Origin of the sequence: Clostridium algidicarnis DSM 15099, from assembly GCF_002934235.1 — a bacterium.
Lineage (GTDB): Bacteria > Bacillota > Clostridia > Clostridiales > Clostridiaceae > Clostridium_L > Clostridium_L algidicarnis.
Window position 1 is genome coordinate 1 of record NZ_PTIS01000014.1, and the last position, 57,671, is coordinate 57,671.

The 57,671-nt window shown below is 30.6% G+C and carries 56 protein-coding genes, 1 rRNA gene, 1 pseudogene and 1 other annotated feature (1 of these 59 running past the window's edge); of the genes and pseudogenes, 18 read left to right on the top strand and 40 right to left on the bottom strand.

The annotated features are described in order from the left end of the window. The 4 genes from BD821_RS09660 to BD821_RS09675 all read right to left on the bottom strand — a co-directional run. Positions 1-77 (bottom strand): 16S ribosomal RNA (locus tag BD821_RS09660); the annotation flags it as partial. Positions 78-825: 748 nt separating this feature from the next. Then, positions 826-1,221: a hypothetical protein gene (locus BD821_RS09665; protein WP_104410306.1), complete on the bottom strand. Its 396-nt coding sequence runs from the start codon at positions 1,219-1,221 to the stop codon at positions 826-828. Positions 1,222-1,317: 96 nt separating this feature from the next. Continuing rightward, a complete protein-coding gene (locus BD821_RS09670; protein ID WP_104410307.1) occupies positions 1,318-2,427 on the bottom strand; it encodes a M20/M25/M40 family metallo-hydrolase in 1,110 nt (369 codons plus the stop codon). Positions 2,428-2,611: 184 nt separating this feature from the next. Further along, positions 2,612-4,183 (bottom strand): AbgT family transporter, encoded by a 1,572-nt coding sequence (locus tag BD821_RS09675; RefSeq protein WP_104410308.1) that lies wholly within the window; start codon positions 4,181-4,183, stop codon positions 2,612-2,614. A 365-nt stretch (positions 4,184-4,548) separates the two neighbouring features. Here BD821_RS09675 and cls point away from each other — a divergent pair, with 365 nt between their 5' ends. Further along, positions 4,549-5,979: a cardiolipin synthase gene (gene cls / locus BD821_RS09680; protein ID WP_104410309.1), complete on the top strand. Its 1,431-nt coding sequence runs from the start codon at positions 4,549-4,551 to the stop codon at positions 5,977-5,979. A gap of 54 nt (positions 5,980-6,033) precedes the next feature. Here the strand turns inward: cls and BD821_RS09685 are convergent, their stop codons facing one another. Continuing rightward, positions 6,034-6,483, bottom strand: coding sequence for a VanZ family protein (locus BD821_RS09685; RefSeq protein WP_104410310.1), 450 nt, complete (start codon positions 6,481-6,483; stop codon positions 6,034-6,036). 182 nt (positions 6,484-6,665) lie between these two features. Between BD821_RS09685 and BD821_RS09690 the strand changes: the two genes are divergently transcribed. Continuing rightward, complete coding sequence (locus BD821_RS09690) at positions 6,666-7,265, top strand: uracil-DNA glycosylase (protein WP_404814252.1); 600 nt, start codon at positions 6,666-6,668, stop codon at positions 7,263-7,265. A gap of 195 nt (positions 7,266-7,460) precedes the next feature. On the opposite strand, the gene BD821_RS09695 is transcribed toward BD821_RS09690, so the two are convergent. Further along, positions 7,461-9,077 carry a bifunctional metallophosphatase/5'-nucleotidase gene (locus BD821_RS09695; protein WP_104410311.1) on the bottom strand — a complete coding sequence of 539 codons (1,617 nt, stop codon included), beginning with the start codon at positions 9,075-9,077 and terminating at the stop codon, positions 7,461-7,463. A gap of 725 nt (positions 9,078-9,802) precedes the next feature. Here BD821_RS09695 and BD821_RS09700 point away from each other — a divergent pair. Genes BD821_RS09700 through BD821_RS09710 form a run of 3 tightly spaced genes read left to right on the top strand, consistent with a single transcriptional unit; the run spans position 9,803 to position 12,006 of the window. Beyond that, the gene (locus BD821_RS09700; RefSeq protein ID WP_104410312.1) at positions 9,803-10,624 is read left to right on the top strand and encodes a transporter substrate-binding domain-containing protein; all 822 of its coding nucleotides are present in this window, start codon (positions 9,803-9,805) and stop codon (positions 10,622-10,624) included. Positions 10,625-10,640: 16 nt separating this feature from the next. After that, entirely contained in the window at positions 10,641-11,297 is a 657-nt protein-coding gene (locus tag BD821_RS09705) for an amino acid ABC transporter permease (RefSeq protein WP_104410313.1), read from the top strand. Next, positions 11,284-12,006, top strand: coding sequence for an amino acid ABC transporter ATP-binding protein (locus tag BD821_RS09710; RefSeq protein ID WP_104410314.1), 723 nt, complete (start codon positions 11,284-11,286; stop codon positions 12,004-12,006). The genes BD821_RS09705 and BD821_RS09710 overlap by 14 nt, the downstream gene beginning before the upstream one ends. Positions 12,007-12,064: 58 nt before the next feature. Here the strand turns inward: BD821_RS09710 and tyrS are convergent, their stop codons facing one another. Then, positions 12,065-13,264, bottom strand: coding sequence for a tyrosine--tRNA ligase (gene tyrS / locus BD821_RS09715; protein WP_104410315.1), 1,200 nt, complete (start codon positions 13,262-13,264; stop codon positions 12,065-12,067). A 161-nt stretch (positions 13,265-13,425) separates the two neighbouring features. Continuing rightward, positions 13,426-13,684: a binding site (T-box leader), on the bottom strand. 75 nt (positions 13,685-13,759) lie between these two features. Beyond that, positions 13,760-14,407 (bottom strand): PHP domain-containing protein, encoded by a 648-nt coding sequence (locus tag BD821_RS09720; RefSeq protein WP_104410316.1) that lies wholly within the window; start codon positions 14,405-14,407, stop codon positions 13,760-13,762. A 312-nt stretch (positions 14,408-14,719) separates the two neighbouring features. Here BD821_RS09720 and BD821_RS09725 point away from each other — a divergent pair, with 312 nt between their 5' ends. From BD821_RS09725 to BD821_RS09740, 4 genes are read left to right on the top strand one after another with little or no spacing between them, the layout of a single operon-like run. Continuing rightward, positions 14,720-15,763, top strand: a complete 1,044-nt coding sequence (locus BD821_RS09725) for an ABC transporter substrate-binding protein (protein ID WP_104410317.1) — start codon at positions 14,720-14,722, stop codon at positions 15,761-15,763. Further along, positions 15,763-17,454: an ABC transporter permease gene (locus BD821_RS09730; protein WP_104410318.1), complete on the top strand. Its 1,692-nt coding sequence runs from the start codon at positions 15,763-15,765 to the stop codon at positions 17,452-17,454. Before BD821_RS09725 ends, BD821_RS09730 begins: the two co-directional genes overlap by 1 nt. After that, positions 17,426-18,448 (top strand): ABC transporter ATP-binding protein, encoded by a 1,023-nt coding sequence (locus BD821_RS09735; protein WP_104410319.1) that lies wholly within the window; start codon positions 17,426-17,428, stop codon positions 18,446-18,448. The genes BD821_RS09730 and BD821_RS09735 overlap by 29 nt, the downstream gene beginning before the upstream one ends. 48 nt (positions 18,449-18,496) lie before the next feature. Beyond that, the gene (locus BD821_RS09740) at positions 18,497-19,534 is read left to right on the top strand and encodes an oxidoreductase (protein ID WP_104410320.1); all 1,038 of its coding nucleotides are present in this window, start codon (positions 18,497-18,499) and stop codon (positions 19,532-19,534) included. A 23-nt stretch (positions 19,535-19,557) separates the two neighbouring features. On the opposite strand, the gene BD821_RS09745 is transcribed toward BD821_RS09740, so the two are convergent. From BD821_RS09745 to BD821_RS09755, 3 genes are all read right to left on the bottom strand, one after another. Then, complete coding sequence (locus BD821_RS09745) at positions 19,558-20,535, bottom strand: L,D-transpeptidase (protein WP_169994108.1); 978 nt, start codon at positions 20,533-20,535, stop codon at positions 19,558-19,560. Between the two features lie 381 nt (positions 20,536-20,916). Next, positions 20,917-21,354, bottom strand: a complete 438-nt coding sequence (gene dut / locus BD821_RS09750; protein WP_104410322.1) for a dUTP diphosphatase — start codon at positions 21,352-21,354, stop codon at positions 20,917-20,919. Between the two features lie 66 nt (positions 21,355-21,420). Then, positions 21,421-21,819 (bottom strand): hypothetical protein, encoded by a 399-nt coding sequence (locus BD821_RS09755; RefSeq protein WP_104410323.1) that lies wholly within the window; start codon positions 21,817-21,819, stop codon positions 21,421-21,423. 573 nt (positions 21,820-22,392) lie between these two features. On the opposite strand from BD821_RS09755, the gene recQ reads away from it, so the two are divergent. Further along, positions 22,393-24,531, top strand: coding sequence for a DNA helicase RecQ (gene recQ, locus BD821_RS09760; RefSeq protein WP_104410324.1), 2,139 nt, complete (start codon positions 22,393-22,395; stop codon positions 24,529-24,531). A 149-nt stretch (positions 24,532-24,680) separates the two neighbouring features. On the opposite strand, the gene BD821_RS13460 is transcribed toward recQ, so the two are convergent. The 10 genes from BD821_RS13460 to BD821_RS09800 form a co-directional block, all read right to left on the bottom strand. Continuing rightward, positions 24,681-24,824, bottom strand: a complete 144-nt coding sequence (locus tag BD821_RS13460) for a hypothetical protein (RefSeq protein WP_169994113.1) — start codon at positions 24,822-24,824, stop codon at positions 24,681-24,683. A gap of 57 nt (positions 24,825-24,881) precedes the next feature. Next, positions 24,882-26,183 carry a tetratricopeptide repeat protein gene (locus BD821_RS09765; protein WP_104410325.1) on the bottom strand — a complete coding sequence of 434 codons (1,302 nt, stop codon included), beginning with the start codon at positions 26,181-26,183 and terminating at the stop codon, positions 24,882-24,884. 384 nt (positions 26,184-26,567) lie between these two features. Continuing rightward, positions 26,568-26,717 carry a hypothetical protein gene (locus BD821_RS13465; RefSeq protein ID WP_169994116.1) on the bottom strand — a complete coding sequence of 50 codons (150 nt, stop codon included), beginning with the start codon at positions 26,715-26,717 and terminating at the stop codon, positions 26,568-26,570. Positions 26,718-26,774: 57 nt separating this feature from the next. Further along, positions 26,775-28,076, bottom strand: a complete 1,302-nt coding sequence (locus BD821_RS09770; protein WP_104410326.1) for a helix-turn-helix transcriptional regulator — start codon at positions 28,074-28,076, stop codon at positions 26,775-26,777. Positions 28,077-28,404: 328 nt separating this feature from the next. Then, positions 28,405-29,517, bottom strand: a complete 1,113-nt coding sequence (locus tag BD821_RS09775; protein WP_104410327.1) for a metal ABC transporter permease — start codon at positions 29,515-29,517, stop codon at positions 28,405-28,407. Next, the gene (locus BD821_RS09780; protein WP_104410328.1) at positions 29,518-30,483 is read right to left on the bottom strand and encodes a metal ABC transporter permease; all 966 of its coding nucleotides are present in this window, start codon (positions 30,481-30,483) and stop codon (positions 29,518-29,520) included. Positions 30,484-30,492: 9 nt separating this feature from the next. After that, entirely contained in the window at positions 30,493-31,194 is a 702-nt protein-coding gene (locus BD821_RS09785; RefSeq protein WP_242971488.1) for a metal ABC transporter ATP-binding protein, read from the bottom strand. A 133-nt stretch (positions 31,195-31,327) separates the two neighbouring features. Beyond that, positions 31,328-32,269 carry a metal ABC transporter solute-binding protein, Zn/Mn family gene (locus BD821_RS09790; RefSeq protein ID WP_104410330.1) on the bottom strand — a complete coding sequence of 314 codons (942 nt, stop codon included), beginning with the start codon at positions 32,267-32,269 and terminating at the stop codon, positions 31,328-31,330. 14 nt (positions 32,270-32,283) lie between these two features. Beyond that, the gene (locus BD821_RS09795; RefSeq protein WP_029452055.1) at positions 32,284-32,919 is read right to left on the bottom strand and encodes a metal-dependent transcriptional regulator; all 636 of its coding nucleotides are present in this window, start codon (positions 32,917-32,919) and stop codon (positions 32,284-32,286) included. A 306-nt stretch (positions 32,920-33,225) separates the two neighbouring features. Then, positions 33,226-33,408, bottom strand: coding sequence for a hypothetical protein (locus BD821_RS09800; RefSeq protein ID WP_029452054.1), 183 nt, complete (start codon positions 33,406-33,408; stop codon positions 33,226-33,228). A 234-nt stretch (positions 33,409-33,642) separates the two neighbouring features. Here BD821_RS09800 and BD821_RS09805 point away from each other — a divergent pair, with 234 nt between their 5' ends. Continuing rightward, a complete protein-coding gene (locus tag BD821_RS09805) occupies positions 33,643-34,086 on the top strand; it encodes a hypothetical protein (protein ID WP_104410331.1) in 444 nt (147 codons plus the stop codon). 78 nt (positions 34,087-34,164) lie between these two features. Here the strand turns inward: BD821_RS09805 and BD821_RS13470 are convergent, their stop codons facing one another. Next, positions 34,165-34,323, bottom strand: coding sequence for a hypothetical protein (locus BD821_RS13470; protein WP_157469619.1), 159 nt, complete (start codon positions 34,321-34,323; stop codon positions 34,165-34,167). A gap of 226 nt (positions 34,324-34,549) precedes the next feature. Between BD821_RS13470 and BD821_RS09810 the strand changes: the two genes are divergently transcribed. Next, a complete protein-coding gene (locus tag BD821_RS09810; RefSeq protein ID WP_104410332.1) occupies positions 34,550-35,503 on the top strand; it encodes a 2-hydroxyacid dehydrogenase in 954 nt (317 codons plus the stop codon). 25 nt (positions 35,504-35,528) lie between these two features. Here BD821_RS09810 and BD821_RS09815 read toward each other — a convergent pair whose 3' ends face one another. The 5 genes from BD821_RS09815 to BD821_RS09835 all read right to left on the bottom strand — a co-directional run bounded on the left by BD821_RS09815 (position 35,529) and on the right by BD821_RS09835 (position 40,803). Beyond that, positions 35,529-36,311, bottom strand: coding sequence for a Cof-type HAD-IIB family hydrolase (locus BD821_RS09815; RefSeq protein ID WP_104410371.1), 783 nt, complete (start codon positions 36,309-36,311; stop codon positions 35,529-35,531). A 136-nt stretch (positions 36,312-36,447) separates the two neighbouring features. Continuing rightward, a complete protein-coding gene (locus tag BD821_RS09820) occupies positions 36,448-38,829 on the bottom strand; it encodes an HAD-IC family P-type ATPase (RefSeq protein ID WP_104410372.1) in 2,382 nt (793 codons plus the stop codon). A 384-nt stretch (positions 38,830-39,213) separates the two neighbouring features. Then, entirely contained in the window at positions 39,214-39,666 is a 453-nt protein-coding gene (locus BD821_RS09825) for a YtxH domain-containing protein (protein ID WP_104410333.1), read from the bottom strand. A 56-nt stretch (positions 39,667-39,722) separates the two neighbouring features. Continuing rightward, entirely contained in the window at positions 39,723-39,977 is a 255-nt protein-coding gene (locus BD821_RS09830; protein ID WP_104410334.1) for a GlsB/YeaQ/YmgE family stress response membrane protein, read from the bottom strand. A 217-nt stretch (positions 39,978-40,194) separates the two neighbouring features. Further along, entirely contained in the window at positions 40,195-40,803 is a 609-nt protein-coding gene (locus BD821_RS09835) for a histidine phosphatase family protein (RefSeq protein ID WP_104410335.1), read from the bottom strand. Positions 40,804-41,048: 245 nt separating this feature from the next. Here BD821_RS09835 and gltS point away from each other — a divergent pair, with 245 nt between their 5' ends. Continuing rightward, positions 41,049-42,233: a sodium/glutamate symporter gene (gene gltS, locus BD821_RS09840; protein WP_104410336.1), complete on the top strand. Its 1,185-nt coding sequence runs from the start codon at positions 41,049-41,051 to the stop codon at positions 42,231-42,233. A gap of 178 nt (positions 42,234-42,411) precedes the next feature. On the opposite strand, the gene BD821_RS09845 is transcribed toward gltS, so the two are convergent. Next, on the bottom strand, positions 42,412-43,221 hold the full coding sequence (locus BD821_RS09845) for an ABC transporter permease (protein WP_104410337.1): 810 nt from the start codon (positions 43,219-43,221) through the stop codon (positions 42,412-42,414). Then, entirely contained in the window at positions 43,218-44,111 is an 894-nt protein-coding gene (locus BD821_RS09850) for an ABC transporter ATP-binding protein (RefSeq protein ID WP_104410338.1), read from the bottom strand. The genes BD821_RS09845 and BD821_RS09850 overlap by 4 nt, the downstream gene beginning before the upstream one ends. A gap of 421 nt (positions 44,112-44,532) precedes the next feature. Between BD821_RS09850 and BD821_RS09855 the strand changes: the two genes are divergently transcribed. The 3 genes from BD821_RS09855 (at position 44,533) to BD821_RS09865 (ending at position 48,011) form a co-directional block, all read left to right on the top strand. Then, on the top strand, positions 44,533-46,758 hold the full coding sequence (locus tag BD821_RS09855) for a ribonucleoside-diphosphate reductase subunit alpha (RefSeq protein ID WP_423236762.1): 2,226 nt from the start codon (positions 44,533-44,535) through the stop codon (positions 46,756-46,758). A gap of 74 nt (positions 46,759-46,832) precedes the next feature. Then, entirely contained in the window at positions 46,833-47,867 is a 1,035-nt protein-coding gene (locus BD821_RS09860; RefSeq protein ID WP_104410340.1) for a ribonucleotide-diphosphate reductase subunit beta, read from the top strand. A 3-nt stretch (positions 47,868-47,870) separates the two neighbouring features. Next, positions 47,871-48,011, top strand: a complete 141-nt coding sequence (locus BD821_RS09865) for a YmaF family protein (protein WP_104410373.1) — start codon at positions 47,871-47,873, stop codon at positions 48,009-48,011. 50 nt (positions 48,012-48,061) lie between these two features. On the opposite strand, the gene BD821_RS09870 is transcribed toward BD821_RS09865, so the two are convergent. Genes BD821_RS09870 through BD821_RS09900 form a run of 7 tightly spaced genes read right to left on the bottom strand, consistent with a single transcriptional unit; the run spans position 48,062 to position 52,570 of the window. Further along, complete coding sequence (locus BD821_RS09870) at positions 48,062-49,351, bottom strand: Mur ligase family protein (protein WP_104410341.1); 1,290 nt, start codon at positions 49,349-49,351, stop codon at positions 48,062-48,064. A gap of 32 nt (positions 49,352-49,383) precedes the next feature. Then, positions 49,384-49,590, bottom strand: a complete 207-nt coding sequence (locus BD821_RS09875; protein ID WP_104410342.1) for a DUF1657 domain-containing protein — start codon at positions 49,588-49,590, stop codon at positions 49,384-49,386. A gap of 32 nt (positions 49,591-49,622) precedes the next feature. Next, a complete protein-coding gene (gene spoVAE / locus BD821_RS09880; RefSeq protein ID WP_104410374.1) occupies positions 49,623-49,976 on the bottom strand; it encodes a stage V sporulation protein AE in 354 nt (117 codons plus the stop codon). A 20-nt stretch (positions 49,977-49,996) separates the two neighbouring features. Continuing rightward, positions 49,997-50,998, bottom strand: a complete 1,002-nt coding sequence (spoVAD, locus tag BD821_RS09885; RefSeq protein WP_104410343.1) for a stage V sporulation protein AD — start codon at positions 50,996-50,998, stop codon at positions 49,997-49,999. Next, positions 50,999-51,478 carry a stage V sporulation protein AC gene (gene spoVAC / locus BD821_RS09890; protein WP_104410344.1) on the bottom strand — a complete coding sequence of 160 codons (480 nt, stop codon included), beginning with the start codon at positions 51,476-51,478 and terminating at the stop codon, positions 50,999-51,001. Between the two features lie 11 nt (positions 51,479-51,489). After that, entirely contained in the window at positions 51,490-52,350 is an 861-nt protein-coding gene (locus tag BD821_RS09895) for a DUF421 domain-containing protein (RefSeq protein WP_104410345.1), read from the bottom strand. A gap of 13 nt (positions 52,351-52,363) precedes the next feature. Next, a complete protein-coding gene (locus tag BD821_RS09900) occupies positions 52,364-52,570 on the bottom strand; it encodes a DUF1657 domain-containing protein (protein WP_104410346.1) in 207 nt (68 codons plus the stop codon). 215 nt (positions 52,571-52,785) lie between these two features. Here BD821_RS09900 and BD821_RS09905 point away from each other — a divergent pair, with 215 nt between their 5' ends. Beyond that, positions 52,786-53,496, top strand: coding sequence for a DUF421 domain-containing protein (locus BD821_RS09905; RefSeq protein ID WP_104410347.1), 711 nt, complete (start codon positions 52,786-52,788; stop codon positions 53,494-53,496). A gap of 15 nt (positions 53,497-53,511) precedes the next feature. Beyond that, entirely contained in the window at positions 53,512-53,877 is a 366-nt protein-coding gene (locus tag BD821_RS09910) for a DUF4363 family protein (RefSeq protein WP_104410348.1), read from the top strand. A gap of 97 nt (positions 53,878-53,974) precedes the next feature. Here the strand turns inward: BD821_RS09910 and hydA are convergent, their stop codons facing one another. The 4 genes and pseudogenes from hydA to BD821_RS13775 form a co-directional block, all read right to left on the bottom strand. Then, positions 53,975-55,405 carry a dihydropyrimidinase gene (gene hydA / locus BD821_RS09915; RefSeq protein WP_104410349.1) on the bottom strand — a complete coding sequence of 477 codons (1,431 nt, stop codon included), beginning with the start codon at positions 55,403-55,405 and terminating at the stop codon, positions 53,975-53,977. Positions 55,406-55,495: 90 nt separating this feature from the next. Next, on the bottom strand, positions 55,496-56,209 hold the full coding sequence (locus BD821_RS09920; RefSeq protein ID WP_104410350.1) for an isochorismatase family protein: 714 nt from the start codon (positions 56,207-56,209) through the stop codon (positions 55,496-55,498). Between the two features lie 288 nt (positions 56,210-56,497). Further along, complete coding sequence (locus BD821_RS09925) at positions 56,498-57,454, bottom strand: sigma-54 interaction domain-containing protein (RefSeq protein ID WP_278335167.1); 957 nt, start codon at positions 57,452-57,454, stop codon at positions 56,498-56,500. A gap of 75 nt (positions 57,455-57,529) precedes the next feature. Beyond that, positions 57,530-57,671 (bottom strand): annotated as a pseudogene (locus BD821_RS13775) (PAS domain-containing protein) (its annotated part continues 131 nt past the right edge of the window); the annotation flags it as partial.

Consider the following 57,671-nt stretch of genomic DNA (forward strand, 5'->3'; position numbering starts at 1 on the left):
GAATAACTTCGCTCGACTTGCATGTGTTAAGCACGCCGCCAGCGTTCGTCCTGAGCCAGGATCAAACTCTCAATTTAAAAGTATATTCCAAATCTTAGATTTGGCATAAGACTTTCTGAGTGAGTTTCAAATGAAACTCTCAGTTTAATCTACTCAATTACATAATTCAAAAGAATTGCTGGTCTTTATATATCTTTTCTGTTCAATTTTCAAAGATCATGTACTTCTGTGTTGAAGTACTTTGTAAGTATATCATCTGTTTTTTTAGTTGTCAACAAGTTTTTTAGAATTTTAAATCTTCTTATACATTGTAGTCAACTTTTGATGAATCTTGTGCGTCTCTCTCGAGTGCTCATTTATAATAACATTATATTATCTTGTTGCAGTAACCATTATATCTAATTTAACCAGATTAAACTCTTATTTCATCTATTTACTATTAATTTCGCTTTATTCCTTAAGTTGATACACTAGGTAGTGTTTTTCTTGTAATATCAACTCTATATTTCAAAACAAGTAATCTTTTCTTAACTTGTGCCTAATATATTCCTAAAACAAACCCAAATACTCCTTTCTAATTCACTTTAACCGCAACTTTACTTACATTTTACACCCTAGCAACTTCAAAATCACTATACTAATACATAAAACCCATTTAATTATTGAAATAGCAATAATTAAATGGGTTTAAAGTGTAAACCACTTACCATCTAAAGATGATTATTCTTATACAACACTATTAATGTAGTAAGTTTATCCAAATTATAAATTTTATCTAGCATGGCTATTAAATATCAATGAGAATAATTCACTTTGGATATATATCTATATACCCTTTTGTCCTCTTATTCCCTTTACAGGTTTATTATAAACTCTATTTTTTCTATACATCATAGTTGTTTTGTGAGGTTTGTTATTAAAACCTTCATCTTGTTTTGAGACCTCATCTTTTATATTTTGTCTAACTCTACCAATAATATCCTTTATGTTAAATCCTTTAGGCTCTTTGTTATCAGACTTTGTAGCATTATCCATATATTCATCAAAATTATTAGCTATGTCTTCTTTTGTACTTTGTTTTAATTTATATGCTACGGCTGCCGCTGCTGTTGCTGTTCCTAATATCATCATAGTACCAAGTAAGCCACCATTTTTCTTCTTTCTCATATCTATCACCATAGATTCTTTAAAAATGTTACATATCTTAATAATATTGCACATCTTTAATCTATGATTCGCCTCCTTTTTTATAATAATAAAACTATGCTCTCTTTCTATATTATAACCTAAAATCCAACAATATATAATGGCCTTTCATTAAGCAAGTTTTATAATTTCTAAAACAAGCTTTGAAGCATTTACTAAGTCTTCTATCTTCATGTGTTCTTCTAAGGTATGCGCTTTTCTTTCTCCTATACCAAGGTTTATAGCTTTAATTCCATTTCCATTTAATATGTTAGTGTCACTTCCACCGCCTGTAGCTGCTGTAAATGAATTAACACCTATATTCTTGCAAGCCATCTTAGCATGGTCTACAATTTTATCTTCTTCTTCTATAACAAAAGGTCCATAAGCCCTTGTAGTTTTTATTTCTACCTTTGCACCAAAGCTTTTTGCTGCCTTTTCAAAACACTGAACCATATGAGCTGTTTGCACATCCAGCTTTTCACTGCTTAGACTTCTTGCCTCTGCGTTTATAATTATTTCAGGACATACTATGTTTGTTACTTTACCACCGTTTATAGTTCCTATATTAGCAGTAGTTTCTTCATCAATTCTTAATAGTTTCATATTAGAAATAGCTTCTGACGCAACCTGTATAGCGCTTATTCCTTCTTCTGGACAAACTCCAGCATGAGCAGGTTTACCTATTATTTTTACATCTATCTTATCTTGTGCTGGTCCTTTTATTACTATTTGTCCTACATCTCCGCCACTATCTAATACAAAGGCTCTTTTTGATGATATTTTGTTATACTCAAGATTCTTAGCTCCAAACAAGCCACCTTCTTCAAATATAGTAAATACTAATTCAATGGGTCCATGCTCTAAATTATTTTCTTTTATTACAGTTAATGCTTCAATAATAGCAGCAATTCCTGCTTTATCGTCTCCACCTAAGATAGTTGTACCATCACTATATATTATATTATCTTTTATAATAGGCTTTATCCCTTTTCCAGGGCTTACTGTATCCATGTGACAACTAAATAAAACAGGCTCCCCAGTTCTTGTTTCTTTTAGCTTTGCTATAATGTTTCCACTATTAGATCCTAATTTTTCCCCAGCATTATCTCTATATACCTCTAATCCTAGATTTTCTAACTTTTTAGCTATAAAGTCTGCGAACTCTTTTTCATTTTTAGTTTCACTATCAATTTGCACATAATCCATGAAACTTTCCACTAATCTTTGTTCTTTAATCATAGAAAAATACCTCCAAGTCAATATTTTTAATTTTATTTACTACTAATATTATCCCATATTTATGAGATTTCGTAAATTATCTTTGTTATGCATATTTAAATAGGCTCTTCAAGTATTAACCTTGAAAAGCCTATCTTATATAACTTACTATATTTAATCTTACTATATATAAATTGCTAAATCTTTAAAAGGGAAGAATATATTTCAATCCTGCTCCCGGTCCTAGTGGTAATCCAAACAATGTCCATATCATAAGTAGTATGGACCAACCTATTAAAAATACCATAGAATAAGGTAACATGGTAGAAATCAACGTTCCCATTCCCATATCCTCTTCATACTTTTGAGCAAAGGCTACTATTACAGCAAAGTAAGACATAAGTGGAGATATTATATTTGTAGTTGAATCTCCTATTCTGTACGCTACTTGAGTAAGCTCTGGGCTGTAACCCATTCTCATAAACATTGGTATGAATATGGGTGCCATTATTGCCCACTTAGCTGAAGCTGATCCCATAAATAAGTTTATGAATGCAGCTACTAATATAAAGGCAATCATTAAAGGTGCACCTTTAAGGCCTGTTGAGTCTAAGAAATTAGCTCCTTTAACTGCAAGGATTATTCCAAGTTTTGAATAAGTAAAGTATGCAACAAACTGAGCTGCAACAAATACTAAAACTATATATCCACCCATAGAGGACATAGCCTTTGACATTCCATTTATAACATCTTTACTGGATTTTACTGTTCCTGATCCTAGGCCATAAAAAGCTCCCGGCACCAAGAAGAATAATAATATTATAGGTACTATACCATCCATAAAAGGAGTATGTCCTAATATTTTATGTGTTTCTGGATGTCTTAATATGCCATTATACGGAGCTGTTAAAGCTACAATAATAGCTATAAATATTATTAAAGATATTCCTGCATATTTTAATCCCTTTGATTCTAAACTAGTTAATTCACCAGTTTCTACAGTATGTTTTCCTTTGTATTCACCAAGTCTTGGTTCTACTATCTTGTCTGTAACAAGTGTTCCAAGAATAGTTATTAAGAATGTAGATACTATCATAAAGTACCAATTAGCAACTGGTGTTACTGAATAGCTTGCATCTACCATTTTAGCGGCTTCAGTACTTATTCCACCAAGAAGTGGATCTATAGTTCCTATAAGAAGATTTGCACTAAATCCTCCTGAAACTCCAGCAAAAGCTGCTGCAAGTCCAGCTAATGGATGTCTTCCAAAGCTTAAAAATATTATAGCACCAAGTGGTACTAGCACTACATAGCCTGCATCAGATGCAACGTTTGACATAATTCCTGTGAAAACTACAACAGCAGTTATAAGCTGCTTTGGAGTACTTAATACGAGTTTTCTTATAAGAGCTGATATAAGACCTGTACCTTCAGCTACTCCAACACCTAGCATAGCTACTAAAACTGTACCTAGTGGTGCGAAACCTGTAAAGTTAGTTACAGCATTAGTAAACATATATCTTATACCATCTGCTGATAATAAACTTATTGCATTTACTGTAAGATCTTTAGTCTCTTTAGTCTTTGGATCTATACCTGTATATGTAACTGAGACTCCAGCCTTAGCACATATAAATGAAATAATAATAATTGCAATACATAAAATCAAAAATATACTTACAGGGTGTGGCATTTTATTACCAGCCTTTTCTACCCAATCAAGAAACTTTTGAAACTTTCCCCTCTTTTTTGCATCTTTAGTATTTACCTTATTCATTTTGTCCTCCTTATTAAAGCTAACCTTTTAATGCATTCCCTTATGAATCCCTAAAGGTGCTAACTATATTTAATACATATTCTATAAATAATCTTAGGATTTTGCAAGTGTTATTTTTTCTTAATTCTAAAGCCTATACTTTTCTGAAATAAACTGAAAATATAAGTTTTCAAAATATTGATGTACCATTACCTATAATATTGAATTAGAATATAGTAATAATGCCAAAAATACAGATTTAAAAATTCTAAATATAAATCCTTATCTAAAATATTTTATATTTCGTCGACATTCTATGCTTATAATGGTAAAATATGCTCATAATATTACTAAAGGATCAAGTGATTCATTAAGGAGGTAGCATTTTGAACTTTCAAACCATTGCAACGTTTATACTTTTTATAAATATAATAATCTCCATAACCATAATCTCTTTAGAGAGAAAGAAACCAGAAAAGGCCATTGCATGGCTACTTGTTCTTACATTGCTTCCTCCCGTTGGTTTAATTCTTTACATCTTCCTTGGTCGAAATTGGAAACTACATAAATTAAATGAAACTATTACTGATGATATTAAAGAACTAATTTACCCAATAACCAAGGATTATAAACATCAAGAATATGTTCCTCTAATGGAACTTTTAGCTAATAATAGTGATTCACCTATATTTATTAATAACAATATAAAAATATTTGCTGATGGAACTGAAAAATTTGCTTCCCTTAAAGAAGAGCTATTAAAAGCAACTCATCACATACACCTTGAGTATTACATTGTTAAAAGTGATGAGATAGGTAATGAAATCAAAGATATCTTAATTAAAAAATCTAGAGAAGGTGTAATTGTTAGATTTATAATGGATAGGGTTGGCTCCATAAAGATTAAAAGGAGTTACATTAACGATTTGAAAAATGCAGGAGTTGATGTAGTTCAGTATTCTTATTTTTTAGCCCCCATTTTAAGAAGTATAAACACTCAAATAAATTATAGAAACCATCGTAAGATTGTAGTAATAGATGGTAAGGTTGGATTTATTGGTGGTGCTAATATTGGAGATGAATATCTTGGCAAAGGTAAGCTTGGATATTGGCGAGACACTCATATAATGGTTAAAGGGGATTTTGTATTAGGTCTTCAAGCAGTTTTTCTTGATGATTTTATGACTATCCAAAGAGCAAATAATCAATATTCCTTTTATGACCTAGAATTTAAGCATTACTTCCCAACCCCAGAAAAACATGGTGATAAGGTTATGCAACTTGTTAAAAGTGGACCTGACTCTACCTTTCCATCTATAATGCAAGGTGTTGTAAAAATGATAAGCATGGCTACACACCATATTTATATAACTACACCATATTTTGTGCCTACTGAAAGTGTATTAGAAGCTTTAAGGATAGCTGCTCTTGGTGGCATAGATGTAAGAATTCTTTTCCCAGGTCAAGCTGACCACCTTGTAGTTTACTACGCTTCAAGAACTTATCTTTTAGACCTTTTAAAATGTGGTGCACATATATATCTTTATGATGAAAAGTCTTTTGTACATGCTAAGGTAACCACTGTAGATGGCAGAATAGCAACTTTAGGTACTGCTAATATGGATATAAGAAGCTATGAATTAAATTATGAAATTAATGCTATGATATATGACTCTAGTGTCACAGAAGAACTAGAAATGATGTTTTATAACGATATTTCCAAAAGCAAAAAATTAACCTTAGAAGATTTCCAAAACACTAAAAGAATTTATAAAATTATAGAAGCTGTATCAAGGATGTTTTCAGCTATACTTTAACATCCCTTTGCGGAATTCTTCCATCCTGTTAGGCGAGGAGTAATTCACTTAGTATTAGCTAGGTTCATCTTTTTTTATTTTGACAAAGACAAATACTATTAAAAGAGCAAACAATCCCCCAGTGCTATCTACTAAAACATCTTTTAATGCTCCAGCTCTTCCTGGTACAAATAGCTGATGGAACTCATCTGTCATAGCGTAAGCCACAGTAATTATATAGGATATAAAAAATAACCTTCCTTTTTCAAAGTAATATTTCATCACATTATAGGTTAAAATAAATAATATAAAGTATTCTGTGAAATGTGCTGATTTTCTTACTATAAGCGTTGAAAGCTCTCCAAAGTAAGTGTTTAAATCTAAACCTAGCACATTAAATATATATATTACAATTTTACTTTTTTCACTAGAGACCTCTCCTATTTGAGATGAAAAGTAAAATATTAAAACCATCCAACCAATAAGTAGTGCAAAGTTAAGCTGTTTTTTACTAACCTTTTTCATTATTTCTCCTATTCTTTTAAATATTTTTATTTTATACTTTTAATTTTTATAATATATTCTATCAAAGTATGTATTTATGCTATTATCAATATAGATTATAATATTATATCACAAAGGAGATAAAAATTTTGAATAAAAACATTGATATAGATCCCATAAAAATCCCCAATAAAAATGTTACCATAGAGGATATAAAAGATAAGGCAAAGCAAATATCTGAAAACTATAAAGATGAAGCTATAGGGGGATATATGTGTGGAGACGGCCCAATTCCTTCTGATATCTTATTTATAGGTGAGGCTCCTGGTAAAAATGAAATAATTGAAGGTAAACCTTTTGTGGGCATGGCAGGGAAAACCTTAGATAATTATCTAAACCTTGCAAACATTAAAAGAGAAGATATACGAATCACAAATACTTGCTTTTTTAGACCCATAAAGATAAAGCAAGGCAAAACTGGCAGAGAAACCATAAGTAATAGAACTCCAAAACCTTCTGAAGTAGAACTTTTTAGAGAGGTTTTAGATGCGGAAATAACCCTTGTAGACCCTAAAATAATAATAACTTTAGGCAATACTCCTCTTAAAAGACTTACTAAGTTTAAAACTATAGGTGAATGTCACGGAAAACTTTACTTTAACGAGGAACTTAAAAGATACATATATCCAATGTACCATCCTTCATCTTTAACTTATAACAGAAAAGAAAGCTTTAAAATAGCTTATGAAGATGATTGGAAAAACTTAAAAGAAATTCTAAAAAAGGTCCTTACAGCTAAATAATTATATCATGGCTGTAAGGGCCTTTATTTTTTCTTTATTTATCTATATCTATATTTGCCTACTTGTTTATATCTATTTATATATTTGTTTATTTATATATTTGTTTATTTATCTATTTATCTATTTCTATATTTCTGTATCTATCTATTTGTTTGTTTGTTTATTTATCTATTTTCTTATTTATATCTATTATAACTAATCATCAAAATAATCCTTAGGATATATAACTTCCCAGTTCCCATCGAACTCAGCTTTTATAACATTTTTCTTAATTATATAATCTGCTATAAGCTCCGACATATCTATATTTATCTCTCTTATAACAGGTTTATCTTTGAACATATCATAGTCTCCGCCGCCACCTGCTCTATAATTATTCATAACCACATCATATTCTTTATCCATGTCTAACTTAGCATTTTTATAATTTAGTAGCACTACTCTTTCTCCTAAGGGTTTTGATAAGTCTAATTTATAGTCTATTCCTTCCCACATATCGTAATTATAAGGTTGTATCTTCATATTTTTATACTTACTATCTATATTATTATCTTTACTATAAGTATTATCTTTCACGCCTTTTTGAAAATATGCAGCGCTTCTTTCTAGAGCCTCTTTTATATCCTCACCCTTTATTCTTATAACCTTTAATGTGTTTGGATAAATATAATTAGAAACCACATTTCGCATTGTTATCCCGTCATTAAACCCCTTAGCCTTATTGTCAAAAAGTGAAGTTGCTGAAATATCCACCTTTGCATATTTCATTTGAACCTTATTTATAAATTCAACAAAAGCATTATCTTTTAACCGAGTTTCCAAATGGTTATTTATGAACATATCACCTTCCACTCTTCCAATTGGAGTGTCAAGCCACTTTTGAGTTGCCTTTTCATAATCTTTAACCTGATTTAATATATTTTCGTCTTCTTTAACCTGCTCTGTATCTAAAAGTTTTGAGTCTTTATCTACAACTTTCCAACTTCCCGAAGAATTTTCTAAGGTTATTTCTACCTTTACTAAAGCTTTACCTTGATACCCTGGTGACACAGTAAGCACACCATTTATCATCTTTTTATTTATAAATACATGTTGATGTCCCGTTAATAGCACATCTATTTCAGGTATATTTTCACATATCTCATAAGCTTGATTTTCTCCTGTTTCACTGATTACCTCATCATTTTTAATGTTTCTTTCGTAACCACCATGGTAGCTAACTATTAACACATCTACCTTTTCTACATTTTTCAAATAACTTACAAATGTCTTTAATGGAAATATAACATCTAAAAAATCTAGTCCTTTTATATTATTGCTATCTTCCCAGTTAGGAATATATTTAGTGGTTGAGCCTATTATACCAACCTTTATACCGTTTTCTAATTCCTTTATTATATAAGGTCTTCCAAAATAAGGTCTCCTAGTGTCTTTATCTATAATATTAGAGCTAAGCCAAGGAAACTTGGAATCCCCTACAGCATTATTTAAAAAATCCTTACCATAATTAAATTCATGATTACCTATAACTGCAGCATCATAATTCATTATGTTCATCACCTTAATTAAAGGATTAATACCCTTGTTATCTATATTTGCATAATGATATATTAGCGGTGTGCCTTGAAGCATATCACCATTATCTATAAGTATTAAGTCTTCCTTTTTTTCTCTCTCTTCTTTAACTAGAGTAGCGATTTTTGAAAGTCCAACCTCTTTTCTAGTATTATCTGAATAATCAATAGGAAATATTGCACCATGAACATCACTGGTTTCCAAAATCACTACCTTATAATTCTTACTTTTATCCATAATATCACCCTTATAAGTTTTATTTATGATTTAATAATTCACTATAATAAATTCTAACCTAATAACCTTAAACTATTACCTTTTTAAAGTTATTTATTATAATAGTTTATACTTCTTATTTAATTATTATCTAATGTCATTTACAACATTATACCAATAAGTACACATTATATACATCTAAATATTTCAAGTATTTAGATTTTAATGCGAAGAATTTTAAAAGGGCTCTGAAAATCAAATTCCTTTGCATCATAAATTTCACCATAGCCACGTAAATTTGCTTCTTTTATATTTATAGACTATTAATTAGAAATCTTATTAACATTATAAGTTTTTATTACATACTTATACATTCCGTATTTAAATGTTAACTACATAATGTGTACCTTATTTCAGAGTACATAATCATGTTAATACGTATCATCTGACGTAACCCTTTGTTATATTTTTATGCAATTAATATTATATTTGAAAATATTTTATAAATATGCTTGCATATTTATAACTATTAGTTGTATAATTATGCACATGCCAATTAGTTTTTTTAAAAAACAATCAACATTCATTTAATTTAAATGTGGACAATACTAAAAACATCTTAGTTATCCACAGGATAGTAAACAAATTTTATTAAATGTTTATGTAAATAATATTAAAAAACATCAAGTGATTCTTAGACCATGATGGTAGCCATGGGATAAATTATTTTAGGGGGAGATTTTAAAATGAAAAAAACAGTATTAAAAACAATATTATCTGTAGCAATTATCGGAGTTATGGGATTTTCCTTATCCGCTTGTGGAAAGAAGGATAATAATACAAATCAAAGTCACTTAGATAAGGTTAAGTCTTCTGGAAAGCTTGTCCTTGGTACAAGTGCTGATTACCCACCTTATGAATTTCATAAAAATATAGATGGCAAGGATACTATTGTAGGTTTTGATATTGCTATAGCAGAAGAAATAGCAAAAGATCTTGGGGTAACTCTTGAGGTAAAGGATATGGATTTTGATGGTCTTTTAGCTGCTTTAAATACAGGTAGTGTGGACATGGTTATGGCGGGTATGACTCCTGATGATACAAGAAGAAAAAAAGCTGACTTTTCAAATATATATTATAATGCATTGCAGGACATAATAATAAGAACTGAAGATAAGGATAAATTTAATTCTTTAGAAGATTTTAATGGTAAAAAGATAGGTGTTCAAAAGGGTTCGCTTCAAGAAAAGATGGCAAATAACCAATTAAAAAACAGTGAAATTAAAGGTCTTGGTAAGGTTACAGACTTAGTTCTTGAACTTAAAAATAACAAGGTAGATGGCATAGTTGTGGAAAAGCCAGTAGCTGAAGCTTACATAAAAAGAAATTCTGCTATGACTTTATCTACTCCAAAACTTGAAGAAGAGGGAGAAGGCGGATCTGCTATAGCACTTAGTAAGGATTCAGGCGAATTTTTAGAAACTATTAACAATACTTTAGATAGACTAGCTAAAGATAATCTAATCGAAGGTTTTGTTGTTAAATATAATGAATTAATGGAAGAATAGCAAAGGGGGATTTAAATTGGATTTTAGCTTTTTAGGTGAATATTCAGGGTTTTTCTTTAAGGGTGCTAAGTTTACCCTTATCCTTGCTTTTTTCACAGTAATAATTGGGTCATTAATAGGTCTTTTACTTTCTCTTATGAAGCTTTCAAATAAAAAGATATTAAAATTTATATCCTCTATTTACATAGAATTTATAAGAGGTACTCCGGTTCTTGTTCAACTTTATATTATATATTACGGTCTTCCAGCTATTGGAATAGAGCTGCCAGATCTAGTGGCTGCAACTATTACCATGTCTATTAACAGTGGTGCATATGTAGCTGAAATAATTAGAGCTGGTATAAATGCAGTAGATAAAGGACAAACAGAGGCTGCAAGAAGTCTAGGTATGGGAAGCTCTATGACTATGGCAAATGTTATAATTCCTCAAGCTTTTAAGAACATCTTGCCTGCCTTAGGTAATGAATTTATTGTAGTTGTAAAGGAATCTTCAATAGTTTCCGTTATAGGAATTCATGAACTTATGTATAATGCAAATACTGTTAGGGGTACAACCTTCCAACCCTTTGAGCCTCTAATAGTTGCAGCTTTATTTTATTTTGTAATTACATTTACCCTTTCAAAATTACTTGGAATAGCTGAAAGGAGGATGAAAATAAGTGATACAAATTAAGGATTTAACTAAAGACTTTGGTGATAATAAAGTTTTAAAAGGTGTTAATGAAGAGATTAAAAAAGGTGAGGTAGTGGTTGTTATAGGCCCTTCCGGATCTGGAAAGAGTACTTTTTTAAGATGCCTTAACCTTTTAGAAATTCCTACCTCTGGACATATAGTCTTTGAGGGACAAGATATTACAGACAAAAAGGTAGATATAAATAAGTTAAGAGAAAAAATGGGCATGGTATTCCAGCAGTTTAACCTATTCCCACATAAAACAATTTTAGATAACATAACTTTAGCTCCTATAAAAGTTAAAGGTAAATCAAAGGAAGAAGCTGAATCTATAGCCTTTAAATTACTTGATAAAATAGGACTTAGAGAAAAAGCAAAAAGTTATCCTTCTCAGTTATCAGGTGGACAAAAACAAAGAATAGCTATAGCTCGTGCTCTTGCAATGGAGCCTACTGTTATGCTTTTTGATGAACCCACTTCAGCACTTGACCCTGAAATGGTTGGGGAAGTTTTAGCTGTTATGAAGGATCTAGCAAAAGAAGGCATGACCATGGTTGTTGTTACCCATGAAATGGGCTTTGCAAAAGAAGTTGGAGACAGAGTTTTGTTTATGGATAATGGAAATATTGTAGAAGAAGGCAAGCCTTTAGATATATTTTCAAACCCTAAAAACCCTAGAACAAAAGATTTCCTAAGTAAGATACTTTAAATAAAGATAACCAGTAAATACTTTAATATATTTACTGGTTATCTTTTATTTTGAGTTATTATAACTTAATCTTAGCAAACTTTTTCTTTCCTACTTGTATTATATCCTCATCCTTTAATTTTACATCATTAAAGTCGTTAACCTTTTCGCCATTTATCCTAACTCCACCTTGAGTTATAAGTCTTCTAGCTTCACTGTTAGATGATGCAAGCTTTGCATACACTATAACTTCTATAAAGTTCATAGTATCAGTTATTTTTACAGGTTCTAGATCTTCTGGCATTTGATTTTTCTGAAACACATGTACAAAGTGATGTTCAGCTTTTAAGGAATCCTCTTCACTATGATATAATCTTACTATTTCTTTAGCTAAACTCATTTTTACATCTCTTGGGTTTACGCTGTCTGACTGAAGATTAGCCTTCATTTCATTTATCTTATCTGGATGTATATCTGTTGCAAGTTCAAAGTACTTTATTATAAGATCATCTGGTATTTCCATAGTCTTTGTGTACATAAGCTCTGGACTATCATAAATTCCAATGTAGTTTCCAAGACTTTTACTCATTTTTTCCTTACCATCAAGTCCTTCTAATATAGGCATAAATAAAGCAATTTGGCATTCCTTGCCGTATTCTTTTTGCATAGTTCTACCCATTAATATGTTAAATCTTTGATCAGTTCCACCAAGTTCTATGTCTGCATCTATTGCTATAGAATCGTAAGCTTGCATTAAAGGATAGAAAAACTCATGAATTCCTATGCTTATTTCATTTTTAAATCTATTTTTAAAGTCTTCTCTCTCAAGCATTCTAGCTACACTGTATTTTGCTGAAAGTTCTATGACATCTCTAAAATTAAGCTTTTCAAGCCACTCACTATTAAATCTTAGGTCTGTCTTTTCTTTGTCTAATATTTTAAAGATTTGCTTTTCATAGGTTCTTGCATTTTCCATAACCTGCTCTTTTGTAAGTTGTTTTCTCGCCTTTGACTTACCTGTTGGATCTCCTATCATTCCAGTAAAATCACCTATGATTATTACCGCCCTATGACCTAAATCTTGAAGTTGCTTTATCTTTCTTAAAACTACTGCATGACCTATATGAATATCAGGAGCACTTGGATCAAGTCCGAGCTTTACTACAAGAGGTCTATTTTCTTTTTCTGCTTTTACAAGCTTCTCTTTTAATTCCTCTTCGTTTATAATTTCTGCTGCACCCTTTTTAATAATCTTTAATTGTTCATCTACACTTATCATAATAATTCTCCTCTCTAATTTTACATGATGTGCTATAGGTGTTTTGGCTACTCATAGCCCTATAATAATCTTTACTGTTAATTGAGAATTCTCCCCTAAAATAAAGATTATTACCTAATGTCTTTTAAATAAATAAAAAACCCCCGTCCCTATAGCTAAGCTATAAGGACGAGAGTATATAATCTCGCGGTACCACCTTAATTTATTTATATGTCACCATATAAACCTTTTCGAGTACAATATAATACTCTATCCCTATAACGTGGGAAGGATCCGTCAACAGCCTACTTACTTAAATAAATTAAGCTTTAAGTGTGATACTCCAAGACGTATTCAGTATATTATTCTTCTCTCCTTTACACCAAACAGGAGCTCTCTTTGGAAGATTAATATCTTACTCTTTCTTTTCATAGTATTTTAAAAAGTTGTTTCATTAAATTCATCTTATGGTATCAGATATAAAATAAAATGTCAATATTATAAAATAATTATTACTTACGCTGTCCTTAAAGTATCATAAACATTTATAGTTTCAAAGCCCTTATCCTTTTTTCTAACTGGGCAAAAGTTTCCTTCTCTAATTGCCTCTATAAAATCTTTTTCATCTCTTATATTGTCAGCAAATTTTGTAGCATATGTACCTATTTTATTTACCACATGAGCGTCACTAGCCCCAAAGCACCCAAGATTTAATTCTGTTGCTAAGGCGTAGGCATAAAGATTTGCAAAAGGATATGTACTTCCGTTGAATGCTTCTACCCCTGTAAGTGTGGACTTTACATCTCTTATATGATCTCCAAGTCCCCTATTATTATTTCTATAAGGATGTGCACTTATGGTGACTCCATCCACCTTATTTACCATTTCTATAAGCTCTTTTGCGTGAATCATCTTTTCTGGCAACTTTTCAAGCCCAAATACTAGGATATCACCTTCAAAGGTTAGAATTTCTGCTCCTACAATAACCAAAACTTCATCTTTATAAAATGAAGGTGATATATCTTTTCTTAATCCATTGCTTTCGTGATCTGTTATGCAAACTCCATTAAGACCTATTTCCTTTGCTCTTTTTGTTATCTCATCAAGACTCATGTTGCTATCATCTGAATATATATTTTCATGCATATGTGTATCTATAATCATCTAAAACCCCTTACATACATTTACTAAAGTTATTAAAATCAATTTATCATAGCCTATCTAACTATTAATTCTAGTAACTTACAATGAGTAATATATAAGGGTTTTCACCCTCTTTCTTTTATATAGTGGTTTAATGTATCTTTTGTTATATTTATATTCTAATACAAAAGCTTAAGTTTTATTATTTTAATTACAAATGATAGAGACCTTGTCTATAGTATTTATCTATACTGATGAAATAAATGTAGAATCGTGTTAAAATTTAATTGAATTTGTAAACTAAATTTTTTCTCTTTGAAAGGAGTATTTATTATGAAAAGATCTTCTAGTATTCTTGCGCTTTTATTGTCTGGTGTTTTAACCTTAGGTCTTTTTGGTTGTGGTAAAAAGCCTTCTTCAGATGTTCCAAACACTGATGAAACTAAGAAAGAGTCTACTTTAAATATAGTAGCTACCTCAGAGGACTATAAACCACTATTTGAAAAGTTCACTGAAGAAACTGGAACAAAGGTTGAATTTTTATCCATGTCTTCTGGAGAGGTAATCTCAAAGGTAAAGGCTGAAAATGGAAAACCTATGGCTGATGTTTGGTTTGGTGGCGGAATAGATGCATTCATGCAAGCTAAGGATGATAATTTACTTGAAAAATGTGAGTTTGAAGGATCAAATGACCTTTCTCCCGAATTTAAAGATGAAGATAACTATTGGTTTAGCAAGGGCTTAACTGTGGTTGGCTTTATTGTGAATAATGATGTATTAAAAGAAAAGAATCTTCCAGAGCCAAAATCTTGGAAGGACTTAACTAATCCTGTCTATAAAGATGAAATACTTATGTCGAATCCTGCAATTTCTGGTACTAACTACGCTGTACTTAATTCCTTAATACAAACTTTAGGGGAAGAGGCTGGCTGGAAGTACTTTGAAGAATTAAACAAAAACATACCTTATTATTCAAAAAGAGGTAAAGATCCAAATGTCAAAACAGTTGCTGGTGAAGTTGCTATAGGTATAACTTACATAGACAAGTCCCTTGAAAATTTAGAAAAAGAAAAAAATGCTAAGTTAATTTATCCTGAAGATGGAATGCCATGGGTTCCAGAAGGCGTTGCAGTATTTAAAAATGCTAAAAACCCTGAGGCTGCAAAGGAATTTATGACCTGGGTGTTTAAAGATGAAAACTTAAAAGAAATAGCAAAGATAGATAATAAAGACACTGTAAAAATAATAAAACCTAATCTTCAAGGTGTTGAATTAACATTTCCAAAGGATAAGCTACTAAAACAAGACATTTCTTTATTCGGAAAACAAAGAAAAGAAATGTTAGAAAAATGGAGCGCCCTTGTAGGGGACAAATAATGAAAAGTTTAAAATCAAGGGTATCTAATAATAGATTAGATACCCATTTTTATAATATAATAGATAAAATGCTTATCCTTATCATTTTTCTTTTAGTATTTACATTTATACTTTATCCTATACTTGCAGTTATACATAAAAGCTTTTTCCCAAATGGAAGCTTTTCTTTAGACCTTTATAAAGACATATTAGTTAACAACAAAAAACTTCTTAAAAATAGTTTATTTGTAGCTAGCTTATCTACTGTCTTTTCTACCTTAATAGCTTTGTGTATATCGATTTATACAAGCTTTTCTAAACATAAGATTAAAAACTTAGTTATGTTTGTATTAATATTATCCATGATATCTCCTCCCTTTATTTCTTCTTTAGCATACATTCAACTTTTTGGGAAGAGGGGATTTATAACTCATACATTATTAAAATTAACTCTTAACCCTTATGGCTGGAAAGGAATTGTTATAATGCAAAGCTTGTCTATGGCATCTTTAAGTTCCTTAATGCTAATAGGAAGTATAAATTCTATAGATAAAAATCTTTTAAATGCCTCTAGGGATCTAGGGTCTGATAGTAATTTTGCTTTAATAAACATATTACTACCACTTATGAGGCCTTCACTAATAGTATGTGCATTATTATCCTTTGTAAAATCTTTGTCGGATTTTGGGACTCCCATGGTAATTGGAGGATCTTTTAATGTGCTAGCTACTGAAATTTATATGAGGATAATAGCATATTCCGCCTTAGAATACGCATCAGCTCTTAATGTTCTTATTTTAGTTCCTTCTTTGCTACTTTTTATAGCCTATAGATTTTATATGAAAAGATCTTCTAACCTGACTAAAGCTTCTGGAAGATCAAGCTATGAAGATTTAGATATAAAGATTAAAGGTATTCTCTATTACTTTATAACCTTAGTAACTTTTATGTTTTTAATAATGACCTTGCTTCAATATACTAGTATATTTTTATCTAGTATATCTAAATTTAGCTATGGTAAGTTCCAGTGGACTTTGGACCATATAAAATATTTAAGGGTGTATAATAGTTCAAGCTTTATAAGGAGTATTGTTTATTCTCTTATAGCAGGTATCTTTGGAACACTTCTTGGTATATTAATAGCTTATTATGTAGAAAGAAGAAATATTATAGGTACAAAGGCTTTAGATTTTATATCAACCCTACCTTATATAATACCAGGTACCTTTTTTGGAATAGGCTATATTTTGGCCTTTAATAATTATCCCTTAGAGCTTACAGGTACAGCTGCAATAGTTGTTCTAAATTGTATCTTTAAGCAGTTACCTATGACCACAAAAACTAGTAGTTCTTCACTATCTTTGATTAATTCTGATATAGAAAGGTCGGCAAAGGATTTAGGTGCTAGTAACTTTCATGTGCTAAAAGATGTGATCTTTCCTAATATGAAATCTGCCTTTGCTATAGGTTTTATGAATAATTTTACTAGTACCATGACCACCATAGGAGCCATAATATTTCTAATATATCCAGGTCAAAAGGTGGCTACTGTAGACTTATTTGATGCAATTAACAGTGGAAATATGGGAGTTGCTTCCGTAATATCTAGCATAATAATTCTTATAACCTTAAGCATAAATATAGTAGTTTCAAAATTCATTTTAGGAAGGAGTGTGGTTAAAAGTGTATCTTCAATTAAAGGGGCTAACTAAAGAATTTGATAAGAAAAAAGCAGTAGATAACTTGTCTTTGACCATTGAAAAGGGTGAAATTTTATGTCTTTTAGGTCCATCTGGCTGTGGTAAAACTACTACCTTAAAGATGATAGGAGGATTTTTAAAACCAGACTTTGGAAGTATTATAATTGAAGATGAAGATATAACAAAACTTCCACCAGAATTAAGGCCTGTGTCCACAGTATTTCAGTCCTATGCCCTCTTCCCTCATCTAACGGTTATTGAAAATGTTATATACGGTCTTAAATTTAAGGGCTACAAGAGAAAAGACGCACTAAAAAAAGGTAATGAATATTTAGATCTAGTAGGTCTTTTAGAATATAAAACCCGTAAGATACATGAATTAAGTGGTGGTCAACAACAAAGAGTTGCATTAGCTCGTTCCTTAATAGTAAATCCAAAGGTATTATTATTAGACGAACCCTTAAGCAATTTAGATGCAAAGCTCAGGATACGTATGCGTGAAGAAATAAAAGAGATTCAAAAAAAGTTCAATACTACCATGGTATTTGTAACCCATGATCAAGAAGAGGCATTAAATATGGCTGACAAAATAGCTGTAATGAATGAAGGACTTCTTCAACAAATAGGTACCCCTGAAGAAATATATAACAATCCTAAAAATGACTTTGTATTAAATTTCATAGGTACCGCCAACATTATTTATGAAAATGGTATAAAAAAGTTTATAAGACCGGAAAATATAAGCATAATAAAAAGTATCAGTAGTAGTATTAGTAGTCAAAGCTCTACAAATAATGTAAACTCACCAAAGGTGTTAGATTCTGTACAATCTATAGAAGCTGTAATTTTAAACAAAACTTTTTCTGGATCATTTTATATGTACACAGTTAAAACTAAAGATAACACCTTTGAAGTAAAATCAGATACCCTAACATCTTATAACATAGGAGAAAGAGTTTATATAGAAATGCTAGAAATTGGTAGCACCCCAGAGGTGCTACCATAATATGGGTGCACCTCTGGGGTGCATCCATATTAAGGGAGGTAATATAATATGAAACTTAATATGGCTATTTTAGGCTTTGGTAAGAGTGCTACTAGATATCACCTGCCTTATATACTGCTTAGAAAAGATATAAATGTTAAATGGATTTACAATAGAAATAGGAAATTCGAACTTGAAAAAGACTATGAGAATTGCAATATAAGTTTTACCGATAATATATCTGATGTCTTAAATGATGATGATGTTAAACTCGTAACTATTTGTACTCCACCTAGCACACATTATAATCTTGCAAATCTTTGCCTTTTAAATAATAAAAATGTATTAGTAGAAAAGCCTTTTGCAACAACACTTAGTGAAACAAAGAAGTTACTTGATTTAGCTAATTCTAAAGGACTTACTATAATGCCTTACCAAAATAGACGATTTGATTCTGACTTTTTGGTGTTAAAAAGTGTTATAGACCATGGTAATTTAGGAGATATTGTAGAGCTAGAATCACATATTGATTATTATAGACCTGAAGATACTAGTAATAATCTAGACTATTACAATGGAGCTGTTTTTAGTTTAGGTGTGCATATATTAGACCAAGCTATTTCCTTATTCGGTAGACCAGAAAAGGTATTTTATGATGTTAAATCCATAAGAAATCCCGCTAATGCTGATGATTATTATGAAATACAATTATTTTATAACACTTTCAAAGTTAAGTTAAAAACTAGTCATTTAGTAAAGCTTCCTTATTCTAGATTCACTATCCATGGTAAAAAAGGAAGCTTTATAAAAAGGTCAATAGATAGACAAGAGGAATTCCTAAAAAAAGGTATCATGCCTGAAACGGAAGGCTTTGGATTGGATACACCGGATGACTATGGAATTATAGATTATATTAATGATACAGGGGAAGAAATAACTCAGTTTATTAAAACTTCAAGTGGAGATTATGGAAAAGTCTATGATAGCATTTATTCTACTATTATGGATCATAAGGAAAAACTAGTTAAGGATGATGAATTGCTAACAGTTATAGAAATTTTAGAGAAGGCTTTTAAGGGTGATAACCCAAAGATTATAACCCTTTAAATATTCAAGTATTTAATGATAGTTTATTTAACAATAACCTTTGATCCAATAGGTACATTATCATATATCCATTTAGATTCCTCAACTTTTAATCTTATGCAACCATGAGAGGCTGGTTTCCCTAAAGTAGTATCTACTATATTTTTCTGTTCTTTATCAAAGGGTAGGGAGTGAAAAAGATAGTTTCCCTTAAATCCTACCCAGTATTTCCCCCCTTGATCATACTTATCCGTATAAAACCAATCTCCCTTGTTTTGTACGGTAAAGGTTCCTTTAGGTGTTTCCTTTCCATTTATTCCTGTAGAGCATAAAAATTCTTTAGTAAGTGACCATTTGTTTTTACTACCCTTATATATGTAGGTCTTTTGCTCTTTTATATTTACAAGGATTAGATACTTAGTACCACTTGCTATATCAAAGGAATTTATATTCTGCTTTTCTGAAATCTCCTGTTTCTTAAATACAGCTTGAACTTGATCCTTCTCTTTTAGTAAAAGATATTTATCTTTTTCCTCTTCATACTCTTTAACCTTATCTAGCAACTCTTTATCTTCTTTAAGTAATATTAGATTATCTTCAATTAAAGATATAGCCTTAGAGTAATATTTATCCTTTGCCAATTTATCAGCTTTATCTAAGGTGTCTTCTTTTATTGCTAAGTAGCACTTTCTTTTCATATCTAAAGCCTCTAAATATTCAGAGGAAAATGAGCTTACTTCATTAAGACTTTTCATAGCATCCACATAATCTTTATCATTAAATAAATTACTTGCCCTTTCAAAACTATCTTTTGAACTAGAAAATACGGGAAGGGATTCTTGTATTTCTATAACCTTAGAATTAACTACATCATATCTTTCAATTTCCCTTAATGTATATAATACATATTCTTTTGAAATATCATTGGTTTCATTATTTTCGTCTTCATTAGTCTCCAATTCTTCTATACAATTTAAGAAATAAGCCTTTAAATCCTTTTTAATTTTAATCTTTTTTACCATATTAAAATTACCTTTATTTAAGATAATTGAACTCGCTTTTATGTAATCTTTACTGTCAAAGGCCTCCTTAAAGCTTGACAGATCCTTATTATAAAAATTTAAACAAAGAGTAGCATATGACAAAATAATTAAAGTTAAAATTATGATGATTAAATTTCTAATTAATTTTCTACCATTAAAATATTTAAGCATACTTAGCTCCTTTCTTAAATTTGTACTCACCCATTAATTCATCTTTTAATTATTGACACAATTATAGAAATCTAATCACCTATATATTTCAATAAAATGGGAGCACCTCTGGGGTGCTGACAGTAAGTGTCAGTACCCCAGAGGTGCTCCCAATATATTCCATTCAATATATTCCATTAAGTTATAACTTTATGAAAGTCCGCTTGACCCAAAGCCACCTTGTCCTCTTTCACTTTCGGTGGTTAATTCAGTTACTTCTTCCACATTCACTAAAATGGTTGGCTTTATTACCATTTGAGCTATTTTCATAGCCTTTTCTACCTTAAATGTTTCTTTACCATGATTAATTAAGATTATTGCTATTTCCCCTCTATATCCTTCATCAATAGTTCCTGGGGTGTTTAGTACTGTAATTCCGTTTTTCAAAGCAAGTCCACTTCTTGGTCTGATTTGTGCTTCTGTATTTTCAGGAAGTTCTATTATTATCCCAGTATGTATTAACTTAGATTCACCAGGTTTTATCTCCATCTCTTCTACAGAAAATAAGTCTAATCCAGCATCACCTTTATGAGCTGACACTGGAAGTCTTGCTTCTTTGTGTATTAATTTAACCTTTAAATTGTACATCTATAAATACCTCTTTCAATTTTAAGCATGCTACACTATTATTTTTTTAATTATTTTTTAGATATATTAATTAACCTTTTTCAACTGGATTTCTTCACTTTTGTCTTCCCAGTTTATTGTAAGTGTTAAATTATCTTCATCAATATTTTCATGAAAATACTGTTCTAATTTTTTGGTATTTTTAAATATTACACTAAAAGCCTTTAAACTTTCAGAGTAATCTGAGCTTCCACTAAAATCATAGCCCGATAAATTTTCCGAATTAAATTTTATACTTTTAGGTATGGTGTTATTATCTTTATATTGTATTAATAATTTGTTATCTGTCTCTTTATTAAGCTCTAAACTGCCTATAAAGTTTTCACTTTTCCCTTCATATCTAATTTTATTTGTATTTGCAGCAACACATCCTGATAGAACAAAAATACTTAAAAACATAAAAATAATGCCTACTGTCCTTTTCAAAATAACACCTCCTTAAAAATTTTTTCCTATAATTATAGCATATCATATCTGGCAATTAAATTGTACAAAAAGTTCATTAAAAATTCAATTTTCACAAAAAACTTTTAAATGAATTATGCTACAAATAAATAAAGCTTTGTCATAATAAAAGTCTAGATTCTATCATCTGAATCTTTATGATTTTTTATTATTTTTATAAATTCATACCTTTCCATTATTAAACTACGGTTTCTAATCCTAAGCTTTTTTAAAATACTAACTGTGTTAAAATATATGTATTGATGTATTTATATACTGATATATTAAATATGATAAGCTTATGACTTAAACCCTTTCTTTAAAATAAATTTAAGCATCTAAATAAATTTTACTTAACTTTGTTGATTATCTTTATTAAAATCTGTCAATAATTAAAAGAGTTTCATTGTGATTATTAAATTACCTAAACAATATTTCTCTTAATATAAGTTAGCGCTTGATTGGTTCATAAAGAATGTGGTGATAAATGCCTATAAGTTCCTATTAATATAAGTTATTGCTTAAGCTAAATATAAATTAAAATGAGGCGTGTAAATGTATAAAAATGAAACATTAAATTTATTAAAAACCTACTTTGGTTATGAAAATTTTAAAAAGGGCCAAGGCGAGGCCATAGATAGTATCATAAATGGGAAAGATAGCTTTGTTGTTATGCCTACGGGAGCTGGTAAGTCCTTATGTTATCAGATACCAGCCTTAGTTTTAGACGGAATAACCTTGGTTATATCCCCTTTGATTTCACTTATGAAAGACCAAGTTGATGGACTTAATAGTTTAGGCATTGGGGCTACCTACATAAATAGCACCCTGTCTAAAGCCCAGGTAGAAGAAAGAGTTTTAGATATATCTAAAGACAAATATAAATTAGTCTATCTCGCACCAGAAGGCCTTGATAATATTAATTACCTTTTTAGAAATATAGATATAAAAATACCCTTAATTGCTGTAGATGAAGCTCACTGCGTATCAAAGTGGGGTCATGACTTTAGACCAAGTTATAGAAATGTTAATAGTTTTATAAGTACAATTAACCCAAGACCTACAGTACTTGCATGTACAGCTACTGCAACAGACCTAGTTCAAAAAGATGTAATAAGCTTATTAGATTTACATGATCCTAATATGTTTTTTACCGGTTTTGATAGACCTAATTTAAACTTCAAAGTATTCAGGGGTGAAAATAAGGAAACCTTTATTTTAAACTATCTATCTAATAAAAGAGATGAAAGTGGAATAATCTACACATCTACAAGAAAAGAAACAGAGCAATTATATAATTTACTGAATAAAAATGGATACAAGACAGGTATGTATCATGCTGGTTTATCTGAAAATATTAGAAAAGAAATGCAAGAAAGCTTTATGTATGAAAACTTAAATTTAATGATAGCCACCAATGCCTTTGGTATGGGTATAGATAAATCTAATGTACGTTTTGTAATACATTATTCTATTCCAAAAAACTTAGAGGCCTATTACCAAGAAGCTGGTCGTGCTGGTCGTGACGGTGAGCCTAGTGAGTGTGTACTTTTATTTAACAACAAAGACATACAAACTCAAAAGTACTTTATAGACACCTCTCCTATGGATGAGGATAAAAAGTTTCAAGATTATAATAACCTTAGAACAATGGTTGACTACTCTTACACTCAAAAGTGTCTTAGACAATTTATATTAGAATACTTTGGTGAAAAGGATGTCCCTGATAGTTGCAATAATTGCAGCAGTTGTACTAATGAAATTGAATTAAAGGATATAACTACAGAAGCTCAAATGATTTTTTCTTGTGTATATAGAGCAGGCGAACGTTATGGAGTTAATCTTATTATAGATATATTAAAAGGATCTCAAAATCAAAAAGTATTAAGATTTGGTTTAGATAAACTATCTACCTATGGACTTATGAAAAAATATGACAGGAAGTTTTTAGATGAAGTTATAAATAAGTTAATAGCTGATGGATACCTTCTTATGACTAGTGAGCAGTATCCATTATTAAAATTAACCTCTAAATCAAAACTAGCATTAAAAAATAAAGAAAGTATATCCATTCAAATAGTAAAATTAGAAAAGTCTGTAGAAAAGGATGATACACTATTTGAGTTATTAAGAGCTTTAAGAAAATCCATATCAGTAGAGCTTAGTATTCCGCCTTATGTAGTATTCCCAGACTTCACCTTAAAGGAACTAAGTTCAAAACTACCATTAACTGAGGCTGAATTTGGGGAAATTAAAGGTGTTGGTAAGACCAAGCTTGAAAAGTATGGTGATAGGTTCTTAAATTTAATAAAAGAATATGTGGAAGAAAATCAAATAGTTCGAGATAATACAACCGTTTCATCACAAATAACTTCTAACACTGTAATCATAAAAGATAAGGCTAAAAGTCATCACGAAAGTTACAATCTATATAAAGAAGGACTTAACTTAAATGATATTGCCGCTACAAGAAACTTAAGCTCTGTAACTATTCAAAAACATATTATGGATTGCTTTTTAGAAGGCATGGACGTGGACCTAGATGATTTTATACCAAAGGACAGCGAAGGATATATATTAGAAGCCATAAACAAAGTAGGTGCTGAAAAGTTAAAACCAATTAAGGATGAGCTCTCCCCTGACATAGATTATATGGCTATAAAAGCAGTTATTTTAAAGCATAAAATGGCTTAGCTCTCTAGTTAATGTACATGCTATCTTAAAAGAAATAAATTCAAAAGTTTAAGAATAATATTAAAGCTATATCTAAACATACTACTATTATATTGAATTCAACAAAAGACCTGATAATTAAATGTCAGGTCTTTTTTATTATGCTAAACTTAAATGTTTATGTTATATTCTATTACTGCCATCTCAGGTTCTGGGGGCTCTCCTGCTCTAGTAACCGGTATAATAGCGCTAGTTATAATTATAGTTCCTAAAATAAGGGTTAGAATAGATTTAGTTAATACATTTTTCTTCATAATACTACCTCCCATAACATATTATTTTATATTAATAAAGAAGCTTCTATTATAATATTACAATATATTTGAAATTAAGTCAATACTTTCATTGATTTTATCCATATATTCACCTACAACTTCATAATTTTTCAAATTAATCTCAAGCTTTATAAGCCCACTTAACCCGTATATTCTTTCTTTTGTGTTCTTATTAATTTCAGCAGAATACAAAATACATCTATATGTTTTTCTTAACTTAATATAATCTTTTTGTTTCTTATAAATATCCTCTAAATATTTATATCCTTTATTTAAGTATTCATAATCATTGTACTCATTGCATAAATTTAAACCCTCATTAATTATATCTATAGCCTCATTGTATTCTTTTAAATCTATGTATACAATGGATTTCTCTATAAGAGTATGCGATAAACGAGACCTATCGTGTATACTTCTTAACTCTTGAGATTTACTAAAATATACTTTGCTTTCCTTGTATTCTTTATTTTTAAATAAAGCTACTGCTAAGTTATTATATATATTCCCTAAGATAATATTATTTTCTATATTTAAATTATCTTTTAAATCCCTATATATCTCTATGGATTTATTATAATCATCTATATCTTCATAACAAAGCGCTTCAATTATTCTTATTTTTATAAATATATTCTTTTCATCCTTAATATCTTTTCTTTCTTTAGCTTCTTTTATATACTGTAATGCTTTGTATACATTTTTCATATTAGAATACACTAAGGACATGTTATATAAGATTTTGTTATAGATTTTGTAATCATTCATGATATGAGATAATTCAATAGACTTATTAAAATAATATATGGCTTCATTATATTGTAATAACCTTAGTTTACATATACCCATATTATTTAAAATCAAAATCTTATATTCCATGATATTTTTTTGATCTATTATTTCCATGGCCTTATCATAATTTATAAACGCCTCAACAGCCTTAGCTTCATTTAAAAGTTTATCTCCAATCTTTTTATATACCATAATCATTACATTGTATATTTCATACTTGTTACAAATCCTTAAAATATCTAAATATTCTTCCATAGTAGAAGATTTCTCTAGTGACAATTTACAATACATTTCAGCATCTTCTTTAATGGTCCTTGAAAGATATTCTTCGTCAAAGCTTAAATCCATATCTATAGATTTAATTTTTGCATATTCTATTATATTTTGCATAAAACAAATAGCTGTAGCTTTACTGAAATGACGTTTTTCTTTTTCTACCATGCAAATAAACTCTCTTGTGACGCCTTCAATAACTAGATCTTTTTGAGTTAAATTTAGCTCAGTTCTCAAGTTTTTAAGCTTTTGTCCTTGACTTAGAAGTTTCAATGATATCATCCTTCCATCAATGAAGTTTTAGAGTATAAATATTTTTTAATACTCTCATCCATTATAATACATATTATCATATTACATCATATTATTCAAAATATTATTGAAATAGTTCTATATTTATCAAGTGATTCTTAGACTCAGGTGGAGTTTGCTTATAAGGAATACATCTCTCAATCTGAGTCTTAGAAGAACTTATCCAGGGCGTAGCAGCCGCCATCCCCCCCTTGAAGAGGAGAGGGGTGTTACGAATGGTAGCCATCGGATAAACTAAATTTTATCTTATATAACTAATGTATGTATAACTAAGCTTTACTTTAAAAGAGACTATTAAGATGATTGTTATATCATTTTAATAGTCTCTTTTTCATTATGCTAAGTTTAAATATTTATGTTATATTCTATTGTTGCCATTTCAGGATCTGGTGGTTCTCCTCCACCTGGTCCCCCAAATGGTTTTAAAACGCTAGTTGTAATTATAGTTCCTAGAACCATGGTTAGAATAAATTTAACTACTAGATTCTTTTTCAACAAAACACCTCCCATAACATATTATCTTATATTAATAAAGAAGCTTCTATTACCATATTACAATTTATTTGAAATTAAGTCAATGCTTTCATTAAGTATATCCATATATCCACCAATAACTTCATAATTCTTCAAACTAATCTCTAATTTTATAAGGCCACTTAACCCATAAATCTCTTCCTTTGCATTATTATTAATTTTAGCAAAATGCAAAATACCCTTATATATCTCTTTTAACTTATTATAATCCTTTTGTTTTTTATAAATATCCTCTAAATATTTATATCCTTTATTTAAGTATTCATAATCATTGTACTCATTGCATAAATTTAAACCTTTATTAATCATATCTATAGCATACTTATATTGCTTTGAATTTATATATATAATAGATTCATGTATAAAGGTCCTTGCTAAATGCGACCTATCATATATACTTCTTAGTTCCCCAGACTTACTAAAATAAACTTTGCTTTCCTCGTATTCTTTATTTTTAAATAATGATATACCTAAGTTATTATATATATTCCCTAGTATAACCTTATCCTCTATATTAAAATTATCCTTTAGATCCCTATATATCTCTATGGATTTATTATAATCATCTATATCTTCATAACAAAGCGCTTCAATTATTCTTATTTTTATAAATATATTCTTTTCATCCTTAATATCTTTTCTTTCTTTAGCTTCTTTTATATACTGTAATGCTTTGCATACATTTTTCATATTAGAATACACTAAAGACATGTTATATAAGATTTTATTATAGATTTTGTAATCATTCATGATATGAGATAAGTCCATAGACTTATTAAAATAATATATGGCTTCATTATATTGTAATAACCTTAGTTTACATATACCCATATTATTTAAAATCAAAATCTTATATTCCATGATATTTTTTTGATCTATTATTTCCATGCCTTTATCATAATTTATAAACGCCTCAACAGCCTTAGCTTCATTTAAAAGTTTATCTCCAATCTTTTTATATACCATAATCATCACATTGGATATTTCATACTTATTACAAATACTTAAAATATCTAAATATTCTTCCATAGTAGAAGATTTCTCTAGTGACAATTTACAATACATTTCAGCATCTTCTTTAATGGTCCTTGAAAGATATTCTTCATCAAAGCTTAAATCCATATCTATAGATTTAATTTTTGCGTATTCTATTATATTTTGCATAAAACAAATAGCTGTGGCTTTACTGAAATGCCGTTTTTCTTTTTCCACCATGCTAATAAATTCTCTTGTAACACCTTCAATAACTAGATCCTTTTGAGTTAAATTTAGCTTAGTCCTCAAATTTTTAAGCTTTTGTCCCTGACTTGGAATTTCCAATGACATCATCCTTCCAACAATGAAATATAAACATATAGTTATATATATTTTACAATACTATCTATGTAAAATATTAAATTTAATACATTTAAATCATGGTAATATATCCCTATTAGAAAGACTCACCTCTGTAAAATCATCTAATTATTGAAAGTCTTTCTTATATTCTTTTGTATTCCTTCATCAACGTTGCCTCTTTGTGAAAATAACTTTCGCTCCTCTCAAATACATTATAATCATTTTAACCTATTATTAAAGTTGTGTAATGCAAAAATAGGACTATTTTTATAAATAATCCTATTTTCATATAATAAATATATTAAGTTTTTTAAGCAATTTCTTTATAACTCATTATAGCATAAGATCTTCCCTCATCTGTTAATTTAATTATATCATCTTCTATAAATATCTTATCTTGCTCTTTAAGTCCCTTTATTATTGATTTTAAAAAGCCTTGTTCCCAGTGAAGATGTTCATGGATGCTATTAACTCCACATTCCCGCTTTTCGTTTTCTTCGCCTTCATGGTTATATAAATGAAATAACATGGACTTTTCTGCAAATTCTATTTTTTGGGACTTACGTCTTCTTATAATAGTTAAAAGTCCTGTGTCTTTTGCAAATATAAATACTAATAAAAATGTTATTCCAGTAAGAACAGCCATAGATCCTGCTATGGATACATCTAATCTTTGTGCAAATTGGTAGCCTAGTATAGCATTTATAGCTCCTATTAAAGCACTTAATATAATCATCTTTTTTAAATCATTGGTTAATAAATATGCTGTTACAGGGGGTCCTATCATAAATGCAATTACTAAGATAGATCCTACAGCTTCAAAGGCTCCCACTGCTGTTATTGATACTATAGTCATTAAACTATAATGTAAAAGAGCTGGTGCAAATCCCAAAACTGCTGCTAGAGCTGGATCAAAGGTTACTACCTTAAGCTCTTTGAAAAATACTATTATGAATATTAAATTTATAATAAGAATAGCTCCCATGGAATACATACCCTTAGCTCCTATATCCATCCCACCTATTTTCATACGGTTAAATGGTGCAAAGGCAAGCTCTCCTAATAATACTGAATCTGTATCTAAATGAACTGAACCTGCATATTTAGAAATCATTATTATTGCTATACTGAAAAGTAGTGGAAATACAATCCCTATAGCTGAATCCTCCGATACAAGTTTAGTGCTATTAAGCATTTCAGTTAAAAATACAGTTAGAACACCTACGAGAGCTGCTCCTACTATTAAAAGTGGAGATGTTAATCTATGAGTTATGAAAAATGCTATTACAATTCCAAGTAATATAGTATGAGTTATAGCATCTGACATCATAGACATCTTTCTTAATACTAAGAATACTCCTGGGAGGGAACAAGCTACAGCCACCATTACTGCTATAATTTGAATTTCTAATTGTGGTGTCATTTACTTTCCCTCCTTCATAACATTTATTTTTATAGGACTTTCAGGATTTTCACCTTTTTGTCTTCTATAAAAGTAATCTTTTATTTCTTTTTCGTTTTTCTTGTTTCTAAAATACTTCCATATAAGACCTCTATTAGGTGCAAAGGTTAAACTTATAATTACAATTACACTTATAACTATTACTATAGTAGGTCCTGTTGGTAATTTAGGAACAACTGAACTTATTATAGTTCCAATAACTCCAGATATAGCACCAAATATTGCTGATAATACTACCATTAAAGAGAGTTTATCTGTCCACTGCCTTGCAGCTACTGCTGGTGCTATTAACATGGCACTCATTAATATAACCCCTACAGTTTGAAGGCCTACAATAATTGAAGTTACTATCATAGCTGAAAGTAATATATTAATCTTTTTAGTAGGGAATCCAAGACTTTCAGCAAACTCCTCATCAAAGGATATTATTTTAAATTCTTTCCAGAAAATTATAACTAATGATATTAATATAATTCCTAAAATAGCCATTACTCTAACATCTCTTTTTAATAAGGTGGATGCTTGCCCAAATATAAATTTATCAAGACCTGCTTGATTGGCATTTGGAATTTTTTGAATGTAAGTTAAAAGTACAATTCCTGCTCCAAAGAACACTGATAATACAAGAGCTAGTGCGCTATCGAATTTAATTTTAGAGTATTTAACTATAGATATAATTAAATATGTAGATATAAATCCAGCGATAAGTGCTCCTAAAAGTAGTACTTCAATTTTTTTACTTTGTGTAAATAAGAAGGCTAAAGCAATTCCAGGAAGGGCTGAGTGAGAAACTGCATCACCTAAAAGACTCTGCTTTTTTATAACGGCAAAGCTTCCAAGTACGCCACTTATTACCCCTAAAAGTGCTGCCCCTAGTGACACTGTTTGTAATGTATAATCTGTTAAAATAAGTTGCAATATATCCAAGTTTCTCACCTACCTTTTTAAAATTTCACCCTTGCTCTTATATGTCTTATTTATATTTTGCTCTGTAAATACTTCTTCTACAGGTCCACTTGCTATAATTTGAGTGCTTAATAATGTGACCCAGTCAAAATATTCTTTAACTGTTTGAAGATCATGGTGAACAACTATTACAGTCTTACCTCTATCTTTTAATTCTTTTAAAAGAGAAATTATAGCTTTTTCTGTTATGGCATCTACCCCTTGAAAAGGCTCATCCATAAAGTATATATCCGCTTCTTGAACTAAAGCTCTTGCAAGAAATACTCTTTGTTTTTGACCACCTGATAACTGACTTATTTGCCTATTTATAAAATCCTTCATTCCTACCTTTTCTAATGCTTCCACTGCCTTTTCTTTATCTTTTTTGGTTGGGCGCTTCACCCATCCTAATGACCCATATCTCCCCATAAGTACTACATCTAATACATCTGTTGGGAAGTCCCAATCTACACTGCCACTTTGAGGCACGTAGCCTATATTCTTTCTTTCTTCTTTATAAGACCTACCATTAAATGTAACCTTGCCCGATATTGGTTTTATTAAATTTAACATAGCCTTAATCAAGGTAGACTTACCTGCTCCATTAGGTCCTACTATTGCCATTAAAATTCCTTTAGGTATTTTAAGATCAACGTCCCATAAAACTGGTACAACCTGGTATGCTACTGTCATATCTTCTACTTCTATTATATAATCATTTGTGTCTATTTTATTTTTTAACACTTCTGACCTACTATTTTGTATTCCTAATTTATTATTTAATTTATCTATATTTATTTCTGACATCTTTAAATCCCCCTATCCTTTATTTTAAGGCATCTACAATGGTATCAATGTTGCTCTTAAATGTTCCTATATAAGTTTCAGCCTTACTTCCCTCATCGCCTATAGAGTCTGAATAAAGTTCTCCACCTATTTTCACATCAAATCCTTGAGCTTTAACTGCTTCTTGAAGGGCCTCGATATTTTTCTTAGGCACTGAGGATTCTATAAATACAGCCTTAATTTTACGTTCTACTATAAAGTTTGCAAGCTCTCTTACATCTGAAGTCCCAGCTTCTGAAGCTGTACTTATACCTTGGAGTCCTCTTACATCATATCCATAAGCTTTTCCAAAATAATTAAATGCATCATGTGCTGTTATAAGAACCCTATTTTCTTCTGGAAGTTCTAATGTTCTTTTCTTTATATATGCATCCAGTTCATCTAACTCTGCCAAATAACTTTTTAAATTCTCATCATATTCTTTTTCATGTTCTTTATCTAATTCTTTAAGTCCCTTTGCAAGCTCTTTAGATGCATCCTTCCAGATGTTAACATCAAACCAGATGTGAGGGTCATGTGAAATAGAAGCGTCTTGTGAGTTTAATAAATCTTCTTCCTTTACTCCATCAGCTACTGATACAATAAGCTTTCCTCCGCCATCTAACTTCTCGAATACCTCTCCCATCTTACCTTCCAAATGAAGTCCATTGTATACTACCATGTCGGCTTTTTGCATAAGACTTACATCTCCAGCACTAGCCTTATATAAATGGGGATCCACTCCTGGTCCCATAAGTCCCTTAACCTCTACATAATCCCCACCGATGGATTTTGTCATATCACTAAGCATTGTAGTTGTTGTAACAACGTTATATTTTCCCTTTTTTCCTCCAGAATTATTATCACCTTTTGATGGTGCACATCCTGAAATAAAGATTGCAATAATAGATAAAACTAATATAGAACTTAATACCTTTTTCATGGTTATTCCTCCTTTTAATCTACAAAAATGTTGTTTGCAGCTTCTTTTCCTATAATTATATCTTTTTCATTTTTCCTTAAAGTAATAGGTCCATTATAGGGTGCTAAATCTACCACCTTAATTTCATCTCCAATATTTAAACCTAGACTATCTACATATTGTAAAAGCTGTCTTTCGTCAAATACACGCCTTATTGTAGTTTCTTCCCCTACATCTAAAGTATCTAGAGTTCTGTATTTTGATAGACCTATTTCATTTTGAAATATAGGACTACCATGAGGACAAGCCTTTGGATAATTAAGATATTTATCTAATCGCTTTTCTAACTTTAAGTTAGTTACATGTTCAAGCTTTTCTGCCTCTTCATTTACCTCATGCCAACTATATCCAAGATGTTCAACAAGCAAAACCTCCCATAGCCTATGCCTTCTTATAACACTTATGGCTTCCTTTTTCCCATATTCAGTAAGTCTTATACCCTTGTATGGAGTATATTCAAGATATCCTTCATCTAAAAGTTTTTTGATCATCTCACTTACAGAAGGTGCCGAAACCCCTAATACTTTAGCTATCTCTTTATTATTAACTTGCTTTCTATGTCCCCCAAGGTTATAAACAGCCTTTAAATAATCTTCTTTATTATCCGTCATAAATTATTCCACCTTTATGTGTTTAAAAGTTTAGGTATACCTAACTTAATATTATAATACCACCTAATCCTTCAACTGTGAATAGTAATTAATAATAATTATTATTATTCATAATTTATTCACATCCTTATTAAGTTACCTAAAGTTTTTTTATAAAACGCGAAAAAATATACCCTACAGCCAAGGCTATTTAAAGTCCTTGCTATAGGGTATATCTTCATATTAAAGTAGGATATCTAGAAACCATACTTTAATATATTATTTATTATAGGCAACTTGTGTTTTGTTACCCAACTATTAATTGCGCTATATTTTAACTATCTTACTTATTATAGCATCTTCAATTAATTCACTTTTACTAAATCCTTTTTTAAAAAATCTTATTTGTTTATATTTAATTCCATTCATCTCAAAATCCAAAACATCTATTCTATCGCCTTTATAAATAACCGGTTCTTTCTCATCCTTTAAAAAAACTTGAACTTCCATTTAGCCACCTTCTTCATTGTAGTTTAAATACATTATATTACTAATTTCATGAAAATACAAAACACTATTTAAATCTTCTATAATATTGTAAACAACTTATATTTTATATTGAAAATAAAATAACTTTTAACTTAGATATATCCTGTAATTCCATAAAATAAAGTAAATTCAAACTGAATTTTAAAATATATTGAATAGTTTAAGGAAACACTATATCTAAGGTAGGTGATTTAAATGTTAAAAAAGATGGTTATTATTTTAGTTCTTATACTTTCTTTTCCTATAGAAGCCTTCTCTATTGAAACTATAAACATTGAAATTTTTAATGTAGATAATGGCTCTGTTATAATCAATACTTGCTCTAATGTAAGTATTCAAAATCAAGTTAAAACATATCTAAAAAAGATAACTGGAGTTTATGCTAAATTAAATCCTGTTCCAGATGATGGATATATGATTAAAATTCCCTTAGAATATCCTTTAGAAATAAAAAATCAATGGGTACATTCCTTTGTAGATGAAGTTGTAATTATATTGCCAAAAGGTGAGTCTCCTTATCTTTTAATTTTTGATAATAAGGATAATCCTCTTTTCTTTACTTTTAAGGGAAATATAAATAAACTCTTGGAAAGTTTAAACTTTGACATAAGCTCCAACAAAGATATTTTTATCAATTGATTTAAGTTTTGGTGTCTTAAAAAATATATATTGAAATCAACTTAAAGTTAACTTAATGTAAATCTATAAGCTACTAATTTATCTTTTATTTTTAACAGGCTTTTTTATTCCATAAATATTCATAAATAAATTTTCGAATGATTCTTTATCCCCTAAAAGTTTAAAGAAAAAATATGCTAAAGTTATTAAAATACTATTTGTGATTCTCTCTAATGAATTATATTCTTTTCTTCTCATAATAATCCTCCTACTTTCAACATAAATTATAATCTTATTACATAAACCTTTCTATGTTGTATAATTATAAGCATACAGTAAGATTGTATAAAATGTAATACTTATATCCTATATTTTACGAAATGTTAATAATAGATTTTTAATTATTACACTTTAGAGTTATAATATTCATAGTTACAACCTATATACTGTTAATTTAAAGAAATTTTATAAGGGGGATTTTTAAATGAGAATAGTAGTATTAGAACCTTTAGGTCTTACAGGCGAGGAACTTTTAGAAATTGGAGGTTCTTTGATAGATCTTGGACACGAAATAACTTCTTATGGAAATAGACCAGAAAATGAAGAGGAACTTATTGAACGAATTGAAGGAGCTGATGTATTAATTGTTGCAAATATGCCCCTTAGTTCAAAGGCTATAGCTTCAAATCCTAATATAAAGATGATTTCCGTAGCTTTTACTGGCGTGGATCATATAGACATGGAAACTTGCAGAAAAAATAATATAATGGTATGTAATGCCGCTGGCTATAGTACATATTCTGTAGCTGAACTTACCTTTGGGCTTATACTTTCTGTACTTAGAAATATAGTTCCTTTAAATGAAGTTACAAGAGAAGGTAAAAACAAAGATGGATTTAGTCAAAATGAACTTTATGGGAAAACCTTAGGAATTATAGGAACTGGATCTATTGGCACTAGAGTTGCTGAAATAGCTAAGGTCTTTGGATGTAACATCTTAGCTTACAGCCGAACTGAAAAGAAATCTTTAATAGATTCAGGAATTAAATATGTATCACTTAAAACCTTACTTTCAGATAGTGATATTGTATCTATTCATGTTCCATTAAACGAAGAAACCAAGGGACTAATAGGCAGGGATGAAATTTCTATTATGAAGCCTTCTGCCATACTCATAAATACAGCTAGAGGACCTATTGTAGATGAAGATGTTCTAGCAGAAGCCCTTGAAAATGATATAATTGCCGGTGCTGGAATTGATGTATTTAAAGTAGAGCCACCTCTACCTAAAGACCACCCATTATTAAAGTGTTCAAATACCGTAGTTACTCCTCATATAGCTTTTGCAACAGAGGAAGCCATTACAAGAAGAGCACATATAACCTTTGAAAATATAACAAAATTCCTTAAAGGAAATCCACAAAATATAATGAGGTAGGGCCTATGGCCCTTTTTCTTATTCCTTATATTATTTCTTTTATCTTTTCTAAAACTCCATTTTCCTTGTTACTTTTAGCTATAAATCTAGCATGTTTTTTTACTTCCTCTGGTGCATTTTCCATAGCATAGCTATAATAACCAGCTCCAAGCATTTCTATGTCATTAAAATAATCACCAAATACTGCAGTTTCTTTTTCATCTATATTAAACTTCTTTTGAATAAGCCTTATAGCCTCACCTTTATTTGCATCTAGGTTATATAAATCTAACCACTCAAAACTAGATACAGTAACCTTAAGTCTATCCTTCCATTTAGGGAAAATTATTTTATTAATATTTTCTGCAGCTCCACCTAAATCTAATATAGCAATCTTTAATATTTCATCTTTTATATTATTAAAATCTTTTACAATAGCCAGTTCTCTATAATACTTTTTAGCATGTTTTATGATATCTTCGCTATCTGTATTTATATATGCTGACTTTTTTCCACAAAGCACAGGGAAAACATCTTTGATTCCCTCCATATCTCTTAAGATTTCCTTAATATAATCCTTATCTATTGTATTAGCATAAAGCTCCTCACCTTCATACATTACAAGGGCTCCATTTTCAGCTACATATACTAAATCTTGTTTAATATCTTTAAATGCATGTTTTAATGTATAATACTGCCTTCCACTAGCAACCCCAAATCTTATGTCTTTATCTATAATACTTTTGAAAACTTCATTAAAATCTTTAGGCATATCACCCTTATCATCTAATAGCGTTCCATCCATATCTGTTACTATAAGCTTTATCATATATTTACTTCCTTCCCATTCCATATTATGGGTGCACCTCTGAGGTGCATCCTTTTTCTGGATGTACCTCAGAGGTGCACCCTTTTTTTGTATAGTATAATTCTATCATGGATTCATATTAAACATAATGTAATTATTATCCAAAGCGTCTTTGTAAAGGTTTCTCTACTAAAACTTTTGTGAATTTCATGATTAGTGGAGATATGCTTACTAATATTAAGGCTAAGATTAGATAATAAAAATTTACACTATAAATCATGAAGAATTTTCTTGAAATAGGAACTATTAAACTAAATATGAACACTAATATAGTAACTAAATTTAAGCCAAGCTTCACCTTTGTAAATGGCCTAGAAGCTTTAAATAATACGATAAGGCTAACTCCTCCCATAACTATAACTGCAAGTGTTCTACACTGTTCAATTGGAAGCTTATTATAGTACGATACAAGAAATACCACTATGGTTGTTACGGCTACAGCTACTCCATTAGGTATAGATTCTTTTAGTACCCTTTTAAAGAAGCCTTGTTTTACCACATCACAGTTAGGCTCTAAGGCTAAGAAAAATGAAGGTATTCCTATGGTTATACTTCCAATTAGGGTAAGTTGTATTGGCATTATAGGATAAGGAATAAATAGTATGCAAAATACTATTGACATAATAATTGAATATATCATCTTACTCAAAAAAAGATTTGAAGCCTTTTCTATGTTATTAATTATCCGTCTTCCTTCTGCAACTACATGGGGAAGTGCATTAAAATTAGAATCTAAAAGAACTAATTGAGCTACAGCCTTAGATGCATCACTTCCAGATGCCATGGCAATACCGCAGTCTGCTTGCTTTAATGCTAATACATCATTTACTCCATCTCCAGTCATAGCTACAGTCTTTTTGTCTCTTTGAAGAGCTTTTATTATAGCCTTTTTTTGGTGAGGAGTGGTTCTACCAAATACAGTAGTCCTATTTACTACCTTTGCTAATTCCTCTTCATTTTCAGGGAGTTCTCTTGAATCTATATAGTTTTCTGCACTTTTCAATCCTGCCTTTTTAGAAACACAAGATACTGTAACAGGGTTATCTCCTGAAATTATCTTTATGTCTACCTTTTGTTTTTCAAAATAGTTTAAAGTTTCCTTTGCATCCTCCCTTATTATGTCCTCAAATAATATAAGAGATACAGCCTCTACGTCTTTAGACAATTCATCAGTTAAATCCCCGCTATTTATTTTAGCTAATATTAAAACTCTCCTGCCATTTTTAGCTTCAGTTTCTACAACTTCTCTAAACTCTTCATACTTTTCGCCAAGAATAATTTCAGGAGCTCCTATTAACCACTTTTCACCTGTAGCAAATTCAACTCCACTCCACTTTTTAGCTGAATTAAAAGGAATGCATTTATTTATCTTAACTTCTTTATTTTTGCTATACTTTTCTTTTATTGCCCCTAAAGTTGCATTAGAGCTGCCAAAAGATGTAGATATAACACTTAAAACCTCTTCTATAGACTTCACATCATTATTATTTAACGGTACTATTTCCTCTAGCTTTAATTTCCCTTCAGTTATAGTCCCAGTCTTATCTAAACATAAGGTATCAACCCTTGCTAATATTTCTGTAGCAGGTAATTCCTGAACTAACGTCTTCCACTTAGATAACCTTACTATAGATACTATAAACGCTGTAGTTATAAGAAGTACGAGTCCCTCTGGAATCATTCCTACAACTCCTGATACAGCACTTATAACAGCTTGTTTCCAATCTCTATCTGTATTTATAAGCTGAGTTAATATAAGCAAAGTCCCTATAGGTAATATAATTTTTATTGTAACTTTTAGTATCTTATCCATCATTAATTGTAGTTCTGATTTAGCAAGTTTAAACTTTTTTGCTTCCCTTGCAAGTTTTGCTGCATAGGTGTTTGGACCTACATGAGTAGCTCTAACAAGGCCAGTTCCTCCAAGCACTAAACTTCCTGCAAGTACAGTATCCCCCTTGCACTTTTTAATAGATTCGGACTCACCTGTAAGAAGTGATTCATCAACTTCTAGGCACTGTTCAGTTAAAACCTTTGAGTCTACAACTATTTGCTCGCCTTCGCTTAAAGATATTACATCATCTAAAACTACATGTTCTACAGCTATATTATCTTTAACACCATTTCTTATAACTGTTACTGTGATGGCATTAAGCATAGAAAGCCTTTCGACTACCTTTTTTGCATTAAGTTCTTGGATTATACCTACCAGGGAATTGGTTATTATTACCCCTGCAAAAAGCCCGTTTTTAGGGGATCCTGCTGCAATTACAATTATTAAAAGAATTAAATTTATTCCATTAAATAATGTAAATAAATTTCCTCTTATTATATTCCATACACTCTTTGAGGAGGTATTGGTATTTTTATTAACCTTTCCCTCCCTAACTCTCTTCTTTACATCATAATCAGTTAAACCTAAATGCTCATCATTATTTTTAATATCTCTTTTAGACCTTTTTCTTCCTATTCTTCTCATATATAAACTACCATTATTAATCATTAGTTTCCTCCTAATTAAATCCATTCAAAACCTCTATTCTAATTATATTTAGTCTCTACTTATCTTGTGTAAAAATATTTATTTTAAAGTTTTAATTTTAATTTCATGTGAAAATTCATGCTTTAATATTATACTATGATATACAGGTAACTTTTCAAGTGTTTTTGGAATATTTAAGGAATATTTTAGATATCCTATTTACTTACAATTTCTTTTATTTACTAAAAAAAAATTATATATTAGTTAAAATAAGTATTAATATGTTTTTCAATACTTATTTTAATACAACAATATAACAAAAAAAGATTCTGGAATTAACCAGAATCTTTTTAAATATCTTAAAATCATGAATATCTTATATTACTTCTTTTCTTCTACATGATCTTTTATTTTGGCTTTTGCTTCATTATAATTTTTCTTAGCATCATCTTTTGTATCTTCTACAGCTTTTTTTGTTTCCTCTGAAGCTTCTTTTGTAACATCCTTAATTTCTTCAACTGTATCTTTTGCTATATTTTTAGTTTGCTTTGCCTTGTCTTTTACTATCTCTTTTGTTTCTTCCGCTTTATCTTTAAAATCATTAGTTTTAGTTTTTATATTAGTTCTTAATTCTTCAGCTCTATCTTTAACTCCATCATTTAAATCTTTACCTACCTTTTTTATATCCTTCCTAGTATCTTTACCAGACTTTGGAGCTAGTAGCACTCCTGCTGCTATTCCAGCTACGGTACCTGCTAATACATTTGTGGTAGTTTCCATTGCCTTTTTTCTCTTTTGTTTTTTTATTGTTTTATCTATCATTGATTTTAACATAGTATAAAACCTCCTAAGATCTTGTTAATGTTATAAACTTACAGTAAACTCAATACCTACTTTTTTCTTCTTAAAGCATTAATTATAAATAATAGAATAACGGCTCCAACTATTGCTACTAATATACTCCATATATTAAATCCTGTGACACCTTGTCCTCCTACCATTCCAAATACGAAACCACCTATAGAAGCTCCTACAATACCCACAAGAATGTTTGCTAATGCTCCCATTTCACCGTCATTACCTGTAATCATACTTGCTATCCATCCTGATAATGCTCCTAGTATAATCCATGAAAGAATACTCATAATTAATACCTCCTTAGTAAAAGTTTATTGAAACAGTTATTAATTCTTAGTATAATGACTTGTAATTAATAACTATTATATTATCAGAATATTACATATTGTCGCAATAGTCAAGCATGCCAAATACCTCTATGATTAATCATATTCTATTAAATTCAATATACTTCCTTATGCTCCTTCTTCCTAAATAGTATAGTTTACTCCATTTTTATACACATTACTGCTTTAGATGAGAAACATCGGCTTCTAATAATACCTTTATTTCTTTATTTATTACCTCTAAAATTGTAAGGCTTGTATTGTTAATAAATGGAAGATTCCAAAAATCCTTTACATCATTTCCCTTAACAATTATGGAAATGGCTTTTATAACACAAGTGTGTGTAACTATTAAAATATTTTCATGATTTTCATCTTTAATAATATTATTTAAGCCCTTTTCTACCCTTTTGATTAATTCTAAAAAGCTTTCTCCCCCTTGAGATTCAAATGATTCAGGATGTTCTCTAAAATTATTATATTGAATGGGATATTTTTCTTTTATCTCTTCATGTGTCATACCTTCCCAAAGCCCTAAATTCAATTCTTTTAATGAGTCATCTAGAATTATTTTTGTATTATCATCCTGCCGAATATATTTTGCTGTATCTAGAGCTCTTCCTAAAGGACTGCTATAAATACAATCAAAATCTATATCTTTTAAACTCTCTCCAAGACTTCTAGCATCACTTATTCCTCTTTGTGTCAAATCAGAATTTTTGAATCCTTGCATCCTCCCTTCTATATTCCATTTTGTTTCCCCATGTCTAGCTATGTATATATTCACTGCTCTGTTCATCTCCTTAAATCATTATTAATACTTCAATTATAGTTCAAATTTAAAATTTATGTGAGAAAACTTGTAGGAGCATTTTACCTTAGATTCTCTTATAATTCATACATTATATCTAGGATATTGCAAAAACTATATAATAGTTGAAATAAATAATCATGTTGTAATATATTCTTATTTATCTTTTGCAAGTTTTAATATATAATCTTGCATATATGAAAATAGAAAGGTGGCTCGTTATGAACATAAAATTAGATATGATACAAACTGTTGCACTAGCTATTGGTGTGTACTATTTAGGACTATGGCTAAAAAATAGGGTTTCATTATTAGAAAGATTTTGTATCCCTGTACCCTTAATTGGTGGAATCATTTTTGCCTTACTTAATTTTGTTTTAACACAAAATAACCTTGTTGTATTAACCTTAGATACAACTCTTCAAAATGTATTTATGACAATGTTCTTTACCACCATAGGCCTTGGTGCCAGCTTAAAACTTATAAAAAAGGGTGGTGTAAAAGTAATAATATTTTTCCTTTTAGCCCTTACCTTAGTTATACTCCAAGACGTAGTAGGTATTATTATAGCTAAAATGCTTAATGAAAGTCCTCTTTTAGGACTTATTGCAGGCTCTATCACTATGACAGGTGGGCATGGTACTGGAGCTACCTTTGGAGCCTTATTTGAAAAAAACGCTGGTTTTACTGGAGGTACAACTATAGCTATGGCTTCTGCTACCTTTGGGATAATTATGGGAAGCTTAATTGGTGGACCTATAGCAAAACGCCTTATAACTAAAAATAATTTAACCCCTACAAATCATGACTTTATAGGTCACCACGAATCTTCAAATAATCCTATTGATTATAATGAATTATTTAAAACTACTGCTATAATTATAATTTCCATGGCTCTAGGATCTGTCCTTGAAGGACTCCTTAAAAGGATTAATATAACATTACCTTCTTATATTAATGCCATGATAATTGCAGCTATAATTTTAAACGTTGGAAAAGGTACTGGAAAATTGCATGTTAACGAGGAATGTTCAGAAATCATCGGTAATATATCTTTAAATATATTTTTATCCATGGTTTTAATAAATCTTGAAATATGGCAATTAAAAGGTATGGTAGGCTCTTTACTTATAATATTAATTGCCCAATCCATACTTATGATTGTTTTTTCATATTTTATTACCTTTAGATTCATGGGAAGTGATTACGATGCTGCTGTTATTGCTGCTGGTCACTGTGGGTTTGGAATGGGTTCTACACCAAATGGTATAGCTAATATGGAAGCTATTACAGAAAAATATGGTCTGTCCCCAAAAGCCTTTTTCATACTTCCTATAGTGGGTGCTTTTCTAATAGATTTTTCTAACTCTATCGTTATAACTGTATTTGTAAATTTATTAACATAATCACTTATATTCGTAATATAAGTGAAAAATATATCAATATCTTAAATTAGTGCTTTTAAAATGCTTTAAGTAAGCCCCTAACATCATGATATAATCCACACCTATTAATGTGTGGTAATTATAATCATAGATTTTAAGACTTCCTTAAAATTTATCTTCTTAGTATGCTTTCTACAGGCTATATAAATAAGGTTCCTAAAACTAACGGGCTTAAAGCTATTAACGCTATAAATTTATTTTTGGATTCAGATGTATTATTATTATCTAGTCTAAAAAGATAAAAGGACAATAAATAACTCAGTATTCCTGTAAGTACTAGTATACCAATAGAATATATTGGGTTAAAAAGACCCCTTTCATGAACTGATAAAGCCTTAAATGCATCCATGCCATAAGTGGTTGGAATCAACTTAGAAAACCCCTTAATAGATTTTGGTAAAGCATCTGATGGAAACATAAGCCCACCAATAAGCATAGAAGGTAAAAATAATACTTGTGCATAAATTACTGTAACCGATGTATTGTCAGATATTGTTCCTATAAGAATGGCTAATCCAGAGCAAGCAATAGACATTGCAATAAACATTAATATTAAAGCGCCAATGTCTTCTATATGCTTTACATGAAATAAGATAGGCGCACTTATTATTATAATTATAGTAACTATAAAAGCATGAAAGATAGTTGAGATAACTTGTGTTGCTAATATGGAAAACTTAGATATACCATTAATTTTATAACTTCTTAGTATACCATTGTTTCTAAATGTAACTAAGGTATTTGGCATGCCTAAAATAGTACTTACCAATATAGTAAACATAACCATAGATGGAATTAGCATATCTTTGTATTCAGGATTTAATTTAGGCATTATTCCCCCAATCATCAAATAAAACCCAAGTGGAAATATATAATTCATAATTAATAAAGTCTTGTCCCTAAGGCCTGCCTTAAAATCAAATAAAAGATGTATTGCAAAAGTCTTCATATTCCACCTCCAAGTGAAGTTATTTCTAAGAATCGTTCCTCTAATGATGGTCTTTCTACTCTAAGATCTATTAGTACATCCTCCTTTGACTCAATTAAATTTATTATTTCCATTACCTTATATCCAGGCTTATCCGTATAAAAAATATGATACTCATCCATTGCTTTGCTAAAAATCCCCTCTAAACTATTGCCTAGAGTCCTAACAGATATTTTAGTTAAAGCTGACCCCTTAGCTGTTATCTCCTTTGGAGTACCTATAACCATTATCTTTCCTTTTAATAAAATTGCTATTCTATCAGCCATCTTCTCAGCTTCTACCATATCATGAGTTGCAAGTATTATAGTGGTTCCAGAATCTTTTAACTCTTTTATAATCTTATGAAGCTCAAATCTTGCCTTAACATCCAAGGCTGCTGTTGGTTCATCTAATATTAGAACTTTAGGATTATGGGCTACTGCTAAGGCTATGGCAAGCCGTCTTTTCTCTCCTCCTGAAAGAATATGATACTGTGATTTCAACTTGTCTCCAAGTCCTAACCTACTTAATAAATCATATCTTGGTTTAACCTTATGATATGATGAAAATAACTCCATAGATTCCTTAACTGTTATAGTATCTGGTAGTGATGAAGATTGAAGTTGCACACCTATAAGGTTTTTTATCTTCCTAGACTCTTTCCATGGATTTAGTCCTAAAACTTCCATGGTTCCAGAATCAATCATTCTTAGACCTTCAAGACATTCTAGCGTAGTAGTTTTACCTGCACCATTTGGACCAATTATCCCAAATATCTCACCACTCTTGACTTCAAAGCTAATTCCATCTACAGCTTTAAAGTCCCCATAACATTTACCGAAGTTATCTACCTTTATGATTATCTCACTCATAAATACCTCCTAATTATATAATATTGTCCATAATATATATTATAATCTATCCTTGTAATATATTCTATCAAGTGAGTCTTAGAAGAACTTATCCAGGGGCGTAGCAGCCGTCATATCCCACCTTGAAGAGGAGAGGGGTGTTAGGTCTGGTAGCCATCGGATAAACTCTTATATAACCTGTAACCTTCGTTGATAATTATTACTTCATAATTACCATTATATATCGAGTCTAATATAAAGATTTAAAGCTAACCTACTATATTTAGCTTTTTCATGACTTTTCTAAGTTTACAAAAGTGTAGTTATTAATCTATAATAGCAATTGCATCTATATCTTGTGTTTTATTATTGTAATCCTACTAGATATAGTATATGTTTAGAGAGGGGCCTTACACACATGAAATATAAAATAAATTTTGAAATAGATAAATTAAATGAAATATGTGAATTTGCTTGTGAAGATATTTATAAAGAGAATGAAATTTATAATCCAAAAATACTTTTAAAATCCTTAGATAATGTTATCCGAGAAGGAATTAGTGACAAAGATTTGTTAAAATCCATAATTCAATGTGCTTTAGAGCTTACAAGTGCCTTAGAACCTAAGTGGGAATTTGCAGCTACAAAGCTTTATATGCATAATTTATATACAAAGGTTGCTAATAACAGAGGTATCACAAATAACGATACAGGATACAATAATTTGTATGACTTAATAAATAGCCTTACAGACATGGGCTTATATGGAAAGTACATATTAAAAAATTACAATAAAGAGGAAATTGATCAATTAGAAAAATATATAGTACCTAGTCGCGATTATTTATTTACCTATAGTGGGATAAATTTATTATACAAAAGGTATCTAATACAAAATGGAGACAAAAAGGTTCTAGAGCTTCCTCAAGAAATGTTTATGGGGATCTCTATGCACCTAGCTATGAAAGAAAAAAATAAATTATACTGGGCTAAAAGATTTTATGATATTCTTAGTACCTTAAAAGCCACTATGGCAACACCTACTATGTCCAATGCTAGAAAGCCTTATCATCAGCTTAGTTCATGCTTTATAGATACGGTTTCCGATAGTCTTCAAGGTATCTATAAAAGCCTTGATAACTTTGCTAAAGTATCAAAATTCGGTGGTGGTATGGGAATATACATGGGAAAGGTTAGAGCGCTAGGTTCAGACATAAGAAATTATAAGGGAGCCTCTGGTGGTGTTATTCCTTGGATTAAACTTTTTAACGATACAGCTATTGCCGTAGATCAACTAGGTATGAGAACTGGCAGTGTATCTATATGGTTAGATGCATGGCATAGAGATCTCCCAGAATTTTTGCAGCTTAAAACCAATAATGGAGACGATAGAAAAAAGGCTCACGATGTATTCCCTGGTATAGCTTATCCAGATTTATTTTGGAAGCTAGCTGAAAATGATATAAATGCTACTTGGTATATGATGTGCCCACATGAAATAAAAAAAGCAAAGGGATATGAACTTTGTGATTTTTATGGAGAAGAGTGGGAAAAAAGATATTATGAATGTATAGAAGATCCTAATATAGAAAAACGGGAGATTATAGTTAAAGATCTAGTAAAGCTTATAATAAAAAGTGCTTCAGAAACCGGAACACCTTTTACCTTTAATAGAGATATTGCAAATAAGCTAAACGCAAATAAACATAAGGGTATGATCTACTCCTCAAACCTTTGTACTGAAATAATGCAAAATATGAGTGCATTAGAATTCATTCAAGAAGAAATACAAGATGAAAACGGAGATACAATAATAATAGAAAAAAATAAGGCCGGTGACTTCGTTGTATGTAACCTGTCCTCCATAGTGCTTGGTCGTATTGATGTAACTGATGTTAAAGAGCTTGAACACATAGTAGAGACCCAAATTAGAGCCATGGACAACGTAATAGACTTAAACTACTACTCTGTACCCTACGCTAAAGTTACTAATGCATCTTATAGGTCTATTGGCCTTGGAACTAGTGGATATCATCATATGCTTGTTAACAATAATATAGCTTTTGAAAGTGATGAGCATATAGATTTTGTTGATAAACTTTATGAAGACATAAATTATTTTGCCATAAAGGCAAGTATGAACATAGCAAAAGAAAAGGGTGGATATAAATATTTTAAAGGATCCGACTTTCAAACTGGAGAGTATTTTGATTTAAGAAACTATAACTCAGACCGTTGGAATGATCTTAGATCTTTAGTAAGTAAAAATTCTATAAGAAATGCCTATCTTTTAGCTGTAGCACCTAATGGTTCTACCGCAGCCATTGCAGGTACAACAGAAGGTATAGATCCTATAATGAATAGATTTTACTTTGAGGAAAAGAAAGGTATAATAACACCAAAGGTAGCACCAGATATAAACGAGGAGAACTTTCATCTTTATAAATCCGCCTATGAAATAGACCAACATTGGTCTATAAAAGCTAATGCTACAAGGCAAAAACATATAGATCAAAGCCAGTCCTTTAACCTTTATATAACAACAAGCTACACCATGAGACAAATATTAAACCTTTATATAGATGCCTTTAAACAAGGAATTAAAAGTATATATTATGTTAGATCAAAATCCTTGGTTGTAGAAAGCTGCGAGAGTTGTTCTGTATAATTGGATAAAATAAATAAGTAAATACTATTGGTATAACCTGTAATACAGTATTTAGTAAAAGGAGACTATATATTATGGATAAATTAAGCAGAAAGCCTTTATTTAATGAATTTGGAGATACTGAAGTATCTAAAAAGAAGCTTATAAATGGTAATACTACAAACTTAAATGATTTTAACAATATGAAATATACCTGGGCCTCAGATTGGTATAGGCAAGCTATGAACAATTTTTGGATACCAGAAGAAATAAACATGTCCCAAGACCTTAAGGACTATAAAATTCTTACAGAAGATGAAAGGACAGCTTATGATAAAATACTTTCATTTTTAATATTCTTAGATAGCCTTCAAATGGAGAACCTAGGTAATGTAAATAACTATATAACAGCTAGTGAAGTAAATCTTTGCTTAACCATACAAGCCTTTCAAGAGGCTATACACTCTCAATCCTATAGTTATATACTAGATACCATATGTCCACCAGACAAGAGAAATGAAATATTATACCAATGGAAAGACGATCCTATACTCTTAAGTAGAAATAAGTTTATTGGAGACCTTTATAATGAATTCTTAGAAAATCCAATTCCGCAAAACCTACTAAAAACCTTAATGGCTAATTATATATTAGAGGGCATATACTTTTATTCTGGATTTATGTTCTTTTATAACCTTGAAAGAAACTCTAAGATGCCTGGAAGCGTCCAAGAGATAAGATATATAAATAGAGATGAAAACACTCACCTTTGGTTATTTAGAAATATAATAAATGAGCTAAGAAAAGAAGAACCTCAGCTCTTTACAGATACCGTAGTAGAAGAATTAAGAGATATGCTACGAGTTGGAGTTGAAAATGAAATTGCATGGGGAATCTATGTTATAGGTGACAAGATTCAAGGATTAAATAAAAAAGTTATATCTGAATATATTAAATACTTAGGTGACCTTAGACTAAAAGATTTAGGTATGAAGCCTCTGTATAATATAAAAGAAAACCCACTTCCTTGGGTAGACTTATATGCAGATGCAAACTCAGTTAAAACTGACTTTTTTGAAGCAAAGTCCACAGCCTATGCAAAATCAGCGACAATTGAAGATGACCTTTAATAAATAGAAGCAACAACTGGGCCTGATATCCCTATTCCTAACAGTAATAAACACGTTCATCTTGTAAATGGAGTAACTACACTTGATGATGGGCATTTCCATGAATTTCTTTTTACCACACAAATTAATAGTCCTCTTGTGTAAATAAGGGATTAATATAATGAGAGAAGGCACTTATGCCTTCTCTTTATTCATTACTTATATAACTTTTCTTTTCCTATGCTTTCTAGAAATTCATTAACTACAGGTATTACAGAATCAAGGCATTGAGTAAATAATACTATAAATTCTCCTTCCCTGGCATCTTTCATACAATTAGCTAATGCTTCTTCCTCTTTATATATTACTTTAACCTTAGTTATATCAAAATCTTTATTATCCATGACTCCTTTCATAATAAGTCTTGCGGACTCTCCTATGTTCCTGTTTCTTAAGTCTTTTTGCTCCCTTATTATTATATTATCACTGTATTTTGTAGCTATATAACCAAGTTCCCTTATATATTTATCTTGCCTATCTCCAGCTGCCCCTATTATTGCCGTTATAACTTTAGGATTCAGGGATTTAACTATATTAAATACCTCAATAAAAGATTCTGAGTTATGCCCATAATCTAATACTAAATTAAACTTACCCATATCTATTATGTTTTGTCGTCCTGCATTGATACTTAAATCACATTTAATTGTTTTAATCACATCTATAATATCAGTTAAATTAGGATAAATCTCAATTACAGCCATTATTGTAGCCATTACATTTTTAATATTACTTTTAGAAATACCATTGTGGGTAAAAGGTAATTCTCTAATATCTGCTATTGGTGTAAGTTTATTATTATTAAAATATATAATATAGTTATTCTCTACAAACATGCCTTCATAGCCCATATCTTTGTGTTTTTTCATACTATAATCAAAATCTATACCAAATAAACAAACTCTTTTTCTACCTTTTAAAGATTCCATTAACAAAGGATTGTTGCAACAAACTATCTTGCCATCAGGATGAATTTCATCAAATATTACAGTCTTTATCTTAATAATATCCTCTATACTGTTTAATCCTCCCATGCCTATATGATCCTCTGATATAGATGTGAACACAGCTACCCTAGCTTTCTTGTAACCAAGACCTTTTTTAATTATCCCACCTCTTGCAGTTTCAAGCACGGCCACCTCAACCTTACTGTTACTCAAAACCTTTCTCGCACTATAAAATCCCGTGGTATCACCATCCATTATTTTATCGTTACCTATGAATATTCCTCCTGTAGAAGCTAACCCAGAAATATATCCAAGTCTCCTTAATACAGTATGAATTAGCCTTACAGTTGTAGTCTTACCGTTAGTTCCTGTAACCGATATAATTGGAATATCAAATACCCTTTCATTATTGATTTCATAAGTAACCTTATCACTAAAATCATTTAATCTTTTCTTTGTATTTATACCGCTTAATTCAAAAGATTCTATAGTCCTCATAATATACGCACCTTCTTTGCAATATATTACTCTTACTGTTGTTTGTATTGTGGTTCTTCTTGTTCTATATATTTTTGTCTTCCCTTTAACACGTCAACCGCATTATCAAGTTGCTGAGAGATTCTATTAAAATCTTTTTTTGCTTGTTGATCTTCAGTTTCTAAAGCAAATGTCTTAATTGTAGCTGCTGCTCCTTGTAATCCTGCAACTGCTTGTTGCATTTGAGTTCCAACTGTCATATTATCACCTCCTTTACATGGTTTTTATTTAATTATCCTTTAGGTTTAAATATTAGAGCTGCAATAAATCCGAAAATTATTGCAGTGGAAACCCCTGATCCGGTTATCTCGAAGATACCAGTAAGCACCCCAATAATACCATCACGCTCTGCCTCCATTAGTGCTCCCTTTACTAAGGAGTTCCCGAAGCTACTTATGGGTATAGATGCACCTGCACCTGCAAACTTTATTAGCTTATCATATATACCAAATCCACCTAAAATACTTCCTACTACAACTAAGGTGCACATAGTGTGAGCTGGAGTAAGTTTTAATAAATCCATCATAAGTTGACCAATAACACATATTGCACCACCAACTAGGAAGGCATAAACAAATTTTATCATCATAATATTTCAACCTCTTTTTATATTTCTATAGATACTGCATGCGCTACAGAAGGTATACTTTCTTTTTGTTGGTATGACATAGGCGACATCAATGCTCCTGTTGCAACAATTAATATCTTTTTAAGGTTTCCCTTTTTCATTTCATTTAAAAAGTGTCCATAAGTTACAGTAGCAGCACATCCACATCCACTAGCTCCAGAAAATACTGGCTGATCATTTTTATATATTAACATTCCGCAATCTGTGAACTTTTCTTTTGGCATTTTTAAACCATGCTCCTTTAATAAAATTGATGCAAGTTCATGGCCTACCTTACCTAAATCACCAGTAGCTATGATATCATAATAAGAAGGATCAATCTGTAAGTCTCTAAAATGAGCTTCAATAGTATCTACAGCTGCGGGAGCCATAGCTGATCCCATATTAAATGGATCAGAAATACCCATATCTACTACTCTTCCTATCGTCGCAGAAGTAACCTTTGGTCCATTTCCTTCTGATGCTACCAATGCTGCCCCCGCTCCTGTAACACTCCACTGAGCAGTAGGTGGTTTTTGTCCACCATACTCTGTAGGATATCTAAATTGTTTTTCTGCCGCTGCATTATGACTAGAGGCAGCTGTCAATATATGTTTAGCAAATTTACTGTCTACAATTAAAGATGCTAAAGCTAGACCCTCCATAGCACTAGAACAAGCACCGAATATGCCAAGGTATGGTATTCCAAGAGTCCTAGCCGCAAAGCTACTAGAAATAATTTGATTCATAAGGTCTCCACTTATAAAAAAATCAATGTCTTCTTTTTTCATGTTTGCCTTTTTTATTGCCCTTTCACAGGCATGCTCTAATAAAACCTTTTCTGCCTTTTCAAAGCTATCCTGTCCTAACCATATATCTTCATGAAGTATATCAAAATCTTCAGCTAAAGCCCCTTTTGCCTCAAAGGGTCCACCTACAGCCGCAGATGAAATTATTGTAGGTTTAGATTCAAAAATCCATGATTGATGTCCTTTTATCATTTACATTCCACCTAACCACATTATAGTAATTTTAATAATTGAAACTACAAAGGCTGAAAAAACTCCAAAGGCAATAACAGAACCAGCTATTTTAAACATATTTCCACCCGTTCCAAGCACATAACCTTCACTTCTATGCTCAATGGCAGCTGATGCTATTGAGTTAGCGAAGCCAGTTATAGGTACAGCTGTTCCAGCTCCAGCCCACTGAGCAATTTGATCATAAACTCCAAACCCTGTAAGAAAAACTGAAATAATAATCAATACTGCTGAAGTGGGGCTACCTACTGTATTTTCGTTAAAGTTAAAGTAATTTATAAATATTAGCTCTAGCCCTTGACCTACAGCGCATATAAAACCACCTACAAGAAAAGCTCTAATACAATTAAGTAATACAGGCCTTTTAGGTTCTATACTTGTTGAAAGTTCTTGGTATTTTTGCTGATTAGGAGTTAACTTTTTGTTTTTTTTATTAGACATTTTTCCACCTTCTAACGTAATAAATATGGTTTTAACTTTTTAATAATTTGTTTTAATTTTTCTGCATTTTTAATATACATATCCTTTGCCTCTTTATCCTCTGTTTCTAAAGCAAAAGACATGAAATCAGCTTCACTTTTTTCTAAATCAGCATAAAGCAACTCTTTAGCATTTGACTTTGGGGATTCTATGCTATCATCAAAAAGATCTAAATATAAGTCACCTGAAGAATCTACTTGACCTATAAAGACATTTTCTAAAGTAACTCCCATACCTTCTAACTTAGTTTTAAGCCATCCTTGATTCAATCCCATATTAGTAAGTCCTCTATCTAAAACATTCCCATCTAATATTACTGTTTGAGTTTGAGATTTTGGGGGAATCTTTATTCCTAAATCATAAGGGGTAATGGGACTTTTATCAGATTTTAGACCTACATTTATATCTCCTGTGGTTTCCATTATTGCAAACTCAACATCAGCTAAATTAAATGCACCTTTACTACGCAACTCTTTTAAAAGCTCCTCACCAGTAAATCTTACTTTACTTAAACTCTCTTCCATGACCTTACCATCTTTTATAAGTATTCTTTCTTTACCATTAACCATGTCATGTACCCACTTGCTTTTCATACATGCATAGTCTAGTGCAATAGAAAATAGGCTCCAGGTTAATAAAATAATCATGCCTAAAAAGAAATTTGTAATTATATTTAATGACATTAAGGAAACTATAATGGCTATAACCACATAACTTATGAAATTAAAGGGCGTTGTATTAGACATACTTCCTGTTCCTAAAATCCTCGTTAAAATTAAAGTTACAAATAATAAAATTATTGTCCTTAGTAATATCATCAATTCAATGCTCATAATGTTACCTCTTTCAATTGCCTTTATATTGTGGTTCCTGAAGCTCTAAAACCTTGATTCTATTTTCTAAGTCTTCTATAATTTCTTTTGTTTCTAATAGTGACTCTTCATATATATCTTTTGCTTCCTTCTTTTGTTCTTGAATAGAGTAGATCTTTAAAGTACTTTTAATCCCTTTTAAACTTGCTAATGTTTGATTTACTTTAGATGCTACAGTCATTAGAAATCAACTTCCTTTCTTTAATATTTACCTTGAACCTTTTATATAAATATAGTTTAACAATTAAGTTCCTTTTTATTCATTAAGATTATGCTTAACAATTAAGTTCCCTTTTATTCATTCACTTATAAGTTTAAAATTATTATATTTATATCGTATAATATTTTAAGATTAACCTAATACTAATTTCAAATATATTTTAGATGGTGATAAAATTGAATGAAGCATTAGTAGTTTTGGTAAGAGGGCTAATAGCCTTTTTTACACTTCTTATTTTTACGCGATTTCTTGGTAAAGAACAAATAGCTCAATTAACCTTTTTTGACTATATAGTTGGAATTACAATTGGATCTATTGCCTCATCACTTACAGTAGATCTTGCTAGCTCTGCTTGGCCTCACTGGGTAGGTCTTTTCACTTGGGCTGCTTTTTCTGCCATATTACAACTTATTACTTTACATTCTAAAAAGGTTACTAAGTTCGTTAATGATAAATCGGCAATTATAATTCATGACGGCGTAATCCTTGGAGATAACCTTAAAAAATCTAAATTTACCCTTGTGGATATCTTAGGATTACTTAGATTAAAAGACATATTCGACTTAAACCAAGTAAAGTTCGCAATACTTGAAACAAACGGACAGCTTTCCGTTTTAACAAAAGATGAATTTTCAAACATAGTATACAGCATGGATATAAAGTTAAAAAATCAAGATGTAAACAACGAATTAATATTTAACGGCATGATAATTGAAGATAATTTGCCTAAGTATAAAATAGACCGAAAGTGGCTTTTAAAAGAATTAAATAAACAAGGTTTTGAAAGTCCTCTAGAAATATTTTATGCTTATCTTGATTCTTCTAAAAAGTTAAAAGTTGATACTTACAAAAATAAGATTATCGATATAAAAGATATATATAAATAGGTGGTTGTGTTTATTATGAGTAGAAATAAATCATATATAATGGTAGTGTTTGCCTTAGTAGTTTTTATAGCAATAATGACTACAGGTGGCTTGTTAAAAAAGCCATTTAGCGAAAAAGACAATGTTAAAAGTTGTATAGAAAGTGTAAAAAGAGATGTTGAATCAGAAAATTGGATTGAAGCAAAAGAGAATTTAACTAAACTTAAAACTGCGTGGAAAATAGTTGGTAATAGGGTTCAATTTAGCGCTGAAAGAAATGAAATGATTGCAATAGATAGAAATATTGCAAGATTAAATGGATCCTTAGAGGCAGAAGATAAGGTTTCAGCACTTATTGAATTAAGTGAGTTATCATTAAACTGGGATGACCTACAAAGATAGATTAATTAATCTATCTTTGTAGGTCTTATGTTTCCAATCTCTACTTTAGGATGTGTTAAGTGAACTACTCTTTAATAAGTATTTCACACAAACTCAATTATTCTGCTATAACCTTAGGTTGTATTTTAGTATTAGAATTCTTAAAGTTCTCATAACATAAACCAAAAGGTTTAGCCTTTATATATTTTCCTTGACCAATGTTACCTAAAAATTTACCATTCTCAGCTGTTAACTTTCCTCTTAGAAAGACCTTTTCTGCTCTTCCTATTTGTTCAAGCCCTTCAAAAGGATTATAATCCGAACCATATAAACTATCCTTTACGCTTATGATACCCTTAAAGTCAGGGTCAAATATAACTATATCTGCATCTGATCCAATAGCAATCTGCCCCTTTTGTGGAAATAAACCAACCACCTTTGCTGGAGTTGTAGCGAAAAGATCTACAAATCTTTGACGGCTAATCCTTCCCTTTTCTACCCCATAGGTCCACATCAAAGCTAAACGATCTTGGACTCCTGGGCATCCATTTGGTATTGTACTAAAATCCCCCATGCCCTTACGTTTTCCTTTTTCAAATCCACCCTTAACCGCGCAATGGTCAGAACCTACCGCTAAAAGCCAACCTTTATTTACTGCCTCCCATAGTGAATCTAAATGTTCTTGTTTTCTAAGAGGTGGCGAGCATACATATTTTGCTCCTTCAAAATTGGGTTTTGCTAAGCATTCTTCTGTCAATGTAAGGTAATGTGTACATGTCTCACCATAGACAGGTGTACCTTGAATGTTAGCATCTCTAATAGCTTCCATAGCCTCTTTACAGGATACATGCACAATAAATATAGGAGCATCTGCCATTCGTGAAAGGTAGATAGCCCTTTTAGTAGCTTCTACTTCAACTAATGGAGGTCTAGAATCTGCATGATATTTGGGATCAGTTTTTCCTTCTGATATAAGTTGTTTTTGAAGTGTATCAACTATATCGCCATTTTCAGCATGAACCATTATAGTAACACCTGAATCTTTGGCTACCTGAAGCGCCTTAAAGATAGTAGAGTCGTCAACCATTAAAGGTGTTCCTTTATATGCCATAAAAAACTTTAATGTAGAAATCCCCTCCTTAGCTAATGTAGGTATTTCTTCAAAAATCTTATCAGAGGGATCCGTTACTACACAATGAAATGAATAATCTGCAACTGATACACCCTTTGCTAATGTTTCATTGTGAAGTTTTACTGATTCTTTAATGCTTAGTCCTTTTTGCTGCGGTGCAAAGTCTACAATTGTTGTAGTTCCACCTACTATAGCCGCATCAGAAGTTTCAAAAGTCATAGATCCAAAAGATCCATAATGAACATGCTCATCTACACCACCAGGTAAAATATACTTACCAGTAGCATCAATTATATTATCAGCCCTATTATCTAAACCAGTACCTATAGCTACAATTTTTTCATCTTCTATAAGTATATCAGCCTTATATTCATCTATAGCAGATACAATAACACCATTTTTAATTAAAATATTCATTATATCCCCTCCTTAAAAATTTAAGGGAACACCCCCTTTATTGTTTTGCCAAGTAGGTGTCCCCATTAAGTATTGAAATCTTCTATTTAATTATCTGTTATATACCTTTGAATCTATACCCTCAAGGTATTTAACTACATTTTCTAGAGGCTCAACATCAGCAAATTTAGCATCCATATCAAATAAGTTCCAAGCAATAACACCTGGCACTCTATCTCCTATAGTTCCTTCAGGGATTATAGTTTTAAATCCATATCCTGTTGAATCCATAACAGTATGCCTAACACAGGCACATGCAGTAGCTCCCATTACTATTACGGTATCAACACCTAAATAGTTTAAAGTTTGAGCTAAATGTGTACCAAAAAAGTTACTTGCATATTTTTTATGAATAACTGGCTCTTCTGGTCTTGGCTTAAGCTTAGGATCAATTTGCATCCACTCTGAGTTAATATCTAATGTATGCATAGGTATTTTTTCATCCCATCTAGGCAAGTCCCATTGTTTTTCTCCTGTATATCCAGTAGTTGTATGGAATATAGGAACTCCTGATTTTCTTGCAGCTTCTAGTACTTTAAGTGAATTGGCACAAACCTCATCACAGTTTTCACAGGTAAATGGATGACCTTCTGACATCCAAGCTTTTGCCATATCCACTGTTGTTATTGCAGGTGCTTTACCATATCCCATTCTAGTTTGGAATCCTCTTTGCTTATATATCTTTCTTGCCTCAGTAAAAGCCCTATCCAACAATTCTTGATCAAATTCATACTTTCCACCATTATCTTTGTACTTTTCTTCCATTAATCTCCCATCCCTTCATATTTAGTTTTTATTTTGTCTTTCACTTATCTATATTAGCAATATCTATGCCAACTTTTTATATAAGCACTCTAAAGGGATTGGATGGATTTCACAAAGGATGGTTGTTGCAAATATGCATCATTAAATATTAATATGCCTTCTACTATTGGTATTCTCTATATTAAAGGTGTCATCTATTGTTATTTTCTAATGTTGCAATAATGCAATGCTATTATCCACTGTTGTTTTATTACAATTTATACCTAAAATTAAATATTTTTTTAATACCTATTTAATATAAAAGGTATCAATTCCATACCTTTTTATCTTTCGTGATAAGGTTGAAACATCCACCCCAAGGTCATTTGCGGCCTTTCTCATAGATGAATGATTCTTTAGTGCTGATATAATTATATTCTTTTCAATTAACTCCATCATGTGTTTAAGCTTTGAAGAATCGCTCTTATTATTTAAAACTAACTGTTCTGCTAATAATTTTGTTGGTAGTTGTTCAATACAAACTTCATCATTAGGATTAATAATAAATAAGTATTCTATTAGATTTTGTAATTCTCTTATATTGCCTTTCCAAGAATAACTCATCATAATATTAATAACCTCATCTGAAATAGTAATATTTTTCTTGTATTTTCTATTAAGCTTTTCTAAAAAGTATGATATTAAACCTGGTATATCCTCTTTTCTTTCTCTTAATGGCGGTACTGTTATAGGAATAACATTTAATCTGAAAAATAAATCTTCTCTAAAATTTCCTTTTTTAATTTCTTCTAACAAATTTCTATTAGTAGCCGCTAGTATGCGCACATTTAATTCTATCCCCTTATAACCTCCTACTCTAAATACCTCTCTCTCTTGTATAACCCGTAATAATTTGCATTGAACCGATAGAGGTAACTCGCCAACTTCATCTAATAAAATTGTACCTTCATTAGCAAGCTCAAATAATCCTGGTTTACCTTTTTGGGATGCCCCTGTAAAAGCTCCAGACTCATATCCAAATAATTCAGATTCAAATAATTCATGAGGAATTGCTGCACAATTTACCTTTATAAATGGTCCACTGCGTCTATTGCTTTCCTTGTGTATAAACTTTGCTAAAACCTCTTTTCCAGTACCTGACTCGCCATAAATTAAAATAGTGCTATCAAATAAAGCTACTTTAGATAATAGTTCTAACATTTCCTTCATAACCTTACTTTTAAAAATAATCCCCTCATATTCCATATGTATCTCACGAAGTCTTTGGAGTTCACTGGAATATCGTTCAGTAAGTTTCCTTGTTTCTACCAATTCATTTCGTAAGGTTATAAGCTCTGAAATATTTCTAGTATTACAAATTACTCCTACTATGTTATCACTCACATCATATATTGGACTTGCTGTAGTTAATGCACTTTTCCCTGTAACGTACTTATGAATTGTTGATACTACCTCACCTTTC

Bases quoted from the DNA above. Each gene is read 5' to 3' on its own strand.
- BD821_RS09665 (WP_104410306.1), bottom strand. From the start codon at position 1,221: ATGTGCAATATTATTAAGATATGTAACATTTTTAAAGAATCTATGGTG.
- BD821_RS09670 (WP_104410307.1), bottom strand. From the start codon at position 2,427: ATGATTAAAGAACAAAGATTAGTGGAAAGTTTCATGGATTATGTGCAA.
- BD821_RS09675 (WP_104410308.1), bottom strand. From the start codon at position 4,183: ATGAATAAGGTAAATACTAAAGATGCAAAAAAGAGGGGAAAGTTTCAA.
- BD821_RS09685 (WP_104410310.1), bottom strand. From the start codon at position 6,483: ATGAAAAAGGTTAGTAAAAAACAGCTTAACTTTGCACTACTTATTGGT.
- BD821_RS09695 (WP_104410311.1), bottom strand. From the start codon at position 9,077: ATGGATAAAAGTAAGAATTATAAGGTAGTGATTTTGGAAACCAGTGAT.
- BD821_RS09700 (WP_104410312.1), top strand. From the start codon at position 9,803: ATGAAAAAAACAGTATTAAAAACAATATTATCTGTAGCAATTATCGGA.
- tyrS (WP_104410315.1), bottom strand. From the start codon at position 13,264: ATGATAAGTGTAGATGAACAATTAAAGATTATTAAAAAGGGTGCAGCA.
- BD821_RS09720 (WP_104410316.1), bottom strand. From the start codon at position 14,407: ATGATTATAGATACACATATGCATGAAAATATATATTCAGATGATAGC.
- BD821_RS09725 (WP_104410317.1), top strand. From the start codon at position 14,720: ATGAAAAGATCTTCTAGTATTCTTGCGCTTTTATTGTCTGGTGTTTTA.
- BD821_RS09730 (WP_104410318.1), top strand. From the start codon at position 15,763: ATGAAAAGTTTAAAATCAAGGGTATCTAATAATAGATTAGATACCCAT.
- BD821_RS09740 (WP_104410320.1), top strand. From the start codon at position 18,497: ATGAAACTTAATATGGCTATTTTAGGCTTTGGTAAGAGTGCTACTAGA.
- BD821_RS09745 (WP_169994108.1), bottom strand. From the start codon at position 20,535: ATGGTAAAAAAGATTAAAATTAAAAAGGATTTAAAGGCTTATTTCTTA.
- dut (WP_104410322.1), bottom strand. From the start codon at position 21,354: ATGTACAATTTAAAGGTTAAATTAATACACAAAGAAGCAAGACTTCCA.
- recQ (WP_104410324.1), top strand. From the start codon at position 22,393: ATGTATAAAAATGAAACATTAAATTTATTAAAAACCTACTTTGGTTAT.
- BD821_RS13460 (WP_169994113.1), bottom strand. From the start codon at position 24,824: ATGAAGAAAAATGTATTAACTAAATCTATTCTAACCCTTATTTTAGGA.
- BD821_RS09775 (WP_104410327.1), bottom strand. From the start codon at position 29,517: ATGACACCACAATTAGAAATTCAAATTATAGCAGTAATGGTGGCTGTA.
- BD821_RS09785 (WP_242971488.1), bottom strand. From the start codon at position 31,194: ATGACAGTAGCATACCAGGTTGTACCAGTTTTATGGGACGTTGATCTT.
- BD821_RS09790 (WP_104410330.1), bottom strand. From the start codon at position 32,269: ATGAAAAAGGTATTAAGTTCTATATTAGTTTTATCTATTATTGCAATC.
- BD821_RS09795 (WP_029452055.1), bottom strand. From the start codon at position 32,919: ATGACGGATAATAAAGAAGATTATTTAAAGGCTGTTTATAACCTTGGG.
- BD821_RS09800 (WP_029452054.1), bottom strand. From the start codon at position 33,408: ATGGAAGTTCAAGTTTTTTTAAAGGATGAGAAAGAACCGGTTATTTAT.
- BD821_RS09805 (WP_104410331.1), top strand. From the start codon at position 33,643: ATGTTAAAAAAGATGGTTATTATTTTAGTTCTTATACTTTCTTTTCCT.
- BD821_RS13470 (WP_157469619.1), bottom strand. From the start codon at position 34,323: ATGAGAAGAAAAGAATATAATTCATTAGAGAGAATCACAAATAGTATT.
- BD821_RS09810 (WP_104410332.1), top strand. From the start codon at position 34,550: ATGAGAATAGTAGTATTAGAACCTTTAGGTCTTACAGGCGAGGAACTT.
- BD821_RS09815 (WP_104410371.1), bottom strand. From the start codon at position 36,311: ATGATAAAGCTTATAGTAACAGATATGGATGGAACGCTATTAGATGAT.
- BD821_RS09820 (WP_104410372.1), bottom strand. From the start codon at position 38,829: ATGAGAAGAATAGGAAGAAAAAGGTCTAAAAGAGATATTAAAAATAAT.
- BD821_RS09825 (WP_104410333.1), bottom strand. From the start codon at position 39,666: ATGTTAAAATCAATGATAGATAAAACAATAAAAAAACAAAAGAGAAAA.
- BD821_RS09830 (WP_104410334.1), bottom strand. From the start codon at position 39,977: ATGAGTATTCTTTCATGGATTATACTAGGAGCATTATCAGGATGGATA.
- gltS (WP_104410336.1), top strand. From the start codon at position 41,049: ATGAACATAAAATTAGATATGATACAAACTGTTGCACTAGCTATTGGT.
- BD821_RS09845 (WP_104410337.1), bottom strand. From the start codon at position 43,221: ATGAAGACTTTTGCAATACATCTTTTATTTGATTTTAAGGCAGGCCTT.
- BD821_RS09850 (WP_104410338.1), bottom strand. From the start codon at position 44,111: ATGAGTGAGATAATCATAAAGGTAGATAACTTCGGTAAATGTTATGGG.
- BD821_RS09860 (WP_104410340.1), top strand. From the start codon at position 46,833: ATGGATAAATTAAGCAGAAAGCCTTTATTTAATGAATTTGGAGATACT.
- BD821_RS09870 (WP_104410341.1), bottom strand. From the start codon at position 49,351: ATGAGGACTATAGAATCTTTTGAATTAAGCGGTATAAATACAAAGAAA.
- BD821_RS09875 (WP_104410342.1), bottom strand. From the start codon at position 49,590: ATGACAGTTGGAACTCAAATGCAACAAGCAGTTGCAGGATTACAAGGA.
- spoVAE (WP_104410374.1), bottom strand. From the start codon at position 49,976: ATGATAAAATTTGTTTATGCCTTCCTAGTTGGTGGTGCAATATGTGTT.
- spoVAD (WP_104410343.1), bottom strand. From the start codon at position 50,998: ATGATAAAAGGACATCAATCATGGATTTTTGAATCTAAACCTACAATA.
- spoVAC (WP_104410344.1), bottom strand. From the start codon at position 51,478: ATGTCTAATAAAAAAAACAAAAAGTTAACTCCTAATCAGCAAAAATAC.
- BD821_RS09895 (WP_104410345.1), bottom strand. From the start codon at position 52,350: ATGAGCATTGAATTGATGATATTACTAAGGACAATAATTTTATTATTT.
- BD821_RS09900 (WP_104410346.1), bottom strand. From the start codon at position 52,570: ATGACTGTAGCATCTAAAGTAAATCAAACATTAGCAAGTTTAAAAGGG.
- BD821_RS09910 (WP_104410348.1), top strand. From the start codon at position 53,512: ATGAGTAGAAATAAATCATATATAATGGTAGTGTTTGCCTTAGTAGTT.
- hydA (WP_104410349.1), bottom strand. From the start codon at position 55,405: ATGAATATTTTAATTAAAAATGGTGTTATTGTATCTGCTATAGATGAA.
- BD821_RS09920 (WP_104410350.1), bottom strand. From the start codon at position 56,209: ATGGAAGAAAAGTACAAAGATAATGGTGGAAAGTATGAATTTGATCAA.
- BD821_RS09925 (WP_278335167.1), bottom strand. From the start codon at position 57,454: ATGGAATATGAGGGGATTATTTTTAAAAGTAAGGTTATGAAGGAAATG.